Source organism: Synechococcus sp. R65.1 (assembly GCF_047461755.1).
Classification (GTDB): Bacteria; Cyanobacteriota; Cyanobacteriia; order Thermostichales; family Thermostichaceae; genus Thermostichus.
The window spans coordinates 1-56,003 of record NZ_JANSHU010000016.1; the positions used below are offsets into that span (position 1 = coordinate 1).

Annotated in this window: 54 protein-coding genes, 1 tRNA gene and 1 other annotated feature; of the genes, 25 read left to right on the forward strand and 30 right to left on the reverse strand. The window is 60.1% G+C overall.

Annotated features, from left to right (window positions below):
• Positions 1-1,787: M61 family metallopeptidase (locus NW814_RS07855; RefSeq protein ID WP_414405857.1), on the reverse strand; the 1,787-nt coding region annotated here is incomplete at its 3' end.
• Between the two features lie 174 nt (positions 1,788-1,961).
• Here NW814_RS07855 and ntcA point away from each other — a divergent pair.
• Positions 1,962-2,633, forward strand: coding sequence for a global nitrogen regulator NtcA (ntcA, locus tag NW814_RS07860; protein WP_414405858.1), 672 nt, complete (start codon positions 1,962-1,964; stop codon positions 2,631-2,633).
• 32 nt (positions 2,634-2,665) lie between these two features.
• On the opposite strand, the gene leuB is transcribed toward ntcA, so the two are convergent.
• The 3 genes from leuB to petB all read right to left on the reverse strand — a co-directional run bounded on the left by leuB (position 2,666) and on the right by petB (position 5,155).
• Complete coding sequence (gene leuB, locus NW814_RS07865) at positions 2,666-3,781, reverse strand: 3-isopropylmalate dehydrogenase (protein ID WP_414405859.1); 1,116 nt, start codon at positions 3,779-3,781, stop codon at positions 2,666-2,668.
• Positions 3,782-3,927: 146 nt separating this feature from the next.
• On the reverse strand, positions 3,928-4,440 hold the full coding sequence (gene petD, locus NW814_RS07870; RefSeq protein ID WP_414405860.1) for a cytochrome b6-f complex subunit IV: 513 nt from the start codon (positions 4,438-4,440) through the stop codon (positions 3,928-3,930).
• Positions 4,441-4,507: 67 nt separating this feature from the next.
• Positions 4,508-5,155: a cytochrome b6 gene (gene petB, locus NW814_RS07875; RefSeq protein WP_414396519.1), complete on the reverse strand. Its 648-nt coding sequence runs from the start codon at positions 5,153-5,155 to the stop codon at positions 4,508-4,510.
• 220 nt (positions 5,156-5,375) lie between these two features.
• Here petB and NW814_RS07880 point away from each other — a divergent pair, with 220 nt between their 5' ends.
• From NW814_RS07880 to NW814_RS07900, 5 genes are all read left to right on the forward strand, one after another.
• A complete protein-coding gene (locus tag NW814_RS07880; protein WP_414405861.1) occupies positions 5,376-6,635 on the forward strand; it encodes a S41 family peptidase in 1,260 nt (419 codons plus the stop codon).
• 95 nt (positions 6,636-6,730) lie between these two features.
• The gene (locus NW814_RS07885) at positions 6,731-7,285 is read left to right on the forward strand and encodes a phycobiliprotein lyase (RefSeq protein ID WP_414405862.1); all 555 of its coding nucleotides are present in this window, start codon (positions 6,731-6,733) and stop codon (positions 7,283-7,285) included.
• Between the two features lie 9 nt (positions 7,286-7,294).
• Positions 7,295-7,816, forward strand: a complete 522-nt coding sequence (locus NW814_RS07890) for a hypothetical protein (RefSeq protein WP_414405863.1) — start codon at positions 7,295-7,297, stop codon at positions 7,814-7,816.
• A gap of 105 nt (positions 7,817-7,921) precedes the next feature.
• Positions 7,922-9,229: a hypothetical protein gene (locus NW814_RS07895; RefSeq protein WP_414405864.1), complete on the forward strand. Its 1,308-nt coding sequence runs from the start codon at positions 7,922-7,924 to the stop codon at positions 9,227-9,229.
• A gap of 27 nt (positions 9,230-9,256) precedes the next feature.
• The gene (locus tag NW814_RS07900; protein ID WP_414405865.1) at positions 9,257-11,278 is read left to right on the forward strand and encodes a hydantoinase/oxoprolinase family protein; all 2,022 of its coding nucleotides are present in this window, start codon (positions 9,257-9,259) and stop codon (positions 11,276-11,278) included.
• Positions 11,279-11,282: 4 nt separating this feature from the next.
• Here NW814_RS07900 and NW814_RS07905 read toward each other — a convergent pair.
• A tRNA-His gene (locus tag NW814_RS07905) sits at positions 11,283-11,355 on the reverse strand.
• 66 nt (positions 11,356-11,421) lie between these two features.
• On the opposite strand from NW814_RS07905, the gene NW814_RS07910 reads away from it, so the two are divergent.
• Positions 11,422-12,201, forward strand: coding sequence for a photosystem II S4 domain protein (locus NW814_RS07910; protein WP_414405866.1), 780 nt, complete (start codon positions 11,422-11,424; stop codon positions 12,199-12,201).
• Here the strand turns inward: NW814_RS07910 and NW814_RS07915 are convergent.
• The 13 genes from NW814_RS07915 to NW814_RS07975 all read right to left on the reverse strand — a co-directional run bounded on the left by NW814_RS07915 (position 12,198) and on the right by NW814_RS07975 (position 20,238).
• The gene (locus NW814_RS07915) at positions 12,198-12,692 is read right to left on the reverse strand and encodes a YceD family protein (RefSeq protein WP_414405867.1); all 495 of its coding nucleotides are present in this window, start codon (positions 12,690-12,692) and stop codon (positions 12,198-12,200) included. The genes NW814_RS07910 and NW814_RS07915 overlap by 4 nt on opposite strands.
• A 44-nt stretch (positions 12,693-12,736) precedes the next feature.
• Positions 12,737-13,372 (reverse strand): protein jag, encoded by a 636-nt coding sequence (locus tag NW814_RS07920; protein WP_414405868.1) that lies wholly within the window; start codon positions 13,370-13,372, stop codon positions 12,737-12,739.
• 76 nt (positions 13,373-13,448) lie between these two features.
• Positions 13,449-14,615: a membrane protein insertase YidC gene (gene yidC, locus NW814_RS07925; RefSeq protein WP_414405869.1), complete on the reverse strand. Its 1,167-nt coding sequence runs from the start codon at positions 14,613-14,615 to the stop codon at positions 13,449-13,451.
• A gap of 224 nt (positions 14,616-14,839) precedes the next feature.
• Positions 14,840-15,253: a 50S ribosomal protein L7/L12 gene (rplL, locus tag NW814_RS07930; RefSeq protein ID WP_414396495.1), complete on the reverse strand. Its 414-nt coding sequence runs from the start codon at positions 15,251-15,253 to the stop codon at positions 14,840-14,842.
• 71 nt (positions 15,254-15,324) lie between these two features.
• Complete coding sequence (gene rplJ / locus NW814_RS07935) at positions 15,325-15,888, reverse strand: 50S ribosomal protein L10 (RefSeq protein WP_414396493.1); 564 nt, start codon at positions 15,886-15,888, stop codon at positions 15,325-15,327.
• Between the two features lie 35 nt (positions 15,889-15,923).
• Positions 15,924-16,068: a sequence feature (ribosomal protein L10 leader region), on the reverse strand.
• 52 nt (positions 16,069-16,120) lie between these two features.
• On the reverse strand, positions 16,121-16,831 hold the full coding sequence (gene rplA / locus NW814_RS07940; RefSeq protein WP_414396491.1) for a 50S ribosomal protein L1: 711 nt from the start codon (positions 16,829-16,831) through the stop codon (positions 16,121-16,123).
• Positions 16,832-16,901: 70 nt separating this feature from the next.
• Positions 16,902-17,327, reverse strand: a complete 426-nt coding sequence (gene rplK, locus NW814_RS07945) for a 50S ribosomal protein L11 (protein ID WP_414396490.1) — start codon at positions 17,325-17,327, stop codon at positions 16,902-16,904.
• Between the two features lie 9 nt (positions 17,328-17,336).
• Entirely contained in the window at positions 17,337-18,008 is a 672-nt protein-coding gene (gene nusG, locus NW814_RS07950) for a transcription termination/antitermination protein NusG (RefSeq protein ID WP_414405870.1), read from the reverse strand.
• Between the two features lie 32 nt (positions 18,009-18,040).
• Positions 18,041-18,313 carry a preprotein translocase subunit SecE gene (gene secE / locus NW814_RS07955; RefSeq protein ID WP_414396486.1) on the reverse strand — a complete coding sequence of 91 codons (273 nt, stop codon included), beginning with the start codon at positions 18,311-18,313 and terminating at the stop codon, positions 18,041-18,043.
• Between the two features lie 105 nt (positions 18,314-18,418).
• Positions 18,419-18,763 carry a hypothetical protein gene (locus NW814_RS07960; protein ID WP_414405871.1) on the reverse strand — a complete coding sequence of 115 codons (345 nt, stop codon included), beginning with the start codon at positions 18,761-18,763 and terminating at the stop codon, positions 18,419-18,421.
• A complete protein-coding gene (trmD, locus tag NW814_RS07965; protein WP_414405872.1) occupies positions 18,729-19,517 on the reverse strand; it encodes a tRNA (guanosine(37)-N1)-methyltransferase TrmD in 789 nt (262 codons plus the stop codon). Before trmD ends, NW814_RS07960 begins: the two co-directional genes overlap by 35 nt.
• Before the next feature lie 11 nt (positions 19,518-19,528).
• Entirely contained in the window at positions 19,529-19,933 is a 405-nt protein-coding gene (locus NW814_RS07970; RefSeq protein ID WP_414405873.1) for a hypothetical protein, read from the reverse strand.
• A gap of 119 nt (positions 19,934-20,052) precedes the next feature.
• Positions 20,053-20,238 carry a hypothetical protein gene (locus tag NW814_RS07975; RefSeq protein WP_414396475.1) on the reverse strand — a complete coding sequence of 62 codons (186 nt, stop codon included), beginning with the start codon at positions 20,236-20,238 and terminating at the stop codon, positions 20,053-20,055.
• A gap of 91 nt (positions 20,239-20,329) precedes the next feature.
• On the opposite strand from NW814_RS07975, the gene NW814_RS07980 reads away from it, so the two are divergent.
• From NW814_RS07980 to NW814_RS07990, 3 genes are all read left to right on the forward strand, one after another.
• Positions 20,330-21,469 carry a 5-(carboxyamino)imidazole ribonucleotide synthase gene (locus NW814_RS07980; protein ID WP_414405899.1) on the forward strand — a complete coding sequence of 380 codons (1,140 nt, stop codon included), beginning with the start codon at positions 20,330-20,332 and terminating at the stop codon, positions 21,467-21,469.
• 149 nt (positions 21,470-21,618) lie between these two features.
• Positions 21,619-22,116 (forward strand): ribosomal protein S18-alanine N-acetyltransferase, encoded by a 498-nt coding sequence (gene rimI, locus NW814_RS07985; protein ID WP_414396614.1) that lies wholly within the window; start codon positions 21,619-21,621, stop codon positions 22,114-22,116.
• A 232-nt stretch (positions 22,117-22,348) separates the two neighbouring features.
• Complete coding sequence (locus NW814_RS07990; protein ID WP_414405874.1) at positions 22,349-23,935, forward strand: mechanosensitive ion channel; 1,587 nt, start codon at positions 22,349-22,351, stop codon at positions 23,933-23,935.
• An 84-nt stretch (positions 23,936-24,019) separates the two neighbouring features.
• Here NW814_RS07990 and cydB read toward each other — a convergent pair whose 3' ends face one another.
• Positions 24,020-25,069 carry a cytochrome d ubiquinol oxidase subunit II gene (gene cydB / locus NW814_RS07995; protein WP_414405875.1) on the reverse strand — a complete coding sequence of 350 codons (1,050 nt, stop codon included), beginning with the start codon at positions 25,067-25,069 and terminating at the stop codon, positions 24,020-24,022.
• Between the two features lie 80 nt (positions 25,070-25,149).
• Positions 25,150-26,583 (reverse strand): cytochrome ubiquinol oxidase subunit I, encoded by a 1,434-nt coding sequence (locus NW814_RS08000; RefSeq protein WP_414405876.1) that lies wholly within the window; start codon positions 26,581-26,583, stop codon positions 25,150-25,152.
• Between the two features lie 325 nt (positions 26,584-26,908).
• Here NW814_RS08000 and mfd point away from each other — a divergent pair, with 325 nt between their 5' ends.
• Genes mfd through NW814_RS08015 form a run of 3 tightly spaced genes read left to right on the forward strand, consistent with a single transcriptional unit; the run spans position 26,909 to position 32,110 of the window.
• The gene (gene mfd, locus NW814_RS08005; RefSeq protein ID WP_414405877.1) at positions 26,909-30,385 is read left to right on the forward strand and encodes a transcription-repair coupling factor; all 3,477 of its coding nucleotides are present in this window, start codon (positions 26,909-26,911) and stop codon (positions 30,383-30,385) included.
• 10 nt (positions 30,386-30,395) lie between these two features.
• The gene (locus NW814_RS08010) at positions 30,396-31,331 is read left to right on the forward strand and encodes an ABC transporter ATP-binding protein (protein ID WP_414405878.1); all 936 of its coding nucleotides are present in this window, start codon (positions 30,396-30,398) and stop codon (positions 31,329-31,331) included.
• Positions 31,328-32,110 (forward strand): ABC transporter permease, encoded by a 783-nt coding sequence (locus NW814_RS08015; protein WP_414405879.1) that lies wholly within the window; start codon positions 31,328-31,330, stop codon positions 32,108-32,110. Before NW814_RS08010 ends, NW814_RS08015 begins: the two co-directional genes overlap by 4 nt.
• Positions 32,111-32,117: 7 nt before the next feature.
• Here NW814_RS08015 and NW814_RS08020 read toward each other — a convergent pair whose 3' ends face one another.
• Positions 32,118-32,645: a TM2 domain-containing protein gene (locus tag NW814_RS08020; protein WP_414405880.1), complete on the reverse strand. Its 528-nt coding sequence runs from the start codon at positions 32,643-32,645 to the stop codon at positions 32,118-32,120.
• 213 nt (positions 32,646-32,858) lie between these two features.
• On the opposite strand from NW814_RS08020, the gene NW814_RS08025 reads away from it, so the two are divergent.
• Positions 32,859-33,143 (forward strand): hypothetical protein, encoded by a 285-nt coding sequence (locus tag NW814_RS08025; protein WP_414405881.1) that lies wholly within the window; start codon positions 32,859-32,861, stop codon positions 33,141-33,143.
• 13 nt (positions 33,144-33,156) lie between these two features.
• Here NW814_RS08025 and NW814_RS08030 read toward each other — a convergent pair whose 3' ends face one another.
• Positions 33,157-33,657 carry a MarR family winged helix-turn-helix transcriptional regulator gene (locus tag NW814_RS08030; RefSeq protein WP_414396453.1) on the reverse strand — a complete coding sequence of 167 codons (501 nt, stop codon included), beginning with the start codon at positions 33,655-33,657 and terminating at the stop codon, positions 33,157-33,159.
• Positions 33,658-34,004: 347 nt separating this feature from the next.
• Between NW814_RS08030 and hisD the strand changes: the two genes are divergently transcribed.
• The 5 genes from hisD to NW814_RS08055 all read left to right on the forward strand — a co-directional run bounded on the left by hisD (position 34,005) and on the right by NW814_RS08055 (position 38,878).
• Positions 34,005-35,318: a histidinol dehydrogenase gene (gene hisD, locus NW814_RS08035; RefSeq protein WP_414405882.1), complete on the forward strand. Its 1,314-nt coding sequence runs from the start codon at positions 34,005-34,007 to the stop codon at positions 35,316-35,318.
• Positions 35,319-35,346: 28 nt separating this feature from the next.
• Positions 35,347-36,132: a hypothetical protein gene (locus NW814_RS08040; RefSeq protein ID WP_414405883.1), complete on the forward strand. Its 786-nt coding sequence runs from the start codon at positions 35,347-35,349 to the stop codon at positions 36,130-36,132.
• 17 nt (positions 36,133-36,149) lie between these two features.
• Positions 36,150-36,455, forward strand: coding sequence for a hypothetical protein (locus NW814_RS08045; RefSeq protein WP_414396446.1), 306 nt, complete (start codon positions 36,150-36,152; stop codon positions 36,453-36,455).
• A gap of 4 nt (positions 36,456-36,459) precedes the next feature.
• Positions 36,460-37,593, forward strand: a complete 1,134-nt coding sequence (locus NW814_RS08050; RefSeq protein ID WP_414405884.1) for a tetratricopeptide repeat protein — start codon at positions 36,460-36,462, stop codon at positions 37,591-37,593.
• Between the two features lie 478 nt (positions 37,594-38,071).
• A complete protein-coding gene (locus NW814_RS08055; RefSeq protein ID WP_414405885.1) occupies positions 38,072-38,878 on the forward strand; it encodes an RNA polymerase sigma factor SigF in 807 nt (268 codons plus the stop codon).
• A 194-nt stretch (positions 38,879-39,072) separates the two neighbouring features.
• On the opposite strand, the gene NW814_RS08060 is transcribed toward NW814_RS08055, so the two are convergent.
• Positions 39,073-39,855: a hypothetical protein gene (locus NW814_RS08060; protein WP_414405886.1), complete on the reverse strand. Its 783-nt coding sequence runs from the start codon at positions 39,853-39,855 to the stop codon at positions 39,073-39,075.
• 217 nt (positions 39,856-40,072) lie between these two features.
• Here NW814_RS08060 and NW814_RS08065 point away from each other — a divergent pair, with 217 nt between their 5' ends.
• The 3 genes from NW814_RS08065 to NW814_RS08075 all read left to right on the forward strand — a co-directional run bounded on the left by NW814_RS08065 (position 40,073) and on the right by NW814_RS08075 (position 41,873).
• On the forward strand, positions 40,073-40,438 hold the full coding sequence (locus tag NW814_RS08065) for an ureidoglycolate lyase (RefSeq protein WP_414405887.1): 366 nt from the start codon (positions 40,073-40,075) through the stop codon (positions 40,436-40,438).
• 127 nt (positions 40,439-40,565) lie between these two features.
• A complete protein-coding gene (locus NW814_RS08070) occupies positions 40,566-40,721 on the forward strand; it encodes a hypothetical protein (RefSeq protein WP_414405888.1) in 156 nt (51 codons plus the stop codon).
• A 6-nt stretch (positions 40,722-40,727) separates the two neighbouring features.
• A complete protein-coding gene (locus tag NW814_RS08075; protein WP_414405889.1) occupies positions 40,728-41,873 on the forward strand; it encodes a CAP domain-containing protein in 1,146 nt (381 codons plus the stop codon).
• A 232-nt stretch (positions 41,874-42,105) separates the two neighbouring features.
• On the opposite strand, the gene purD is transcribed toward NW814_RS08075, so the two are convergent.
• Complete coding sequence (purD, locus tag NW814_RS08080) at positions 42,106-43,419, reverse strand: phosphoribosylamine--glycine ligase (protein ID WP_414405890.1); 1,314 nt, start codon at positions 43,417-43,419, stop codon at positions 42,106-42,108.
• A gap of 218 nt (positions 43,420-43,637) precedes the next feature.
• Positions 43,638-44,927, reverse strand: a complete 1,290-nt coding sequence (locus NW814_RS08085) for an HD domain-containing protein (protein WP_414405891.1) — start codon at positions 44,925-44,927, stop codon at positions 43,638-43,640.
• Positions 44,928-45,008: 81 nt separating this feature from the next.
• On the opposite strand from NW814_RS08085, the gene NW814_RS08090 reads away from it, so the two are divergent.
• On the forward strand, positions 45,009-46,022 hold the full coding sequence (locus NW814_RS08090) for an SGNH/GDSL hydrolase family protein (RefSeq protein WP_414405892.1): 1,014 nt from the start codon (positions 45,009-45,011) through the stop codon (positions 46,020-46,022).
• A gap of 18 nt (positions 46,023-46,040) precedes the next feature.
• On the opposite strand, the gene NW814_RS08095 is transcribed toward NW814_RS08090, so the two are convergent.
• Positions 46,041-47,936: a ribonuclease J gene (locus NW814_RS08095; protein ID WP_414394832.1), complete on the reverse strand. Its 1,896-nt coding sequence runs from the start codon at positions 47,934-47,936 to the stop codon at positions 46,041-46,043.
• A 169-nt stretch (positions 47,937-48,105) separates the two neighbouring features.
• A complete protein-coding gene (dapA, locus tag NW814_RS08100; protein ID WP_414405893.1) occupies positions 48,106-49,062 on the reverse strand; it encodes a 4-hydroxy-tetrahydrodipicolinate synthase in 957 nt (318 codons plus the stop codon).
• A gap of 280 nt (positions 49,063-49,342) precedes the next feature.
• Between dapA and NW814_RS08105 the strand changes: the two genes are divergently transcribed.
• A complete protein-coding gene (locus tag NW814_RS08105; RefSeq protein ID WP_414405894.1) occupies positions 49,343-49,969 on the forward strand; it encodes a nitroreductase family protein in 627 nt (208 codons plus the stop codon).
• Here NW814_RS08105 and trpD read toward each other — a convergent pair.
• The 3 genes from trpD to purN form a co-directional block, all read right to left on the reverse strand.
• Positions 49,966-50,997, reverse strand: coding sequence for an anthranilate phosphoribosyltransferase (gene trpD / locus NW814_RS08110; protein WP_414405900.1), 1,032 nt, complete (start codon positions 50,995-50,997; stop codon positions 49,966-49,968). The two genes, NW814_RS08105 and trpD, sit on opposite strands and share 4 nt — an antisense overlap.
• A 32-nt stretch (positions 50,998-51,029) precedes the next feature.
• The gene (locus NW814_RS08115) at positions 51,030-51,722 is read right to left on the reverse strand and encodes a hypothetical protein (protein ID WP_414405895.1); all 693 of its coding nucleotides are present in this window, start codon (positions 51,720-51,722) and stop codon (positions 51,030-51,032) included.
• A gap of 86 nt (positions 51,723-51,808) precedes the next feature.
• Complete coding sequence (gene purN, locus NW814_RS08120; protein ID WP_414405896.1) at positions 51,809-52,459, reverse strand: phosphoribosylglycinamide formyltransferase; 651 nt, start codon at positions 52,457-52,459, stop codon at positions 51,809-51,811.
• A 119-nt stretch (positions 52,460-52,578) separates the two neighbouring features.
• On the opposite strand from purN, the gene carB reads away from it, so the two are divergent.
• Positions 52,579-55,803, forward strand: a complete 3,225-nt coding sequence (gene carB, locus NW814_RS08125; RefSeq protein ID WP_414405897.1) for a carbamoyl-phosphate synthase large subunit — start codon at positions 52,579-52,581, stop codon at positions 55,801-55,803.
• The last annotated feature ends 200 nt before the right edge of the window (positions 55,804-56,003 follow it).

Genomic DNA, 56,003 nt, shown 5'->3' on the forward strand with positions numbered 1-56,003 from the left:
AGGGATCCCAACCAGCTTTGTTGGAGCGCTTTCTGGGCGGGAGTGAGCTCAGGCAAGGCCTCCAGGGTGTACACATCCGGGCGGGGCGGATCCAAGGGGATCCAGAAGTGCTTTAACTGATTGCCTTGGAAGACGCTAAGACAAATGGTTTGGTGGGGCTGATAGGCTGCCAGGCGCTCCGGCAAGGTGGCGGCGCTTACCCGGAGGCCATCCAAAGCCACCAGCTCGTCGCCAGCCCAGATGCCTGCTTTTTGAGCCGGGGAGCCCATCTCGACGGCGCTGATGCGGTTGCCCTCGCCGTTGAAGTTCAAGCCCAGGTAGGGAGGAGGGTTGGGGCGGCTAAAGTGGGCCTTGAGGGTGAGGCCAAACGGATGGAGGTAGGTGTCGTAGTCCAGTTCTTCCGTGCCTTCCACGTAGGCGGCAAAAAAGCGCCCAAGGTCGACACCGGCTGCTCGCTCAAAGGCCTCCCGCAAGTCCTGGTAAGTATAGCCTTTCTCAAACCGGCCAAAGCGCTGCCACAGATCCCGCAGGGCCGTGTCCAGGGATCCCCGTCCCCCTGAAAGGTGGCGAATGTGCAGATCTAGCAGCCAGCAGACTAAAGCGCCCTTGAGGTAATAGGAAACCTGGCTGTTGAGGCTATTTTCGTGGGGGCGGTAGAGCTTGATCCAAGCATCGAAACTGGCCTCCTGCAGCGATTGTACGACTCGACCTGGCGTGCGCTGTAGCCGGCTAATTTGCTCAGATAGGATCTGCAAAAACTCTTTGGCACTGAGGATCCCTGCTCGCAGCAAGATAACATTTTCGTAGTAGCTGGTTGCCCCCTCGCAAAACCACAGACAGTCCACGTAGTTTTCTTGGTTGTAGTTAATTTTCTCCAAAGCCAGAGGGCGCAGCCGCTTGACGTTCCAAGCATGGAAAAGCTCATGGGCCAGCAGCGCCAAAAAGCGGCGGTAGGACTGAGGCTGATGCAGCTCTAGTCCAGAATAGTTGAGGGTGGCACTGTACTTGTGTTCTAGGCCACCAAATCCCCCGGCCGACAAATGCACAATAAACCAGTAGCGGTCGTAGGGCAGCCCGCCAAAAAACGCTGCCGTGGTTCGGACAATTTTCTCGGCATCGGCCACTGCTTGATCCAAATTCAGGGTGCCCGCTCCCCAGACCACGAAGTAGTGCGGGATCCCTTCCACTGCAAACGAGCGCAACTGGTGCAAGCCCACTTCCACTGGGCTGTCTGCCAGCTCGTCGTAGTCTTCAGCAAAGAAAGACTGGCCAGCGCTAGGATCCCCTGGGGAAGGAGAGGCCAGGGGCCGCAGGCTGGTGGCAATGCGCCAGTCGGGGTGGGGAGGGATCACGGTCAGCGTATAGGGCTCCCGCTCGCGGCCAGGCACGTAGAGAAAGAGCGCCGCCCCATTGAAATAGGCGTGGGTGAGATCCAGATGGTTGGTGCGCACCGTCAGCTCATAGGCATAGACCCGATAGCGGACTGTAACCGCCGAACACCCAGGTGGATCGACCTCCCAGGTGTTTTTATCAACCTTTCGCCAGGCCAAAGGGCTCCCCTGCTCGCTCAGGGCCTGAAACTCCTGTACATGGCGGGCATGCTCCCGCACTAGGTAGGATCCCGGCGTCCACACTGGCAGCCGCAGCCGCAGGGGCACCTCTGGTTCCACTTCGCGAATCTGCAGCTCCACCTCCAAGAGGTGACTGGCTGGCTCTGGCATCCGCACCGTAAAGTGCTGGCGGCTAGGGCGAGAAGGGGTGGCAACCTCAGCCGGCGGGATCCCCATACAACCTTCCCTTGTCGCAACAAAGGAACGTAGCTCTGGCTACAAAGATATCCAGGCAGAGTCTCTTAAGTTTAGGGTAGTCTCTGAGTCGTGGGCAGCTCGATCCAGGTGCCCCAAGCTAACCTCTGGGGTTGATCCTAGAGATAAACTGACCTTGAAAGGTTGACAAATCTCGTGGTGGCCGTCGCAGAAAAATCTCTCATTGCAGCTTTTAAGCAGCTAGGAGGATCTCGCCATCCTCCGGTTATCGAGACTTATGAACGCGGCAAGACCATTTTTCTCCCCGGCGATCCGGCGGAGCGGGTTTACTTTTTGGTCAAAGGGGCGGTTAAGCTCTCGCGGGTGTACGAAAGGGGGGAAGAAATTACCGTTGCCCTCCTGCGGGAGAACAGTATTTTTGGTGTGCTCTCCTTCATTACCGGGCAGCGCTCCGACCGCTTCTATCACGCCGTAGCTTTTACTCGCGTCGAGCTGCTTTCTCTGCCCATCGAACAGGTGGAAAAGTCTGTACGGGAGAACGCTGAGCTGGCCATGTTGCTGCTCAAGAGCTTGGCTTCCCGTATCCTGCAGACAGAGATGATGATTGAAACCCTGGCCCACCGCGACATGGCCTCCCGCCTAGTTAGCTTTTTGTTGATCCTCTGCCGCGACTTCGGGGTGCCTGGCCCCAATGGCGTAACCATCGACCTCAAGCTATCTCACCAGGCCATTGCCGAAGCCATCGGATCAACCCGCGTCACCATTACCCGTCTCTTGGGAGAGTTGCGCAAGAAAAACTACATTTCTATCCACAAGAAGAAGATCACTGTCCACGACCCCATCCAGCTTGGCCATCGCTTTGCCTAGGGGGCCAGCCCTCAACGGCTGAGAGACCCCTGCTAGGAGGCGGGCAGCTGAGCCAGGGCAGCCAGGATCTTTTCCCCCATTTCCCGGCAGCCGACCAGGGTCATCCCCTCCGAGTAGATGTCGGCGGTGCGGTAGCCCTGGGCCAAAACCGCCTCGACGGCCTGTTCGATGCGGTCAGCAGCTTGGGGCTGATCCAAGGAGTAGCGCAGTAGCATTGCCCCAGAAAGCACCTGGGCAATGGGGTTGGCCTTGTCTTGGCCGGCAATATCCGGAGCTGAGCCATGGACTGGCTCATAGAGGCCTGGGCCGGTAGCTCCCAGAGAGGCAGAAGGCAACATGCCAATGGAGCCAGTTAGCATGGCCGCCTCGTCGGAGAGGATATCCCCAAAGAGGTTTTCTGTCAGGATGACGTCAAACTGCTTTGGCCAGCGCACCAACTGCATGGCCGCGTTGTCGACATAGAGGTGGGAAAGCTCTACGTCAGGGTATTCGGCGGCAATGGCGGTAACCCGCTCCCGCCACAGTTGCGACACCTCCAGCACATTGGCCTTATCCACCGAGCAAAGCTTGCGCCGTCGCTTGCGGGCCAGTTCAAAAGCTACGCGGGCAATGCGATCCACCTCGGCCTCGCTGTAGGCCATAGTGTTGACGCCGCGGCGGGATCCCTGGGCATCGACGAAGATCCCGCGGGGCTGACCAAAGTAGATGCCGCCGGTGAGCTCGCGTACCACCACCAGGTCGATCCCAGCAACCACCTCCGGCTTTAGGGAGGAGGCCTGCACCAGTTGGGGGAAGATCTTCACGGGGCGCAAGTTGGCAAATAGCCCCAAGCCGGCCCGCAAGCCCAGCAAAGCCTGCTCCGGTCGCTTCTGGCGCGGCAGGGTATCGTACTTAAAGTCGCCAACCGCTGCCAAGTAAACGGCATCGCTTTCCTGGGCCATTTTCAAGGTCTCCGGGGGCAAGGGATCCCCCGTGGCCTCGTAGGCTGCTCCGCCAATTAGGCCCTCCTGCCACTGGAGGGAAAACCCCATCTGAGCGGCAACGGCGTCCAAAACTGCCCGACCCACCTGCATAATCTCAGGGCCGATCCCATCGCCGGCTAGGGCAGTAATCCGATAGGTTTGAGCAGCAGAAGAAGAAACGCTCATGGGCGATCCCCGCAAGAGGAGTGCGTAGCGATATTACCATCCCCTTGCCCACAGGTTTGCCGAAAAGTCCCCTGGGAAAGTTCCCCTAAAAAAAGTGCAGCTTGGCCATCGGCCTGCTGCACCTAGAGTTATCAATATTCGGCTCTCTAGAACAGGCCCAGGGTAACCCACTTGTCCAGCGGCAGAGTGGCGCCAATGCCTAGATACAGGGTTACCAAAGTGCCAATCAAAAACACCGTCGTCGCCACTGGACGGCGCAGCGGGTTCTGGAACTTGTTGACGTTTTCAATGAAAGGCACAAACAAAAGGCCCACGGGAATAGCCAACATCAGGGCAATGCCCAGCAGCTTACTGGGAACAACGCGCAAAATGTGGAACACAGGGTAGAGGTACCACTCGGGAAGAATTTCCAGGGGCGTGGCAAAGGGGTCTGCCGGCTCGCCTACACCCGCGGGATCCATGACCGCCAGACCGACAATCACCCCAATAGTGCCCAGGATAACCACCGGGAACATAAAGAGCAAGTCGTTAGGCCAAGCGGGCTCCCCGTAGGTCATGTGGCCCATGTTCTTCTTCAGCTTGGCCAAAACTTTGGGGTTGTCCAGGTCAACTTTGCGTGTAATAACCTCAGTCGCCAGCGCTTGCTTCGAGACAGGCATAGCAGTTCTCCTTGTCTGGGGCAAAAGGGTTGAGCAAGGGAAAGTAGGGGATCCGACCAGCCCTGGATCACAGGGGTCCAGAAATGCCCTGGCGGCGGATCATCAAAAAGTGCATGGTCATGAAGACCGCCGTCAGCCAAGGCAGGACAAAGGTGTGCAAGCTGTAGAAACGAGTGAGGGTAGCTTGGCCAACAGCCTCGCCACCGCGGATAAGCTGAACCAGGGCATCACCCACCACCGGGATAGCGCTGGGCACTCCCGAGACGATCTTGACTGCCCAGTAGCCCACCTGATCCCAGGGCAGAGAGTAGCCCGTAACCCCGAAAGAAACCGTCAGCACCGCCAAGATCACGCCGGTGACCCAGGTCAGTTCGCGGGGCTTTTTAAACCCACCGGTCAGGTAAACCCGGAAGGTGTGCAGAATCATCATCAACACCATCATGGAGGCGCTCCAGCGGTGGATGGAGCGCAGCAGCCAGCCGAAGTTGACCTGGGTCATGATGTAGTTGACCGACTCAAAGGCCTCGGCCACCGTCGGACGGTAGTAAAACGTCATGGCAAAGCCGGTGGCAAACTGAATGAGAAAGCACACCAGCGTGATGCCGCCAAGGCAATAGAAGATGTTAACGTGCGGCGGGATGAATTTTCCGGTTGCGTCGTCGACGAAGGGCGTAATCTCTAGCCGCTCGTCTAGCCAGTCGTAAACTTTGCCCATGGTACCTTTCTTTCCAATTTCTCGGTATCTCCCCGGCGGGAGAAAGTCACTCCACCGTGGAGGACAGCCCCACCTCAACCAGCACTGTAACACAATTTGTTAACGACTTCCTTAAGTTAGGCTCAGCTCGGGGGCAGGAATCCGCATTCTCGCTGGCAAAACAGGTTTCGATATTGCGTCTTGTTCATATTCCTTAACTTTTCTTAGCGTCTTGCCGTCTATGGTTGCGCCAAAGCCAAGGAAGAGAGAGTGGGGGATCCGCTGGGTTCTCCGCATTCTGCTGCTGGGGTGCCTGCTCTGGGCAAGTTTAGGCACTGATGCCTACCAAGCTCAGGCCAGCCGCTGGGGAGAAGAGCAGCAACTGCTGGCCCAGGCTTGGGCCTATGTGGATCGGGCCTACGTGGATCCGGGGTTTAACGGACAAAACTGGTGGCAGGTGCGGCAGCGTTTTCTGGCGCGGCCCTTGAAGAATCGTCAGGAAACCTATCGGGCCATTGAGGAGATGTTGGCCACCTTGGGGGATCCCTACACCCGCTTTTTGGATCGGGAGCACTACCTCAGTCTGCAGACCTCTACTGCCGGCGAGCTGAGCGGTGTTGGCCTGCAGATTGCCATCGACGAGCAGGGGGCGGTGCGGGTTATTGCTCCCATGGAGGGCACCCCTGCCGAGCGGGCCGGGATCCAGCCCCAGGATGAGATCTTGGCAGTGGATCAGGTGCCAGTGGCGGGGCTGAGCTTGGACGAGGTGGCAGAGCGCATGCGCGGCCCTAGCGGTACAACCGTTAGCCTGCGGCTAAGGCGGCAGGGGCGCATCTGGGAGGTGGAGCTGGTGCGGCAGTCAATCCTCATTAACCCGGTGCGCACAGCTTTCTTTGAGCTGCCCCAGGGATTGGTGGCCTACATCCGCCTCAGCCAGTTCAACGGCAATGCAGCCACCCAAGTGCGCCAGGCTATCCAGGCGGCAGAAGCCCGAGGGGTGCGGGGCTACCTCCTGGATCTGCGCAACAACCCCGGAGGACTGCTGCAGGCGGCCATTGAGATTGCCCGCTTTTGGATCCCCAAGGGCAACATCGTGCTGGTGAAGGATCGCCACGGCATTCTAGAAGGCATTCCTGCCACCGGCGAAATTCTCACCCAGGCGCCGCTAGTGGTTTTGGTCAATCAAGGCAGTGCCAGCGCTAGCGAAGTCTTGGCGGGGGCATTGCAGGACAGCGGGCGGGCGCAACTGGTGGGAACGCGCACCTTCGGCAAGGGGCTGATCCAATCCCTGCTGGAGCTGGCAGATGGCTCAGGGCTGGCCGTGACGACTGCCAAATACCTCACCCCCAACGGCCGCGACATTCACCGCCAAGGGATCCAGCCCGATGTGGTGGTGGGCGAGGGCCCCGTTCCGCTAACGGCAGAAACCCTGGGCGGCCCTGAGGATCGCCAGTTGCAGCGGGCTCTGGAACTGCTGGGGGCAACGGGGATCCCCACCTGAGGCATCTGCTGCAGGGATTGGGGTGCCTGTTTGTCTTCGATTCGGTTTAGGATCGGGCTTGGTGTCAACTCAGCCCTGCTCTCGAGCCCTTTGGCATGAACGCCCTCCACCAGTTTCACCACTTCTTTAACTGCTGTATTGGCGCCTGGCACACCGAGCGCACCTATCACTACCTGGATCGAGGGGAGGTGGAGCGCTCGCGCACCGAGTTCACCATTCGCACCCTCACCCCTGAGCTCAAGGAGAAGGTCCTGGCCGACAACAACTACCCCAACCACGGCGTCGACAGCTTCCTGGGCTTTCACCTTGCCTTTGAGACTGTCTCCGAAAAGGGGGAGGAGGTCGGGCAAGAGCTAAACATGTTGTTTGTGCCCCGGCGAGAGGGCCCCCGCGGGCTGGAAGGCGACTACCTGCGCGATCGCGCCTATGAGGAAGAGCGGCCCATGGTGGCCGACTTCCGCTTTGATCCGGGATCCCTGCAACTGGTGATGACCACCACCTACACCCACGTTGTTTCCGTAGATACCATCACCCTGCTCAACCCCCGCCTGCGCCTGCGGCAGATCCTCAACTACCGGCGCCCACCTCAAGGCCAGCCGCTGCAGGAGGTACTCCTGGTGGGGTTTGGGGTGGAACAAAAGCTGACCTAGGGAGGCTGCGTGGACTCCGAGTCGATCCCGGCCCCAGACTTGCCCTTGCCCCAATACCTGGCCCGAATTCAAGCCAGCTTTGAGCGGGGACAATACCGACAGGCCTTGGAGGAGGCCAAACAGGCCCAAGGCCGCTATCCCCAGGCAGGCCAGCTGCGGCTCTGGCAGGCCTTGGCGCAGGAGGCGCTTGGAGAAACCGAGGAGGCCGTCCGCCTGGTGCAGAGCTTGCTATATAGTCCAGATCCCGAGCTTGCCCAACAGGCGCGCTATGTGTTGAGCATCTGGCAGGCTCCCCGTCTACGCCGCCCAGCGGAGTGGTTGATCCAAATCCCCGATCTCAGCCACCTGGAAGAGGCCAAGCCCGAAAGCCGACTTCTAGTCTATGAACGCCCTCGCCCGCGGGGATCTCGGCCCACGTCCCCCGCTCCCCTCCCTTCCCAGGCCGCTCCCTTGGTGAATACCCAACGGCTGAATTGGGTGTTGATTGGAATCCTCTCGGCCTTGCTGGCAACCCTGGCCTGGCTGCCCTAGCTTAGCGGCTGCCAAGAGGGAATCCTCTCGCCGATGCCCAGCACAGGAGAGATACTGGAAACAGGGAGCTGGCGGGTTAACAGCAGGCAGAAGCGGAGGTTGACGGTGGCGGCACAGACTTTGGTTATGGAGGCAGTAGAGCGGCTGGGCCTGCGGGTTACGTTGGGAGACATCGCCTCCACCACAGGCCTGGCCTTAGAGGAGGCCAAGCAAGAGCTGCTGCAGTTGGCCCAAAAGGCAGGGGGGCATCTTCAGGTTTCGCGGCAGGGAGAGATCGCCTACGTTTTCCCGCCAGACTTTCGCAGCATTCTCCAGCGCAAGGAGCAACAGGACCGGCTGGCAGCCCTGCGGCGCCGGCTTTGGGGAGGGTTTCTCTACGGCCTGCGCATTTCCTTTGGCATCCTGCTGGTAGTGTCAATTGTCCTCATTACTCTGGCCCTGATGGCTCTGCAGAGCAGTAGGAGTAGCCGTGAGGAGGATAGCCGCAGCCGCTCGGGAGGGGTGGGGCTCTTCTACGTTCCCGACCTGTGGGTAGGCAACCCCTTCTGGGGTCCCTACGAGAGCTATTCCGGTCAGGCGCAACCCCGACAGGAAAAGTCGGAGATGAACTTTCTCGAGGCGGTCTACAGCTTCCTGTTTGGCGACGGGGATCCCAATGCCAACCTGGAAGAAGAACGCTATGCCCTCATTGGCCAGCTCATCCGTGCCAATGGGGGAGTCATTGCCGCCGAGCAGGTGTTGCCCTACCTGGATGTGGAGCCGGGATCCCCCGCCCTGGAGTACGAAGACTACATGCTGCCCATTTTGCTCAAGTTTGACGGCCAGCCGGAGGTAAGCGAGGAGGGGGATATCGTCTATCGCTTTCCAGAGCTGCAGGTAACGGCCGCCGAAGGCCCACGGCAGCGGTTTCCCGAGGTGTTGCAAGAAAAACCTTGGGTGTTTAGCCGCGCCACCCCTGGGCAGCTGGCCCTAGCCGCCGGCTTGGGTGTGCTCAATTTCTTCTTGGCGGCCATTCTCTATGGGGCGCGGGAGGAGGTGGCCGCTGCCGCTGGGAGCAATGCCTTTTTGGCGGCTATCTACCCACTGATTGGATTCCTCTTCCTCTACGGCACGCTGTTTTTGGCCGTGCCCACGGTGCGTTGGTTGACCTTGCAATTCCGCAACCAGGGAGTGGAGCGCCGCAATCGCATTCGGCGGTTTTGGCAAGAGCAACTGCAGCGTCCCTCGGAGGTGCTGCGGCGCAAGCTCGACTTTGCCCGCCACTTCCGCCGCCAGGAGGTGGTGCAGGAAGCGGACACCATCTACTCTACTGACCGGGATCTCCTTGAGCAGCGGGACTACCGCTTGGACGAGCCGGCTTTCCGTCAGCTTGTGCAGCAAGAACAGGCCCTGGAAGCCGAGTCAAAGAGCTAGGGAGGGGTTAGCCTGCGCCCACGAGTCATGTCCACTGTCGGCAGCCAACGAGGGATCCCGACCCGCCTGGGGATCGATGTGGGAGGCACTTTTACCGATCTGGTGCTGCTGCAGGAGGGCCAGATCCGGACAGCCAAGGTCCTCTCCACCCCTAGCCCGGAAGAGGGGGTCTTCGCTGCCCTGGACAAGCTGGGCCCAGTTGAGGTGGACGTGTTCTGCCATGGCATGACCGTGGCCACCAACGCCCTCCTGGAGCGCAAGGGATCCCCCACTCTCTTTTTGACCACGGCGGGCTTTCGGGATGTGCTGGCCATTGGCCGCCAAAACCGTCCTTCCCTTTACGACCTCACTCAGCCCAAGCCGGAGCCGGTGGTGCCCCGCCACCACTGCCTGGAGGTGAAGGAGCGCTGCAGCGCCAGTGGCGTGGTCGAGCCGCTAACTGAGGAGGAGATCCAGCGTGTAGTCCGGGAAGTGGGGGAGCGGGTACAGCGGGATGGAATCCGCGCCGTGGGGGTGGGGTTTCTGTTTTCTTTCCTCTATCCAGAACACGAGCAGCGCTTGGGGGCGGCTTTGCGACAGGCCTTTCCCAGCTTGCATGTTTCCCTCTCCTGCGAGGTGGCGCCAGAGTTTCGGGAATACGAGCGCTTCAGCACCACGGCCATTGATGCCTACCTCAGCCCAGCGCTGGCGGGCTACCTCCACCGCTTGGCCCAGGGCTGCCGGCAGCGAGGGATCCCCGAACCCCTGATCATGCAATCCTCCGGCGGCGTCACCTCCATTGCTCAGGCAGCAGCCCACGCCTCGGTGGCGCTGCTTTCGGGGCCGGCGGGCGGCGTTTACGGAGCGGCCTACCTGGGCCGGCTGAGTGGCTACTCCCATCTGCTTAGCCTGGACATGGGAGGGACCAGCACCGATGTGGCCCTCATTCAAGACGGCATCCCCCAGGTTACCCCGTCAGCGGTAGTGTGCGGCCTGCCGGTGCAGCAGCCCCAGATCGACATCCACACGGTCAGTGCCGGCGGCGGATCCCTGGCCTCCCTGCTACCCGGGGGCGGGCTGCAGGTGGGGCCGGAAAGTGCCGGCTCCAACCCTGGGCCGGCCTGCTACGGTCGGGGGGGAACGGCTCCCACGGTAACCGATGCCAACCTCTGGCTGGGCTACCTGCCGGATGGGGGCTGGCTGGGGGATGCCGTTTGCCTACGGCGAGACTTGGCTGGCCAGGCCCTCAGAACGCTCGCGGAGCCCTTGGGCTTGAGTTTGGAGGAGACGGCCGTTGGCATTCGCACCCTAGCCAATGTGGCCATGGCACGGGCTTTGCGGGTCATCAGCGTGGAGCGAGGCTTGGATCCCGCCCATTTTGCCCTGCTGGCCTTTGGCGGAGCTGGGCCCATGCATGCCTGTGCTTTAGCAGAAGAGCTGGGGATCCGCCGCATCTTGATCCCGGCCTTTGCCGGTGTCCTCTCGGCGCTGGGCATGGCTTTGGCCGATCTGCGGCGGGACTACCGGCGGGCCGTCCTGCAGCCGCTGCGGCAGCTAGAGGGGGAGGGGGGAGGATCCCTTCTGGCTCAGTGGGCTGAGCCCCTCATCCGCCAGGCACAAGCCGACCTGCAAGAGCCGGAGCTCTCCTTGAGTCTGGATCTGCGCTACCGCGGCCAGTCCTTTGAGCTGGAGATCCCAGCCCAGTTGTCGGATCCGGTTTCCCGCCTCGAGCAGCGGTTTCACCAAGCCCACCGCCAGCGCTACGGCTGGCAGGATCCTGACCAAGAGGTGGAGGTGATCCAGTTGCGCCTACGGGCGGTGCAGGCCTTGCCTCGTGTCCCTCTGCAGGCCCCCCCACCCTTGCCGGGGGATCCCCTCCAGGGGAAACGAGAGGCCTGGTTCGGCGGCCGGATGCGGCCGGTACCCGTCTACAATCGGCGGCACATGGGGGTGGGGTTTCAACTGTGCGGGCCGGCGATTGTGGAGATGCCGGAGGCTACCGTGGTGATTGAAGCCGGTTGGACCGGCAGCATCGACGCCGTAGGCACGCTGGTCTTAAGCTGCGAGTAGAGAGGGCGGACGATGGGATTCGAACCCACGAGTGGAGGAACCACAATCCTCTGCCTTAACCACTTGGCTACGCCCGCCAGGACCCTAATCCAGCTTAGCATGTAGCAAGTGGAACAGAACCGCAAGGGTTGAAGCGCCCCACCATGTTGCCCAGAGCCGAACTACTGAAAGGAGCGGAGTATCGAGAAACCTTGGCGCGCATCCTAGACCTAGGAGAGCAGGCCCTGAAAACTTGGCAGGTGGTCTACAGCGATTTTCTCTCGCCGCCGGAGATTGCCGCCGTCCAAAGCCGATTGAACAAGCTAGCCGAACTGCAGGTGGTGGCCTGGGGAGGCTATGCCCAGGCAGAGCGCCAGCGCCTGGCCCTGGCTCGCCCCGAGCTTGGTGTGGAGGCAGCAGGGATCCCGCTAGCGGCTATTGAAATTCAGGGGAACTTTCTCTTCGACCCAGCTACTCACGGCGACTTTTTAGAAGCCCTTCTGGCAACAGGAATTGCCGGCGAAAAGGTAGGAGACATTCTCGCGGTTGGAGAAGCAGGTGCGCAGGCTATCGTGGTACCTGAACTGGTGGACTATCTCAGCCTCAACCTGAAGCAAGTGCGCAGTGTGCCGGTCAAGGTTAGCTCCATCCCTCTCAACCAATTAAAGGTGCAGCCGCCGCGGGTAAAGTCCATTACCAGTGTGGAAGCCTCTTTGCGCTTGGACGCAGTGGCTTCAGCCGGATTCGGCATCTCCCGCAGCAAAATGGTGGAAGAGATCCAGCGGGGAGACGTACGAGTCAACTGGAAGCCAGTTACCCAAGCCAGCTACCTCCTTAGCCCTCAGGATTGGATTGCCATCCGCGGTCGGGGTCGGCTGCAAATTGAAGAGGTGGTTGAGACGAAAAAAGGCCGCTTTCGGATCCAAATGAAGCGGTATTTCTAGGAGATCTCTTTGAGAAGAGCTGCCAGGGGCGCCCAGCGGGGATCCCCTGCCGGCGCAGCCGACTCCACCACAATACCTGGGCAATCGGGGCGACAGGGCAACTGGGTGGGCATCTCCAAATGCAGGTACTGGCGCATCAAGTCCTCCACATCCAGCTCACCGTTGGGGGGCAAGCTTTCCAGCAGATCCTCTTCCTCCTTCAGTTCCAGCTCCAGGGGTGGAGGGCCAGAGTTGGGCTCGCGAATGAGAATGATCTCCTCAACATCTAGCTCCAGCCGGTGGTTAAACTGCTGCAAGCAGCGGTGGCAAGTGAGAGTCACGATGGTGCGGGCCTGGGCCCTTACCTCAACAAAGTGTCTTCGGTGGCTGACCCGCAGGAATCCCTCCACCGGTGTCAGGCTCTCAAAGCCAGCGAAAAACTGCCGAAACCGTACCTCCTGGGTTTGGCCAGGCAGCTGCCGCAGCTCGGATAGACGAATTGGCTTCAGCATAGCCCCATTTCCCTCCAGACAGTTGGGGTCCCTTAGCTGCGCCCTCACTTACCCCGGCGCGGAGCCCGGCGGATGACCAAGCGGCGATCCGGCTCTTTACCTCGGCTAAAGGTTTCTAGGTCAGCATAGGCAGGGTCTTTGAGGAGCGTGTGGATTTGCCGCCGGTCGGCAGCCGAAAGGTGCTCGGGAAACTCGTACTCCCGACCACTTGCTCTTACTTTCTCCACCGCCGTAGCCACCAAAGCCTTCAACTCCTGCAAGCGGCGCTCTCGATAGCCGTCTAAGTCCAAGATATAGGGTTGTTGCTGGTCTTCTGGCTGGTTGAGGTTGAGAAGGGTGTTGGCCAGATATTGCAAAGCATCCAGCACTACTGGGGTACGCTCTTCGTCAACTTTAGTCTCCTTGGGGACGGGCCCTGGGGGCACTTTGGAAAGCAGGACTTGCTTTTGCACAGGCGTGAGAGAACTGGCCTCAATTTCAATCACCTCGCCCGCTACCCGCACTGCTGCCGGTATCCCCATGGCCGATAGCACCTGCTGCAACCACTCTCTAGCCCGTTCTCGCTGCTCGGCGGGAGAAAGCTTAGCTTGGAAAGGAGCAGCGGTCTCTTCAAACTGCGGGTGGGATTTCTTAGCGGCGGCTCCCCTTGGGGAACCTGTAGAAGACTCAGGGTGGCTCATCCCAACAGCTTCCAACTGCTGAAAGACTATCAACCAGTTAACTGCAAGCCCAGCCACCCAGCGGCCAGAGAACTGCTTAGGGCTCAAAGGGCAAAGATTCCCGAGATCCCCCAGCGGCTTTGGGTTTTACTGCTCGGTCTACCTCCTTACTGACCTGGGCAGCACGGCGCCGTTCCTCTTCCACCAACTGCTGCAGGCTCTCTGGCAAAGGCTCTCGCGAGAGCAAGAAGGTCTGCAGCGTCTGGAAAATGCTGGAGACGAGGATATAGAGCAAAACCCCAGCCGGCAAGGGGAAAAATAGAAACATCGCCGAGAACAGCACCGGGGTAATGCGGGCCATCGAGCTCTGGCTGGGATCCTCCTGGCCGGTATTGGTCAGGGCCTGGTTGAGGTAGATGGAAAGGCCAAAGAGGGCGACCATGGCGATGATATCCCAGTGGATGGTTCCATCGGGGTCAAAAGCGCCAACGCGGCCCAGCTTATCAATAAACAGAAAGCCAGTATCTGAGGCCAAGCCTGGAATCGAGACCTGCAGCGCTACCTCCCCCGGCTGCAGGGCCAGCAAGGTGCCATCGGGCTGGAGCTGGACCCGCTCCTCTCCCTTGACGATCTTCCAAGTTGGCTGCAACAGCTTGGGGTCTCCCCCCGCTTCGGTTACCAGTTGCTCGAAGGGTTTGCCCCCTGGCCCTTGCAGCATCCACTGCACCTGCTCCCCTACGGCAACCTTGGTACCCTTAGGCACCACCAGCACCACCGGCTTGTGGACTGAGTCGGCGACGAAGATGTTCTTGCTGGAGCTGACGTAGGGGGTGGGTACCACCTCAGCCGCCACCTCTGCTGGCAAGATCTGCAGGTTGACGTCGTAGGTTACCGCCGCAAACGGGGATCCCCGCAGCGTGGCAAAGAGCGCAAACAGCACTGGCATTTGAATAAGCAGCGGCAGGCACCCCCCAAGCGGGTTAACCCCTAGTTCGCTGTAGAGTTTGGCCTGGGCCTCGCGCAGCTTTTGCGGGTCGTCGCGGTACCTCTCCTGGATCTCTCGCATCCGCCGCTGCATCACCGGGCTAATGACTTTCATGCGCCGCATGTTGCGGATGGACCCGGCATTGAGGGGGTAGAGGGCAAAGCGGATCACCAATGTCAGAAAGATGATGGCCAGACCATAGCTGGGCACGATCCCGTAGAAAAAATCCAGGATCGGCAGCATGACATTGTTGGAGAGAAATCCGACTCCGAAGTCCATGGGGGGTGGTGGCAAACGTCCGTAACCCATTGTAATGGTTTCCGACCTCCTGACGAGGGCTCTTTCCCCATCCGGCGATGAGCGCTGGTCGAAGTTGCATCCCCCGCGAGCCCCCCGGCAACCCGTTTTGAGGGGTAGAAACCAGCAAAAAAGAGGGGCAAACCGCCCCTCCCCTCTTTTGCAGCTTCGGCAGAGAGCAGGGAAAAAACGCCTCTTCCCCACCTCTACTTGATCTTGACCGTGGCGCCGGCTTCTTCCAGCTTTTTCTTGATCTCGCTGGCCTCCTCCTTGGAGACTCCCTCCTTAACTGCTTTGGGAGCAGCTTCCACGAGATCCTTGGCATCCTTTAGGCCTAAGCCGGTTAGCTCGCGCACCACCTTAAGAACGGCAATCTTCTTGTCGGCAGGAACAGCCTCGAGAATGACATCAAAAGCCGTTTGCTCCTCTACCGGCTCAGCCGGCGCTGCTGGTGCCGGTGCCGCTGCTGCCGCCACGGGAGCAGCCATGACCATGCCGCCTACCGGTGCAGCTGCACTGACGCCAAAGGTCTCTTCAATGGCTTTCACCAGCTCGGCAGCTTCCAACAAAGTCAAGGTCTTCAGCTCTTCCAGGATGCTTTGAACACGCTCTGAAGCCATGGTTGTGTCTCCTTAGGTAACAAGAAGTAGCAGGGTGCAATTGAGCCGTTGGCCCATCGAAGCAGCTGCCTTCAGGCCGCCTCCTTGTCGGCAATGGCTCGCACAGCCCGCGCCAGCGAGGCCGGGATCTCGTGGATACCGCGGGCCACCTGGCTAGGCACAGCATTGAGCCCAACCGCCAGTCGGGTGGCTACTAGCTTAAGGCTGCCTGCCACTTGGGCCAGGAGCACCTCCTTAGGCGGCAGGTCAGCAATGGCCTTGGCCTGATCCAAGGTCAGAGACAGCCCCTCAGCGGCAGCACCGCGAAACTCAGTCTTCTTGGTTTGCCGGGCAAAGTCTTGATACGCCTTCAGGGCCGCCGCGATATTGCCCCGGATCAGGATAAAAGCCGTTGGCCCGGACAAGAAAGGCAGGATCCCTGCCCAAGCCTTAAGGTCAGCAACGGCCCGCCGCATCAGGGTATTTTTAACCACCATACAGACGGCGTCTGCTTTGCGCAGCTCCGCCCGCAGCTGGTTCATCTCAGCAACGGTTAGACCTTTGTAGTCGATGACCAGCACCATTTGGCTAGCTTGCAACAGGGATCGAACCTCATCGACTACCTCTGCTTTCTTTGCTAAGGATTGCTTGCCCACGCGCTCACCTCCTCGATTGTCTGTAATGTGGTTGCCACTGCAAAAGGAATGCGCCCCAGCCTCCGCCGAGACGCATTTGGGCAAGCATAAGCTTCGGGAATTTTTCCCACTCTACCCAAGCCTCGGCAGGAGATTAAGCCACTTGGCGCCTGCTGTCTTCGGCTCCCTATTCAGCTGTGGAAAGGTTTTCTATTTGATCCCTCCTTGGCCAAAATTTGTCCTAACGCCAGACCTAGGCAACTAACTTTAACTCCCGCAGGGCATTGACATCAACCTCGATGGAGGGACCCATCGTAGCACAAATATGCATAGTTCGCCAGTACTTGCCCTTTGCCCCAGGGGGACGGTTGCGGTCAATCGACTCCTGCACTGCCTTTAGGTTTTCTAGCAGCGCCTCAACCGGAAACTGACACTTGCCGAAGATTAAATGGACAATGCCAGTTTTGTCCGCCCGGTACTCCAGCTTGCCAGCCTTGAACTCCTTAATGGCCTGGGCCAGATCCATGGTAACTGTTCCCCCCTTAGGAGAAGGCATCAGGCCGCGCGGCCCCAACAGGCGCCCCAGCTTGGCCACCTGGGGCATCACATCGGGAGTGGCAATCAGCAGGTCGAAATCGATCACGCCCTTGCTGATTTCCTCGATGAGATCCTCAAACCCCACTCGGTCAGCCCCAGCATTCTGGGCTTCCACCACCTTTTCGCCGCGGGCAATTACCGCTACTCGAATTTCTTGCCCAGTGCCGCGTGGCAAAACCACCGTAGAGCGCAGCTGCTGGTCAGCATATTTGGGATCGATCCCCAGGCGAATGTGAACCTCAGCCGCCTCGTCAAATTTGGCAGTGGCTGTCTCCTTCATGAGGGCAATGGCTTCAGCGGGGGGATAGGGGATGGGCTTGATCTTCTCCCGCAAAGCCTGCATGCGTTTGGACAGTTTTCGAGCCATAACTTCTCCTCGGGGTTCTGGCGAGAACTTCTCTCCCCCAAAACGACAAACAAGCTGGGCTAGCGGAGCCCTAGTCAACTATCGTTACTCCCATGCTCCGGGCAGTGCCGGCAATGATTCTCATCGCTGCCTCCACATCGTTGGTATTCAAATCTGGCAGCTTCTGCTCGGCAATCTGGCGCAGCTGTGCGCGGGTCAGGGATCCCACCTTGACTTTGTGGGGCTCGCTGGAGCCTGACTCAATGCCAAGGGCTTTCTTGATCAGCACCGAGGCTGGCGGCGTCTTAAGGACAAAGGTGAAGCTGCGATCGTCGTAGATGGAGATCTCGACCGGCACCACCATGCCCGCCTGATCCGCCGTTCTGGCATTGTACTCCTTGCAAAAGGCCATGATGTTGACCCCGTGCTGACCCAAGGCGGGGCCAATGGGGGGGGCGGGGGTGGCTTTGCCCGCCTGGATGGCCAGCTTGACTACTGCCACCAGTTTCTTAGCCATGCGACGCAGTTACACCTCTTTTCGCACTTGACCAAGCTCTAATTCTACTGGAGTATCCCGCCCAAAAATTGAGATCAAAGCCTTGAGCTTGCCCCGTTCTGGGCTGACATCCACCACCTCGCCGTAGAACCCCTGGAAGGGGCCAGACAGCACCTCAATGCGATCCCCAGGGGCCAGGTTAATCTTGAGGGGCACCGCCTCCACCTCAGCGGTGCTGAAGATGCGCTGAACTTCGCTGGGACTGAGGGGCCGCGGTGTCACATGCCCCCGACCGCGACCATAGGGCCGTCTCTGTTCCGTGCCAACGAAGTTGATGACATTGGGAGTGGTTTTCACCACCCGCCAGGTGTCGTCGTTGAGATCCATGCGCACGAGCACATAGCCGGGGAAAATCTTTTCCTCTTGCTCCTGGCGCTTGCCGGATCGATCCAGCTTGAAGCCCACCCGCTTTGGGATCACCACTTCGACGATTTGATCGGCCACATCCAGGGCTGCTGCCCGCTGCAGGAGAGTGCTTTTAACTTTGTTTTCGCAGCCAGCAGCCACCTGGACAGCGTACCAGCGCAAGTTGCGCTGGCTTTGACCTTCCCCTTCTTCCGCAGTCGTTTCTGTTTCCGCAGCTTCTAGGGGCTCAACGTAGTCTCTGCGGCGTCTCCGCCGCTGCTCTAACCCTGGGCTCATACTTCACCTCCTCTCCCCTCCCCTGCCTAAAGCTACGAGAACAGTTGAGTGGCTACCCAGCCAAACAGCTGGTCAACCAGGTAAATAAATGAGGCGAAGGCCAGCACTATTAGCAAAACGCCAATGGATTCGCTAACCAATTGTCGACGGCTTGGCCAGGCAATTTTGGCCAGTTCGGCCCGCGTCTCTTGGAGGAAGCCTGAGATCCCTTTGGACTCGGTGGAACTGTCCTTGGAGTGACCCCGCCTAGCGGGATCCAGGTGCTGCTCCCTATCGGTTTTGCTGGAGGGGGTACTCTTAACCACGGCAGTATCTCCTGGGGGATCCCGAAAACCTGGCGCTATTGCTTAGCGCCCACAAGAATAGCCTTGCGATCCTAACACAGGTTAGGTTGAGGAGGGGAGCTAAGCTTAGCGAGTAAGAGGGGTTTTGGATCTCCCTGCTCCCGGCGAAAACAGCAAGGGGCGACGGCGGGATTGGTTAAACTGCTCCACTGCGGCATCGATGGCCGCCCGGCTGTCCCAGCGGGAGGTGGCCCTCTGGCGGGAGAGGAGTTCAGCAGCCCGGAAGAGATCACTCACATCAAGGCTGGAGCCGTTGAACAGCGGGGTTCTGCCGTCGCGATAAATGGCCTCGTTGCCACTTCCACTTTGGGCTAGAGCAAGCCCAGAACTGGTCAGGATCCCCACCAGCAGCAGCCCCAGAATCCTAGCCCCATGGTCAGCAAGGCTGAGAAGGGAGTTGAGACAGTTCACTCGCATCTTGTTTCTCCACCTCAGTGCGCTGCTCGGCCAGGCCTTCAGCCAACAACTGTTGTTCTTCGGGGGTGAGGGGACGTTTGGCCAGCAGATCCGGCCGTCGTTGCCAGGTGCGTACTAACTGCTGCTGCAGACGCCATCGGGCAATGGCCTCGTGGTTACCTGAAAGGAGCACCTGGGGCACCTTGTACCCCAGAAACTCGGCTGGGCGGGTGTACTGAGGATAGTCGAGCAGACCCTCCTCAAAGCTCTCCTTCTTCAAAGAGTCTACCTTACCAACCGTGCCAGGCAAGAGACGGATCACGCCGTAGATCAAGGCCAGTGCCGGGATCTCCCCCCCTGTTAACACAAAATCCCCCAGCGACACCTCGCGAGTGGCTAGATACTGGCAGATCCGCTCGTCAAAACCTTCGTACTGGCCGCAGAGCAGGATGAGCTGGGCCTTTTGGGCCAGCTCCCGCAGCAGGGCTTGGTTTAGGGGCTGTCCCTGGGGCGTGAGCAAGATGATCTCGCGGGGATCCAGGCAAGGCAGGGAGGCGACAGCAGCAAAAAAGGGCTCTGGCTTGAGCACCATGCCTACCCCGCCCCCATAGGGCTCATCGTCGACCCGGCGGTGCTTATCGGCGGCAAAGTCGCGCGGGTTGGTGAGATGAACCTCGGCAATCCCTTGCCGTAGGGCTTTGCCCACTAAGCCAATGCGCAAGGGCGATTCAAAAAACTCTGGGAAAAGGGTAACAACGTCAAACCGCACGGGCGTTGGGATCAAGCAGAAAGGCCAGCATCCGAGCAGGGTTCCGTGCGCAACCGCTCTAGCTCCAGGCGCAAGGACTCAATCTGGTGGATCAGCTCCATCAGTTCGCCCATTTCTTCTTTGGAGATGGTGGCGGTTGGGGAGCCGCTCTGGGGGGCCGGTGTTTGGCTCTCCACGGCTGGGCCAGGAGCCTTGGTGGCTTCATGGCGGAGGCTTTTAAGGTAGCGAACAGCCTCTTGCTCAATCTGCTCTCCTTTTTGCTCCAGCTCTGCAGCCAGCGCCGCCCAGTCGCCAGAAAGACGGCCGAAACTTTCGGCGCGCTTCTGGGGATCCTCCAGGAGCTCCACCAGGGCAGTGGCTGTGCCGTAAAAGAAGTGACGTGCCCGCGTAAACCAGTCTGAGGAGCGAGAACTCATGGCGGCAGCATGCTAGATAGAGCCAGGGGATCTCCAGTCTATCCCAGCCCTTTGGAGCTGCGCTGACAACTGCTTGCTTCCAAGCTGCCACTTACTTTTGGGCAAGACTAGAAAAGGAATCAATCGACGGCGCGAATCTCGCCGCTGTTGAGGCGCTCCACAATCATGTCCAGCAGTTCGTGTTCTTCCGGTGAGACCTGGGAATCGGCGGTAACTGCCTGGAGGATTTCTTGTTGCTCGGCGCGGGTGAGGATTTTGTCCTGCAAAGCCCGGTCGATGAGTTCTTTTAGCTTGGATGACTCCACAGTGCTTCTCCTTGCCCTAGAGGTAGGGGCCAAGGGCGGTAGACTAGACGGTGCTTCTCCTCTCAGTATAGAAGTGAAGTCCCAAACCCAGATGCGGCCCGTAGGGGTAATCGGCGGGGGGCAGTTGGCGCAGATGTTGGCTTTGGCGGCCCGCTCCCTGGGGATTCCGCTGATGGTGCAGGCGGCTGCCCCCACCGATCCGGCAGTGGCGGTGGCCGATGGGGTAGTTTGGGGCGCTGTAACCGACACCCAGGCTACAGCCCAGCTATTGCAGCGCTGCCCAGTGGTAACTTTTGAAAACGAGTTCATCCTGCTGCCGGAGCTAAAAAGGCTGGATCCGGAAGAATCCCGCTTTTGCCCTCGCCTTAGCACCCTGGAGCCGTTGCTAGACAAGTTGCGCCAGCGGCAGTTTCTGGCAGAGCTGGGGTTGCCGGTGCCGGCTTTTTGGCCGGCAGAGACGGCAGATCTATCTAGCCTGAGCTTTCCCTTGGTGCTCAAGCGGCGGCGGCAGGGCTACGACGGAAAGGGCACCCGCATCTTGCCCGATCGCGCGGCTTGGCAACAGACCCTTGCCGACTACAGCGGGATCCCGCTGCTTGTGGAAGAGTGGATCCCCTTTGAGCGGGAGCTGGCAGTGATGGTGGCGCGGGGGCTGACGGGGGAGATCCGGGTCTACCCCGTAGTGGAGACTGTTCAGGTTAACCAAATCTGTCGCCACGTCCTCGTGCCCGCCCGCATCCCCCCAACGGTCGAGGCCGAGATCCGGGACTTGGCAGTTAAGGTGATGGAAAAGCTAGAAGCGGTCGGGGTGTTCGGCATCGAGTTGTTCTGGGTGCCGCCGCCTCATCCCAAGGCTGGGATCTGGATCAACGAGATCTCGCCGCGGGTTCACAACTCCGGCCACTACACCCTGGAAGCCTGCTACACCTCGCAGTTTGAGCAACATCTGCGGGCCATCCTTGGCCTTCCCTTGGGGGATCCCTCCCTCAAGTGTGGGGGGGCGGTGATGGTCAACCTCTTGGGCTACGAGCACTCCACCAGCGACTATGCCGAGAAGCGGCAGCGCCTGGCGGAGATCCCCAATGCCACCGTGCATTGGTACCACAAGACCCCCGCCCGCCCGGGGCGCAAGCTGGGCCATGTTACCGTCTGTCTGCCCACTGCCCCTTCGCCGCAGCAGGCAGCGGCCCTTGTCCACACCCTCGAATCCCTCTGGTATCCGCAGTCATGAGCCAAGCGCCCACCCTTTCTCCAGCCCTCCAAGCCCTGAGGCGGCCATGCAGCGGTAGCCCAGTATCTTGACCCCCAGGAGCGCTCCGCGGTGTTGAGAGGGATCGACTGCAAGCTCCAGCTCTTTGGGCAGTTGTGGCTGGCTGAGTTCTGCAAAGGGCGAGACTAAGCTCCATGGGCTACCGGCTGCAGGTGCTTGACATTGCCGCCCTGCCCCAGTTGCTAGAGCTGGATCGCCGCTGTTATGGCGGGCACTGGGGAGAACAGGGCTACCGGGCCGAGCTGGAACGACCCACCAGCCTGGTGATTGGGGCTGTGGCAGAACCTGCAGGCGCTTGCGGATCCCTGCTTTCCTCGCCAGGAACGCTGGTGGGCTTTGGCATCCTCTGGCGCATCGAAGAAGAAGCCCACATCATCTCGTTGGCGGTGGATCCTGCCCATCGGCGGCGTGGTTTGGGTCGAAGGATCCTGGAGGAGCTGTTGAGCCAAGCCAGGGCAGCAGGCTGTCGCTGGGCCACGTTGGAGGTGAGGGCTTCTAACCAGGCCGCCATCCGCCTCTATGAATCGGCAGGGTTTCAATTGCTGGGACGCCGCAAGGGCTATTACAACGGAGAGGATGGGCTGGTGTATTGGAAAAAACCAATTTAAGTGAGGAGAAGCAAAGGGTTCTAAAGCAAAAGTTTTCCTCTATACACCTGAACCTTGAACTTTTGCCCTGGAGCTTTGGTTAACCATCGGCATCCTGGGAATGGATGTAAAGCTTTGTTGCAAGACTCAGCGTTTCTGCTTGACGCTTGAGGCTTTCTCCCAGGCCAGCTTGCCCAAAGAAGGGCTTCAGGCTAACCTACTCTTTTGAACATCTCAGGCTGTGAGGGTAATCATGGAAACCCCTGCCAACGACCTTCGCAATGAAGCCGTCTCTTTTGTTGTCAATCTTCGGGCTAGAGTCATTGACTTTATGCCCAACCTACTGGCGGCGATTGTCATTCTAGTTCTGGGTTGGATCGTGGCCAGGGTGGTGGCTTTCGGCGTTCGGGGGCTGCTCAAACGGAGGCAGCTTGATAACCGCTTGGCCACCTGGATTATGGGCCAGAGGCCCGGCGAGAGGCCGCCGCAAACTGAGCGCTGGGTGGCTGCTGCTGTTTACTGGATTATCCTGGCTTTTGTGGTGGTAGCGGTGCTGAATGCTCTCCAGCTTCAGGCTGTCTCCGACCCGCTCAACAAGTTTTTGGGAGAGATTTTCGCCTATCTGCCGCGGCTAGGCGGAGCGCTGGTGCTGCTAGGGGTGGGCTGGGCGGTGGCCACCGTTGCCCGGCTGGCAGTTATCCAAGGGCTGCGGCGCTTTAACTTGGATGAGCGGCTGGCTCAACCCCTCCAACCGGAGGCGGCTGCGGAAGGAACTGCTGCCAAGCCGGAGGGAGGCGCTGAGGTCGCTCCCTTTCTCTTGAATGAAGCTCTAGGCGACGCCCTCTACTGGCTGATCTTCTTGTTCTTCTTACCGCTCATCCTGGACACGCTGAACCTGCGGGGGCCGCTGCAGCCAGTGCAAAACCTGCTGGATCAAATCCTGTCGATGGTACCCCGCATTTTGGGAGCGCTCATCATCGGTGTGGTGGGCTGGTTTCTAGCTCGCATCGTGCGTGGGATCGTTTCCAATTTGTTGGTGACAGCGGGAGCTAACCGCTTGGGGGCACGCTTTGGCATTCCCCAGCTGGCCCAAACGGTGGGCACAGTGGCCTACGTCTTGGTGTTGATCCCGGCAGTGATTGCCGCCCTCAAGGCCCTGGAAATCCGGGCCATCTCCGATCCAGCGGTGGCGATGCTGGAGCAGGTGTTGCGGGCCATTCCCCGAATTGCAGGATCTGCTCTCATCCTGGCCGTGTTCTACTGGCTGGGGCAGTTTTTGGCTGGCTTGGCGACCCAGTTGCTGCAGGCAATCGGTTTCGACCGCTTGGCTGCCGGCCTTGGTTTGCCCTCGGCCCCTGCTCCTGAAGCTCCCGCCGCCGAAGGGGATCCCTCAACCTTGGTGAAGCGGCGCACTCCCTCTGAGATTGCTGGCTTGGTGGTCTGGGTGGGCGTGGTCTTGCTCGGGGCAGTGCCGGCGGTGGAGCTGCTGCAGTTTGCTGCTTTGACCGACATCGTGGAGGGGCTGTTGGTCATTTCCGGGCGGGTGCTCATCGGCGCTTTGGTGTTTGGGATCGGTCTTTACCTGGCGAATTTGGCCCATTCCATGGTTAAGAGTCTCGGCAACCCCTCCTCAGGAGTGCTGGCCCAGGCGGCGCGGGTAGCCATTTTGGTTCTGGTTGGCGCCATGGCCTTGCAGCAGATGGGCGTAGCCACCGATATTGTGGTGCTGGCCTTTGGCCTGGTGCTGGGCGCCATTGCTGTGGCTGTGGCTTTGGCTTTTGGCTTGGGAGGTCGCGACGTGGCTGCCGAGCAGATCCGGCAGTGGCTCAAGCGGGAGTGAGAGCCTCGCTGGGTGAGCCCTTAACTAGTAGAAATTGCCCCGCCTGGCATATGGGCGGGGTTATTCCTTCGACTCTGGGCCAACCTAAACTGGCTCTGGAACTTTGGCCTCTTCTGCTGCTGTTTCTTGCACTACAATCTTGCCCCGGAACACAACATAGTTGTAGATGTTGTAGGACAAGATCACCGGAATCAAAAAGCCAATAAAGGTGAGCATAAACACCAGCGAACTGGGAGAAGCTGCCGCCTCGTAGATGGTAACGCTGGGAGGAATGATGTTGGGGAAAATCATGAACCCCAAGCCGATAAAAGAAAGGGCAAAAATGAGGAAGGTGTAAACCAAAGGGCTATTTTCCTCTCGGCGGCGCAAGCTGCGCAGCAACAGAGCCACCAGCAAAAGCCCCAAAAGGGGGATTGCAGCAAAGACATAGAAAAGAGGCGGCGAGAAAAGCTGGGAGCGCGCCTGCTCCGACATAATGGGGGTGCTGATGGTAATAAACACTGCCCCCAGCAAAGTTGTCCACGTGGCGATGGTGGCCGTCCTGTAATAGGTTTTCTGGATTTCCCCCGTGGTTTTCACAATCAAGTAAGCAGAGCCGATCAAAACATACCCCTGGATCAGGGTAAGAGCCACCAACACCGTGCGCCAGGTCAGCCAGTCCCAGGGGCTGCCGGCAAAGTGGCCGGCTTCGTCCACCCGGATCCCTTCGAAGACGCTGCCCAAGGCAAACCCCTGGCCCAAGGCTGCCAAAAAGCTGCCCACCCCGAAGGCGAGGTTCCAGACCAGCTTGTTGTTGGCGTTCTCCCGAAACTCGAAAGAGACAGCCCGCAAGATCAGGCCCACCACCATGATCACCAGCGGAATGTAGAGGGCATTGAGGATGGTGGCGTAGGCGAGGGGAAAGGCTCCAAATAGGGATCCCCCCATGAGTACCAGCCACGTCTCGTTGGCATCCCAAACATTGCCCAAGCTGGTCATGAGAATGCTGCGGCGCGTCTCGCTGGAAGCCGTCAGGGAAAGGATGCCAACCCCCAAGTCAAATCCATCGAGCAGAACATAGAGAAAGAGGAATAGACCGAGGATAAAAAACCAGACTTGAGGCAGAAACTGCTGCAAAGGCTCGAAAGATTCCATGGTCCTTCCCTCCGCTTTAGGTATTCCTAGCCAGGCCAGTTCGAGACAGTTCCAACTGCGATGTCGCCTGAGCACTGGCACTACCGAGCTTCTGCCGGACGGCGATCCGGCTCGTGGCGGGCAGGCTCGATCACGATCACCGGCTGGGTTGCTGGAACGGGGGCAGCCAGCTCCAGGTTAGGCCCTTTGCGGATGATGCGGCTGCCGAAGTAAAGAGCGGCCACGAAAAACACGGTGTACAAAGCAGTTAGGCCGACCAAGGAAAACAGCACCTCTCCGGGGGGCAGCGGTGAAGCCGCTTCTACGGTGCGCAGTTGCCCGTACACAATCCAGGGCTGCCGGCCGACACAGCGGACAATCCAGCCAGCCTCGACGGCAATGTAGCCCAAGGGGCCGGCAAAGACCCAAGCCCACATCAGCCACTTCTGCTGGGAAAGGGCCTCCGCCGACAGTTTGCCCCTCAACCACTGGATCACGGTAGCCCCCACGAGCCCGGCCATAAAGAAGCCAATGGCCACCATCGTCCTAAAGGAGTAGTAGATGAGGCCAATCATGTGAGGACGATTTTGGGGATCCCAAGCTTTCAGGCCCTGCACCGGTCGATCCAGCCTGGGCTTAAACTCGAGCAGATAGCCCAGCGCGCCGGGGATCTTCACCTCCCAGTCGTTGCGCTCCTCACGCTCATTGGGCAAGGCAAACAGGCTCCAGTCCGCCCTCTCGCCGGCGGGGAGCGTCTCCCACTGGGCCTCCATAGCCGCCAGCTTGGCCGGTTGATAGCGATACACTTGCTCCGCGCTCAAGTGGCCAATAAACACCTGCAGAGGGGCCACCACCAGCGCCATCACCAGGACCACTTTGAGGGAGCGGGAAAAAAACTCGCTGTGCCGCCGCTTGAGAATGTACCAGGCGCTGATGCCACCGATGACAAACAAAGAGGTTTCCAAAGTGGCAAAAAACATGTGCAGAAAGCTATTGACCATGAAGGGATTGAAAATGGCCTGCAGGTAGTCACGTACCACGAACTTCCCATCGACAAATACCCCCCCTGCCGGCGTCTGTAGCCAGGAGTTGGCCGTCAGGATCCAAAAGGTAGAGAGGTTGGAGCCGAAGGCCACTAAGATTGTCGAGATCCAGTGAATTACTGGCGGCACCCGCTCCCAGCCAAACAGCATGATCCCCAGGAAGCTGGCCTCCAGCATAAAGGCCATCGTGCCCTCAAATCCTAGGATGGTTCCAAAGAAGTCGCCCACCGCCTCAGAAAAAGGGGCCCAGTTCATGCCAAACTGAAAGGCCATCGGCAACCCCGAGGCCACGCCAAGGCCAAAGTTTAACACATAGATCTTTGACCAGAAGCGAGCGTGGCGATAGTAATCTAGATTGCGAGTTTTCAGCCAAAGTCCCTCAATTACAACAAGATAGATGGACATTCCTGTTGTTAAAACCGGCCATAGCATATGAAACATGGCCGTGAGGGCAAACTGTAGCCGGGAAAGGGTGACGGTGTCTAGAAACATAATTTTCCCTAAGCTTGGAGGGTTGTAATGAGTACAGCTTTACAACTTTAGGAGATCTATTTTCCGCTGCTCCTAGGGTTACATCTTGGGCAAGACAACGCGCAGGCTGTTCAAGTCTAAAGGTTAACTTTAGAATCCTGGGAGTGCCAGCTTTTTTCCTGTAACATGGGATACAAAAACTCTCAGCCCTGGAGCATCGGCCTGGCAGCCTCAAGGCTGGTAGCCAACTAACTTTCCCACTCCGGAAAGGGCTTGTTGAGGTTTCCAGCGGCTACAAATGCCAGAATTGGGATCCCGGCTTGAGTTTGCAGTCTGGGGTGGAAAGATGTCGTTTATCCCACTGGTGCACTTTCTTGCCCAATCGGGCTTGGTGCAAGAGTTGGCCGTCCGGCTGAGATCCCAGCGACGAGCTGCTCTGCAGGGAGGGGGGCGGATTGCCAAGGGGTTGATCGCCTCGGCTTTGGCCCAGCAGGAAGGAAGATCCCTATTGGTGGTTACCGCCACGCTGGAAGAGGCGGGCCGCTGGACAGCCCAACTGGAGGGCATGGGCTGGGAGAGCGTGCAGCTTTATCCCACCTCCGAGGCTTCCCCCTATGAGCCGTTTGACCTGGAGCCAGAGTTGGTGTGGGGACAATTCCAGGTGCTGGCCGACTGTCTCCAGGGCAGAAAGGGCATGGCCATTGTGGCCACGGAGCGGGCCATACAACCCCACCTTCCCCCACCAGAGGTGTTTCAGTCTTTCTGCCTCAAGCTGGAGCCCGGCGCGGAGCTGTCGCCGCAGCAGTTGGGGCAGCAGTTGAGTCGTCTGGGCTATCAGCGGGTAAGCCTGGTGGAAAGCGAGGGGCAGTGGAGCCAGAGGGGCGATATTCTCGACGTTTTTCCGGTGGCCTGCGAATGGCCGGTGCGCCTGGAGTGGTTTGGCAATGAACTGGAGCGGCTGCGGGAGTTTGACCCGGTGAGCCAGCGCTCTCAAGACGGGATCCCCCATGTCTGGCTAACTCCCACCGGCTACGGGCCCATCCTCTGGCCGGCTCTGCAGGAAAAAGCCGATCAGCTTTCCCAGGGTCTGCGGCAGCAGTTGGAGCAGTCGTCCCCTCCCCCAGAGGGCTTGCGCCGCTTTCTGGGCCTACTTTACGATCCGCCGGCCAGCCTGCTGAGCTATTTGGATCCCAATACCTTGATCCTGATCGACGAGCCAGAGCAGTGCCAGGCCCACAGCCGGCAGTGGCTAGACCACGCCCAGGAGCAGTGGCAGTTGGCCCAAGCTGCTGAGCCGGCTCTAGTGCCCTTCCACCGTCCCTTTGATCTTGCGGCTCCCGACTGGGATCCCTTCCCCCGCCTGTTGGCCCGGGCTTTTGCCCCTGCCGGCGAGGTTGAAGCGGCCCTTGACCTCAAAAGCCGGCCTGTCCCTGCCGCTCCCCACCAGTTTGGATCCCTGGCCAAAACCCTGCGCGAGTACCGCAAGCAGCAGTTGCGGGTGTGGATCCTCTCCGCCCAGCCCTCCCGCACGGTGGCCTTGCTGCAAGAACACGACTGCCCGGCCCAGTACGTGCCCAACCCCAAAGATTTTCCAGCCATTGAACGCCAGCTTCAGTCCTACACGCCGGTGGCCCTGAAGTACTCCGGCTTGGCTGAGCTGGAGGGGTTCCTGCTGCCCACGCTGGGGTGGGTAGTGCTCACCGACCGGGAGTTTTTCGGCCAGCACAGCCTCGCCACTCCCACCTATGTGCGCAAGCGCCGCCAGGCCAGCTCTCGCCAGGTGGATCCCAACCTGCTCAAGCCGGGGGATTTTGTCGTTCACAGGGCCCATGGCATTGGCCAGTTCCTGCGCTTGGAAAGCCTCACCATCGGCGGCGAAACCCGGGAGTACCTCGTTATTCAATACAGCGACGGCCTGCTGCGGGTGGCTGCCGACCAAGTCAACTCCCTCTCGCGCTACCGGGCTAGCAGCGATGGGCCACCTGCCCTGCACAAAATGTCCGGCAGCACCTGGGAAAAGACCAAACAAAAAGTCAAAAAGAGTCTGAAAAAAGTGGCCTTTGATCTCCTGCAGCTCTACGCCAAACGGGCTGAACAGGAGGGCTACGCCTTTCCCCCGGATTCCCCTTGGCAGCAGGAGTTTGAGGAGTCTTTTCCCTACCCCCTGACGCCGGACCAAATTCGCGCTGTCCAGGAGATCAAGCGGGATATGGAGTCCCCTCGCCCCATGGATAGACTGCTGTGTGGCGATGTGGGCTTTGGCAAAACGGAGGTGGCCATCCGCGCCATCTTTAAGGCCGTAACCGCCGGCAAGCAGGTAGCTCTTCTAGCGCCAACCACTATTCTCACCCAGCAGCACTACCACACTCTCAAAGAGCGCTTTGCCCCCTACCCCATTCAAGTGGGGTTGCTCAACCGCTTCCGCACTCCCGAGGAGAAAAAAGAGATCCTGGCCCGGCTTAAAAGCGGCGAGCTGGACGTAATTGTAGGCACCCACCAACTTTTGGGCAAAGACGTGCAATTTCGCGATTTGGGCCTCTTGGTGATTGACGAGGAGCAGCGCTTTGGCGTCAACCAAAAAGAGAAGATTAAGCTCCTCAAAACCCAGGTGGATGTGCTCACCCTTACGGCTACCCCTATTCCCCGCACGCTGTATATGGCCTTGTCAGGGTTGAGGGAAATGAGCTTGATCCAAACTCCGCCTCCGTCGCGGCGCCCGATTAAAACTCACCTTTCTCCCTACAACCCTGAGGTCATTCGCACAGCCATCCGCCAGGAGTTAGATCGCGGCGGGCAAGTCTTTTACGTCGTCAACCGCATTGAAAGGATCGAAGAAACCACTGCCAAATTGCGGGAATGGGTGCCCGGCGCTCGCATTGCCATTGCTCATGGGCAGATGCCGGAAGGGGAGCTGGAAGCGACCATGCTGGCTTTTAACAATGGCGAAATCGATATCCTGGTCTGCACCACCATTATTGAATCCGGCTTGGACATTCCTCGTGTCAACACCATTTTGATCGAAAATGCCCAGGAGTTTGGGTTGGCCCAGCTCTACCAATTGCGAGGGCGGGTGGGCCGGGCTGGGATCCAAGCCCATGCTTGGCTGTTCTACCGAGAGGATGGGATCCTCACCGAGGAGGCCCGCAAACGCCTACAGGCCATTCAAGAATTTACCCAACTGGGCTCTGGCTACCAGTTGGCCCTGCGGGATATGGAAATTCGCGGCATTGGCAACTTGCTGGGAACGGAGCAATCGGGACAAGTCAATGCGGTGGGCCTTGATCTCTATCTAGAAATGCTGCAGGAGGTCATCCAAGAAATTCGCGGCCAGAAGATCCCGCAGGTGGAGGACACCCAGATCGACCTCAACGTTACGGCTATGATTCCCCAGAGCTATATCCCTGACGAGGAGCAAAAAATGCAGGCTTATCGCCAAGTGGCGGCTGCCGGATCGCGCCTGGAGCTTTCTCAAATAGTCCAGGAATGGCAAGACCGCTTTGGCCCCCTGCCCAAGCCTGCCCAGGAACTGCTGCGGGTGATGGAGCTGAAGATTTTGGCCCGCGCCCTGGGCTTTTCCCGCATCAGGCCCGCCAAAGAGCATGTTATTTTGGAAACCTCCATGGAGGAGCCGGCCTGGAACCGTCTCAAGGAAGCCCTGCCAGCTCATGTGCAGTCTCGCTTGGTTTACCAGCCGGGCAAGGTTACGGTGCGGGGGCTGGGAATGCTGGCGCCGGCACAGCAACTGGAAAACCTTTTGCAGTGGCTAGACAAGATGAGCCTGGCCTTGACCCAGACGGAAGCCGGGCTCCCAACGCCTCCCTAGAGCCTGTCTCATGAAGGTTCTCGAAGTGTATCACCTCCAGAAGACCTACCGGCAGGGAGGCAAGCAGGTGCAGGCGGTGGTGGATGTCTCCCTAACGCTAGCAGCAGGGGAGATCCTGGCTTTTCTGGGGCCCAACGGGGCAGGCAAGACCACCACCATCAAGATCATCGCCGGTCTGATCCGGCCTGATGCCGGCAGCGTGCGCATCCTAGGGCGGGATCCCCACACTGAGCCTGGAGCGCTGGCCCAGGTGGGGGCGGTGCTGGAAGGCAACCGCAACCTCTACTGGCGGCTGACCCCCTTGCAGAACTTGGAGTACTTTGGCGTGCTGCGGGGGCTGTCTCCTAAAGCTGCTCGGCAACGGGGGCTAGAGTTGTTGGAGACCTTGGGCCTGGGGGAGAAAGGGGAGGTTGCTGTGCAAACCCTTTCCCGCGGCATGCAGCAGAAGGTGGCCATTGCCGTTGCCCTCCTGCACCAGCCGGCTCTGCTGTTGTTGGATGAGCCCACCTTGGGGTTGGACGTGGAGGCAGCGCAAGCGGTGAAATCCCTCATCCGCCAAATTGCTGCTTCGGGTCGGGCCATTCTCCTCACCACCCACCAACTGGACGTAGCTGAGGCGCTCTCGGATCAAGTGGCTGTAATCGAGCGAGGAACGATTCTCGTCCAGGCCCCCATGCAGGAGTTGATCCGGCAGTTTGCTGGCGCAGCCGGTACTTATCGGATTGAGTTGGAACAGGAGCTGGATCCCAGCCGGGCGGAACGCCTAGCCCAGCAAGGGGTGGAGATTCTCAGCTCTCATCAGTTGCGGTTTAGGGGCTTCTCGGAGGCTTTGTATCAAGTGCTAGAGATCCTCAAGCCCTTGCCCCTGCTCAGCGTCAAGCGAGAGGAAGCCGATCTCACCGACATTTTTCTCAAGCTGCTGAAAAGGGAAAAGAAGCAGGGATGAGGCCACTGCTGTACCTGTTTTGGGCGGAGCTAAAGCGCACCTGGACCCAGTACATCCGCTATCCGACAGAAGCCCTGGGCGGGATCCTCATCACCACCTTTTTCTTCTATGCCCTTTTTGCCGGCGCTCAGTATGTGGCAGGGCCAGCCTCCCAGTTTGGCGAACGGCTGGATGCGGTGGTGATTGGCTATGTGCTCTGGACGCTGGTCATTTTTGTGGTGAACGACATGGCTCTCAACCTGCAGGTGGAAGCCCAAACGGGGACGCTAGAGCAGGTGTTGCTCTCGCCGTTTTCCGCAGCCACGCTTTTTTTGGCCCGGGCTTGTGCCAGCTTGGTGTTGCGCCTTGCCATCGTCGTCGTCATTTTGGGGATCATTTTGTTGCTCACGGGCAGCCGGCTGCGCTTTCCCCCCAGCTTGGTGCTGCCGCTTTTGAGCGTGGTGCTGGGGGCCTATGGCTTCTCGTTTTTACTGGGATCCGCCGCCTTAATCTGGAAGCGCATTCAACAACTGCTGATCCTGAGCCAGTTTGGCCTCCTCTTTCTCCTGGCTACCCCCACGGAGGAGTGGTCGGGATCCCTGAAGTGGCTGGGACAGATGCTGCCCATGACGGCAGGGGCCGGCCTGCTGCGAGACGTGATGGTGCGGGATGCAGGTCTGGATCCCCTGCGGCTGCTTGTAGCTCTGGCCAGCGGCATTTTCTACTTTGGCCTGGGGTTGCTAGCCTTTCGCCGGGCGATGCGGCTGGCCAAACAGCGCGGCCTCCTGGGATCCCAGTAGGGCGTGGTCAAAGGGAGCGGGGTTCGCCAGGGGAGCGCAACAGGTGAGGGAAGTGATATTCCACTGCGCCGGTGGCTAGGTTGTTCTCGGGGGAGGCGATGCCCCGTCGGCTCAGCTCTCGCAGCGCCTTTTCAATCTCGTCAAAGTCGGCAGGCAGTTCGATGGCAATCTCCGAGAGGGTGAGGATCCCCTGGCGACGCTGGGCTAGCCGTAGGATTTCCCGCATCAAAGCCTGACCTTTGAGGGGCTGCGGGGGTGCTGAGACAGTTTTTGCCGGAGGCGAGGAAGGCCGGGATCCCTGCAGGACGGCTAGCTTAAGGTTGTAGTTGTCCACCATGCCCGGGATCAAAAACAGGTCAATCAACTGGCCAATTCCCAACAGGCCAAAGGTGAAAAGCCAGAGAATGCCTGTGCCCATCTTGCCCAGGTAAAGGCGATGGACACCACAGATGCCGAAGATGCCCAATGCCCAGAGAAGATAGGCGGTGCCGACAGATTTGGACTCAGCGGGGGGCAGCAGGTAGCGAGAACTCATGAGGATTGACACAGGGTAGCTTTGAGCAGGTACTCCCAGTTTAAAGGGGCAGAAGAGAGCTAGCAAAGCCGACCCTTAGGAGCCGTCGGGAGCTCCTCTCTAGGCTGCTGCCTGAGGAAGGTAGCCTCAAGGGGGATCAATTCCCTCACTCCAAAAAACTCCGTCCCCTTAACACAAGCAGCAGGTACACCCACACAAAGATAAAGAAGTGTAATGCTTGCAATGCTTGAGCCCATCTTGATTGGGTTGAGTGCTGCGCTCTGGGGTCTCCTCTGGGGCTACGCCACGCTGCTAGTTGTGCTGGTGAACTTCAAAGAGCAGGGATCCGTTTACGCCTACCCCATGCAGGCGGTGCTGGATCGCTTCGTGGAGTCCCTGGGGTTGAGTTGGCTCAAGGAGCTGCATGCTATGCAACTGCAGCCGCTGCGCCGGATTAGCTACACCCTCTTTGCCGCCGTTACTCTAGGTATCGTCTTTGTGCTCTGGGTTTTAGGGTAGGCAGAAGGCCTTCTCAACAACTCTCGGTCTGCCCCTGAGGGAGATTGAAAATAGACTGCAGCTTTTTTAGGCAGGCCTGGATCTGGGCTATCTCTTCCGGATCCAACTTCTGAAAGCGCTCCCTTAGGTAAGCCACGTGGGCTGGGAAGACTTGCGCAAACAGTTTTTCCCCCGCTTCGGTGAGCACAATCCTGAAGCAGCGGCGGTTTTCCGGCGGCACCTCGCGGCGCACCAGCCCCTTTTGTTCCAGGCGATCCACGATCCCGGTCAGCGTCCCTTTGGTAACTAGCGTTTTCTCAGCCAGGACGTTCATCGTCAGGCCAGGGGTGTTGCCGAGGGTTACCAAGACCTCAAATTGGGGAGGAGTTAGCCCCGTCTGGCGGATGTGAGCAGCGGCGTAGTTCTCAAAAGCTTGGTAGGCCCGCGCCAGATCCCACAGCAGCCCCAAGAAGGGCTCCTGGGCCACCGAAGGCTGGAGGGCTTGCTCTTCGGGAAGCTGAGTAGATGTGGGCATGGTTAGCAATCGCTGCAGGCGACTGACTTGTCCACAACTGTTTTAGCTTTGCCATAGCTCACTGTGATATAGTCCTAACACAAATTAATACTCCCTGGAACAGTTCCCAGCTTTGGAGGTTCTGGCTGCTAATGGGAGATGCCTCATTTCTCTGAATAGGGCTGGAGCAGGAGCAGGGTTCTTTGGAGCGGAAGATCCAGGCTAAGCTATGACCATAGCCCCTGTGGAGCGCCCTAGGCGCAGACGGGATCCCTCTCTGGGAGCCCAGGAGGCCAGGGCAGGAAAAGCCCCCTCTGCCGCCGGCTCTCTCGCTCTCTGCCTACGGTACGCCAGGCAAAGGAGTTGCCATGCTGAGAATTGTTACCCAGCTAGCCGAGGCCGAAGCCGAGCTCAGACGGATCTCGGAGCGCACCCAGGCAGACCAAAACCTGCATCGCGAGGCAACTGTGCGGGAGATCCTGCAGACAGTACGCCGCCAAGGGGATCGGGCCCTGCTGGCCTACACGGCAGAGTTTGACCAGGTGGAGCTGAGCGTTGCCGACCTAAGGGTCTCGGGGGCGGAGCTGGAGGCGGCCTACCAGGCGGTATCGCCGCAACTGCTCTCGGCCCTGCGCCTAGCCAAACAGCGCATCGAAGCCTTCCACCGGCAGCGGGTGCCCAGCAGTTGGGTAAGCTTTCCTGGCCCCGAGATTGTTTTGGGCAAGCAGTACCGCCCGGTGGATCGCGCTGGCCTCTACATTCCGGGGGGTCGCGCCGCCTATCCCAGTACGGTGTTGATGAACGCCATTCCTGCCAAGGTGGCAGGGGTGCCGGAAATTGTCATGGTGACCCCGCCGGGATCGGACGGCCTAGGGGGCAAGGGAATTAACCCAGCCATTCTGGTCGCTGCCCAAGAAGTGGGCATCCACACCATCTATCGCGTCGGCGGGGCCCAGGCTATCGCAGCGCTGGCCTACGGAACCGAGACCATCCCCAAGGTGGACGTGATCGCCGGCCCCGGCAACATCTACGTAACCCTGGCCAAAAAGCTGGTGTATGGCACGGTAGGCATCGACTCCCTGGCCGGGCCCTCGGAGGTGTTGATCATTGCCGATGAGAGCGCCAACCCCCTCTACGTTGCCGCCGATCTCCTGGCCCAGGCCGAGCATGATCCCCTAGCGGCGGCTATCCTGCTCACTCCCGACCTCCGGCTGGCCCAACAGGTGCAGCAGGCGGTGGTCAGGCAGCTCGAGGAGCATCCCCATCGCCTCCTGGTGGAAAAGGCAGTGGCCAACTACGGGCTGATTGGGGTGGTGCCCGATCTGGCCACGGCGGTCAACTTGTCCAACCAGTTTGCGCCGGAGCACCTGGAGCTTCAGGTGGCGGATCCCTGGGCCCTGTTGGACGCAATTCGCCATGCGGGGGCCATCTTCTTGGGACACTTCACCCCAGAGGCGGTGGGGGATTACCTAGCTGGGCCCAGCCACACCTTGCCCACGGCAGGGGCAGCCCGCTACGCCTCGGCGCTGGGGGTAGAAACCTTCCTGAAACACTCCAGCCTAATCCAGTACGGCTCAGCAGCCCTGCAAGAGGTGGCCGGCGCCATTCAAGCCCTGGCGCAAGCTGAGGGGTTACCCGCCCACAGCCGGTCGATCCAGGTGCGGCTGTCAGCGAAGTCCTAGCCAGCAGCTAAGGCGGAGGGTTGGGCAAATGGGGGGCCGGCTCAGGGGAAACTGGCTGGGGCAACTGGGGAGGGCCCTGGCGGCGGTTTGGATCGGCTGGGCAGGGGGGAGCGCTGTCATAGCGACGGCTGCCCCAGAGAGCTCCTCCCCTTCGCCTTTACCCATTCCCTGGGAGTGGGTGTACGACTTGCAGGAAAAGGCACAGGAGCGGCAGTGTACGCTGGTGGGCCTGTTGCGCAGCCAGCCTCTCGTGGCTCCGGATTCCCACTGGCAGGCGTACACGCGGCTAAATTGGGTTGTCACCCCCTCCGGAGGCCAGTTGACCAGCCTGTTGTTTGCCGAAAACACCCGTAGCCGCTCTCTGCAGGTTCTCTACCAAACCTCGGTAGCTGGGGGTACTCCTGAGGATCCGCTGGATTTTGCTGTGCTCCTGCCCATGGCTTGGCAGGAGAAGACTTTGCTAGTGAAGGAGTCCTCGGGCTGGCTCCAGACAGACTTAAGCTGGGATCGGGCGGTGATCTGGCCTTTGCCGGCAGACTCAACCGAGATCCCGCCAGTGCAAATCTGGGATCCGCCACCGGCCTTGGCCTATGCGGAGCTGCTAGGCTGGGATCCCGAGGCAAGAGGGCGGGTGCTGTTTGCCGTCGCTGACAGCCTTGGAGAAATGCCCCGCTTGGTTAGTGTAGGTTCAGACAGCCAGGTGTTGCTGCGAGCACCTGCTGTTCCTCTTCCCCAAACCGCCTCTTCTCTGGAGGGGTGGCAGCCGGTGATGGCGGAACCCCTGTGTCATCAAAGCCGTTTTGGGGTGAAGTAGACCGTGGGAGCAACACTATGCCTAGACCCATCGTGCGGCGTGGTTGGCCGCGGGAGGCCTTTGTGGGAGATATCATCGTCTGTACCCTGGAGGGATCTCATCTGGATCAGGTAACCGAGATCCGGGTCAGCCCGGCAGGCAAGGGGATCCGGGTTAGCTTTGGGGATCCCTTGGGGCGCTCCCAAGAGCCGGTGCAAGCTAGTGCCGAGGCGCTGACGGTTACCTTTGAGATCGATCCCAGCACCTACCCCGGCGAAAAGCGCATTGAGCTGATCTCGCCAGCAGGACCTAGCGATCCCCTGCCCTTTCTGGTGATGATGTAGGGTCATGCCGCTTGCAACCGCCTCAACTGACCTGGGCGCGCTGGTACTAGGGGTGGGTCTGCTGCTCCTAGTGGGAGGCTGGGCCTGGGGGCTGCGGCGGCAGCGGCGGGCTGCTCCTCCAGAAGCTGTTTTGCCGGCAACGGCGGTTGACCTCTCTGCCCTTACGGCGGAGCAGGCAGCCCAACTGCAGCCCTTCGAGCAGGCAGTGGCAGACCGGCCACGGGATCCCATTGCCTGGTACAACCGCGCCACCGCCCTCGACCAACTGGGGCAGGCGCAAGCCGCCCTGGCCAGCTACGACCGCGCCCTAGAGCTGAAGCCGGACTTTCCCGAAGCTTGGAACAACCGAGGTTCTCTTCTGGACGATCTTGGCCGTCATCAGGAAGCGCTGGCCAGCTACGAGCGGGCTTTGCACCTAAAGCCGGATTTTTTTGAGGCCCGCTTTAACCAGGCCAACACGCTGCGGCAACTGGGCCGTTACCAAGAGGCGCTGCGCGCCTACGAGCAGGCTCTCACCCTCCGCCCCGACAGCGCGGAAGCGTGGCATCTGCGCGGGCTGACCTTGGCCTCTCTAGAGCGATGGCAGGAAGCAGTGAACAGCTACGACAAGGCCCTGGACCTCAACCCCAAGGATCCCCGGGTTTGGCAAAGTCGCGGGCTGGCTCTGGTGCATCTGGAGCGCTACGCCGAGGCTCTGGCCAGCTACGAGCAAGCCCTGCAACTGGGATTGGAGTCGGCCTCTCTCTGGGCCGGCCACGCCTTTGCCCATCACCGCCTGGGCAACTGCATGGAAGCTCTCAACAGCTACGACCGCGCTCTAGCCCAGGATCCCCAGCGCTCCCAGCTCTGGCTGCAGCGCGGCTTGGTGCTGATGGACTTGAACCTCTACAGGCTCGCCCTCCAGAGCTTTGACCGGGCCGTGGAGCTGGATCCTGACAATGCAGAGGCCCACTATGCTAAAGCCTGCTGCTGCGCCTGGGAAGGCCAAGTGCCCCAGGCCCTCCAAGCCCTAGAGCAAGCTCTGCGGCTGCAGCCGGAACGCTACCACCCGCTGCTTGTCTCTGAACCCTATTTCGATCCCATTCGCGGTGAACCGAGTTTTGCAGCCTTCCTGAGAGCGCACCCCTGTCGCGAATGAGGACTAGAGGAAAGCCCAACGCCCCTGACGCGAACAGCTCCACCGTCTGCTTCCTGAGTTCCAGAGTACCCCAGAGGACACACCGGCAATAGCAATCCGACCTTCCACCGAAGACGGAGGGTTTCCGGGAGAGGGGTGTTGACTGCCGCGGAAAAGCTGGTCAAACTGAGGGCACTTCAGTATCCTAGCAAATCTCAAAATTGTGTTCCTGCTAACACCTGGTAGCATTCTTATGGCTACAACTTAACTCGACCTGCTTGTAGATCGCAGTTGAGCCCAACGGCAGAAAATCGGTATCGCTTTGCACCCCCTGCTTTTGAGCTGCTTGGCCGCCGATCCAGCCTTGAGGGGCTCTAGCTCAATTGGTCAAAGAAAAGCAGCTTCTATGGTAATGGCTCCGCAGCAGACTCCTCTCGAGGATCCTGACTTCCCAAGACCACCGACGAGCCCAGCCTCTCCCTCTTCGGCCAAATCCAGCATGGGCAGTTCTGGATCCCCGACTGGACGCGCGCCTAGGGCATCTAGACCTGGAGATGTTAAAACCCAAACCTTCGAGCTGTTGCGGCTGTACCAGCAAACTCGGGATCCGGCCCTGCGCAATCGACTGGTGGAGCTAAACCTAGGATTGGTGCGCAAAGAGGCCCACTACTGGCGGAACCAATGCAATGAGGGATACGACGACCTAGTACAAGTCGGCTGCCTAGGCCTAATTCAGGCCATCGAGCGCTTCGACGTCAGCCGCGGCCTGGCCTTCAGCTCCTTTGCCATGCCCTACATTCGCGGAGAAATTCAGCACTACCTGCGAGACAAAAGCCCGGCAGTGCGGCTCCCTCGCCGCTGGACCACCCTGCAGCGACAGGCCAAGAAGGTAATTGCGCGCCTGAGACAAGAGTTGGGCCGTCCTCCCTCTGAGGCGGAGGTGAGGGAAGCCCTCAACCTAACAGAGCAGGAATGGCGAGAGCTGCAGCTGGCCCAACAAAACAGCCTTTTGCTCAGCCTAGATGCTCCCGTACAGGTTGAAGAAGACAGCGTTGCTCTAGGGGATACCATTCCCGATCAGCGCTACCGCAGTTTTCAACTGGCCGAAGAAGATCGCATCCGCCTGCAAAATGCCTTGGCCAAGCTGGAGGAGCGCACCCGACAGATTTTGGAATTTGTTTTCTTCTACGACCTCACCCAAAAAGAAACAGCAGAGCGGCTGGGGATCAGTGCCGTTACCGTTTCCCGACAGGTCAAAAAGGGCCTGGAGCGCTTGGCTAAGCTGCTGAGTCAGGACATTTTTTAGGGCGTTGCCGAGAAGAAGATCCCTGGGCTTCGCGACAGTCTCCAGCGCTTTTCCAGGCAGATCTGAACCCTCTCCCAAAGTGGAGATCAAGGCGACAAAGAGCCTCACAACGACTTTCCCGTAGTCCAAGGCTTTGGTTACTTCAATATCAGTGCAGTATCCTGGTCGAAATAGCTGTAACTTGTGTCTTCGCTTTAATCTTTTTTGTCTCGAGCTTTGTCTGAAGCTTGATCTTTGTCTTGGGAACAACTTGCTCCCCGGTTCTGCAGTTGGCTTAGTTGGGAGCGCACCTGCAAGGCAATTTGCAAAGCAGCATCCAAAAGCTGCGACTGTTCGCTGGCCTGTTCTCTTAGCTGGAGCGCAGTCAGAGCTGCCAGCTCGTCGCCGAAGAACTCCCTTTGCTGCTCAATAAAGTCTTTGTTCTGCCGCAAGATCCGTTCAGTTTTCAAGGCGCGGATTAGGTCGCTGCGAGTCAGCTTCAGAGCCCCGATGATCTGATCCCGCTGGGGCAGCTTGGCCTCAGGATTGCCCGCCTCTACCAATTCATCGTTGATGTGAATGGCTTGAATGAGCCGATTGTAGCGATCTACTTCTTCTAGCAAGTTCAGCAAGAGCGGCATGCGGCGGCTGCGGAAAATCCAATAGGCTTGGCCCAAAGCGGCAATGGCTGCCAGGATTCCCCATTCCACCAGCCAACTTTCCCAACTGCTGCGCAGGCCAGGGATCAAAATTCGCCCCACCAAGGTCAGCAGGGATCCCCCTGACCAAAAGGTCAAGAAACGGCAGAACAAATCCAGCACCAACAGCAGGCCCAGCAGATCCCAAAAGGCGGAGAACTGGCGCAGCCAGTCTTTCCAGCGACGGATAGGCCGAGGTCGGTACAGCCAGGCTATGGGTACCCCAGAAAGGTTTTCCACCAGAAAAGGGGAAATGACCAGCTCTTGTAAATCCCGCCGCATGGCCATGGACTCTGCCAAGGGCTAAGTTTTCCACCCAATTCTACTGCCGGCATCTTAAGATCCTGCTGAGATCCCTTCTCAGGGGTAAAAGCTGGCCAAAGAGGAGACAAGCAGGGTGAGTAGCCAACTACGCCAACTGAAGGCACCTCTGGTTGAAGCGGAAAACTTTGCCCCTTACGGGCAGGCGATCTACCCTGCTCCCGACGACAAGCCTTTCGACAGCTAAGATGCCCAGTTGGTTTTGAATCAGGGCCAGCCCCGCTTTTACCTCATGCGCTTGCTCCGTCCTGGCCTCAAGTTCAGCCAAATAACCCGCCACACCCGTTGCACCCAGTGCCTGGGATCCCTGCACGGCAAGGAGTGGTTCATCGCCGTCGCGCCGCCTGCCGACGAGCTGCAGGTGGACGGGATTCAAGCTTTTCGAGTGGCTGGCGACTGCTTCATCAAACTGGAGCTGGGCACCTGGCACGCTGGCCCCTACTTCGACGGCGAGGAGTTTATCGACTGCTACAACCTGGAGCTGGCTGACACCAACATCACCAACCACGAGACAATCGACCTGCTCCAGACCCACAACCTGGAGTTTCAGATCATCCCTTGAGCAGCCAGATTCGGCAGCCAAGACAAATAGGTGCGGGGATCCGTGGCAGCACTACGACAGGAGCCTTGGCACTCCCCCCTATGATAAAACGGGGTCAAACCCAGCGGCGTCTTGGAGATTTGTTACTATGGCTACACTCCAACCTACCCCAGAAACCGGCAAGCTCTTGAGCACCCTGGCTCTGTTCCTGTGCCTAGGGCTGTTGTCTGCCTGCGACGGGAGCAGCGGCAGCACGGTTAGCCCCCCTAGCCTCACTCCCACCCCCACTCCCGCTGGCCGATAGTTTTGCATGCGCTGGCAGCGGCTGCTTGGCTTAAAGCAGCGGTGGGGGGTAGGGCTGGTCATTCTGCTCTGCCTTGGTCTCTTGACGGCCTGCAATGGGGAGGGATCCCCCACGGCTCCAGAGCCTCCCCGGGCAGGGGAGCTGCCAATTGCTAGCTTTCTTTGCCAGTTGGATCGCCAAACCCGCACCTTTGCTGGTCCCATCTACGCCGAGCAGCCTCAGGCTGCCATCTGCAATCCCGGTCGCCTCACCCCAGCAGCAGCCCAGAAGATGATGGATCGGTTGAACTTTCTGCGGCTGTTGCACAAGTTGCCGCCGGTGAAGCTCAATCCCGAATTCTTGGAGGCCGCTCAGCAGGCGGCCCTGCTGCAGGTGGCCAATGGCGCCCTCAGCCACCAGCCACCTCCCTCTTGGCGCTGCTTGACTCCCGCCGGAGAGGCAGGAGCCCGCTTCAGCAACCTGGCCATTGGCCCAATTCTGGAGCTGAACGGCCCTGACCCAGGGCAGGTGCTGGCCCGCCAGGTAGATATCTACTTTGCAGAGCCGGGCCGAGAGAACTTTGTAGATGTGGGTCACCGCCGCTGGAACCTCTATCCCCAGTATGCCCAAGGAGCCTACGGCATCGTCTTCGACCCGCGGGCCGGACGGGTAACTCAGGCCAATGCCAATTGGATCTTCGGCTTTGACGAGTCGGTACCGGATCCTGAGTTTATTGCTTTCCCAGAAAGAGACGGCTACCTGTACCGCCTTGAGGGGTTTTCCGGCCAGCCTTTGTCCGCCTACCGCTGGTCTTTCTCAGTGTCCAGCCGCGGCGGCTTGTCTGACCTCAGCCAGGCCCAGATCCGCATCACCGATACCCTTACCGGCGAGGCGGTGCCGGTTTGGGATATCCGGGTTGGGGATCCCGCCTTTGGCCTAGAAACCCTCACCTACTCGGTGGGATCCATTCAGCCCAATCGACCCTACTTCTTTGAGATCAGCGGCATCCGGCTCAAGGGTGGGCCGCCGCGCACCTATCGCTACACCACCACCCTCTACGACTGCGACCCTCAAGCCGGGCCAAGGCCCGCTGCCTTGACGGAAGGGCTAGGGATCCCACCTCGCTGGCTTTGGCGGGAGGATCCCTTGAACTTCCGCCGGTTCTCCCCGTAGCTGAGCCTTAACTTGTGGCCCTGGGTTGGGGTCTCAGGAATCTCGCCTTCGCTGGGAGAAACTCCGGCAAGCCCCTTTCTTGTCTACTGTTGAGAAAATCAACGGAAAGTTGAGATTTCGATACTATCGTTGCTGCCTCGTCATCAGAGAAGCTAAGGTTTAGGTATCAAAGCTTTTTTAAAAACTGCTTTAGGGGCCCTGGAGAAGCGACCTCTCTGGGGCCATGATCTGCCTACGGATCGGGCACCACACCTAGGCGGACCTTCGGCCCGAGGGCGCGGCTGCCAATGTCGGAGCGGTAGTGGGCTTTGGGGAACTGCACCTGCTCCACAGCGGCATAGGCTTGGCGCAGCGCTTCTGCCAGCGTTGCCCCTTGGCCGGTAAGACAGAGGACACGCCCACCCTCGCTGAGAAGCTGCTTGCCCACCTGGCGAGTGCCGGCATGGAACACCAGGGCCCCGGTGGCGGCGGCAGCCTCTAGGCCGGCAAGGGGGATCCCTCGCTCGTAGCTGGCGGGGTAACCGGGGGCGGCCATGACCACACAGGCGGCATAGCCGGGCTTCCACTGCAGCTGAAGATTGGCCAGTCGTCCCTCGATGCAGGCCAGCAGCACCTCGTCCAGAGGGTTTTCCAAGAGGGGCAGGATAACCTGGGCTTCGGGATCCCCAAAGCGGCAGTTGTACTCCAAGACGTAGGGATCCCCATTGGGCGTGATCATCAGGCCAGCGTAGATCACCCCTTGGTAGCGAATGCCCCGCTGTTGCAGCGCCTGCAGGGTAGGATCCAGCACTTGCGCCTGGATGCGGGCCAGCAGCTTGGGGGTGACCAGGTGAGCTGCCGGGGCGTGGGCCCCCATGCCGCCGGTGTTGGGTCCAGTATCGCCATCGCCAAGGCGCTTGTAGTCTTGTGCAGGCAGCAGCGGCAGGCAGATCTGGCCATCCGTCAGGGCCAGCACCGACACCTCTTGGCCGACGAGGAACTCCTCGATGAGCACCCGCTCGCCGGGCTTGGCCAGGGCCGCCTCTAGGGCCTGCACGGCTTCTTCTCGACTGTGGGCAACGGTCACTCCCTTGCCGGCGGCCAGCCCATCTTTTTTGATCACGACAGGATAGCTATGTTCGCCTGCCGGAGTCCTGGAATCCAGGTAGGCCAGCGCCTCGGACAAGTCGGCAAAGCCCACAGCCGGAGCCGTAGGGATCCCTGCTTCCTGCATCAGTTGCTTAGCCCAGAGCTTGCTTCCCTCCAGTTGGGCGGCGGCGCGACTGGGGCCAAAAATGGGGAGCCCCGCTGCCTGAAAGGCGTCCACAATTCCCTCCACCAAGGGCAGCTCCGGCCCCACCACCGTCAGGCGGATCCCTTGCACGGTAGCAAACCGCACCAGTCCCTCGATGTCTGTGGCGGCCAAAGCCACCGGTTGACAGCGATCCATCTGCTGGGCGCCGCCGTTGCCAGGAGCCCAGTAGACTCGAGTCACCTGAGGGGACTGCAATAGCTTCCAGACCAAAGCGTGCTCCCGTCCCCCGGAGCCAATGACCAAGGCTTGCATGGCGCTAGGGTTTCCCCGATCGCGTCAGCGGGACGTAGTCCTTACATTCTCCATTAGACCATGTTCCCGTAGCTCTTCCGTTCGCGTAAGCGGGACGTAGTCCTTATTCAACGGCAGCGGATCCCAGGTGCCTGCCCTTTCGCGTCAGCGGGACGTAGTCCTTACAGCCGCAGCGCCAGCAGGACAATGGCCAGGGCCCTCAGGGCTAACATAACCCTTTAAGCAGACAGCGCCCCTTCTACAAGATCGCTGTAGGGGCGAGGGAAGATGAGCCAAACCTGGCCTTGGGTTTCCACTAAGGCGCGCACCAGCGGCGAGAGCTGGGCAATTTCTACGTAGCCGTCCTCGGTTTTGAGTTGGATCCCTTGGTCGTAGAAGCTGTAGCCCTGGACGTGGGCGGAGCGAATTCCCAAGTAGCTTTCTGGATCCAAGCCATCTCGCTGCATCTTCTGGCTCAGAGTTGCCACCAGCTCTTGGCGTCGCTCTTCTGGCAAGCGGGTGATGTTGCGGGCTTTGAACAGATCCCGCTCCAGGTAGCGCCGCGCCAAATCGGCCAAGATGGGATCCCTCCCCGACATGGCCCAAAAGCGAAAAGGGTAGCTGAACATCACATCGTCAGCGGCCAAATAGAGGGGCAGAGGCAACTCGAAGGGATCTCCCTTTTGCGTCGCCAGCGCGGCCCAGCACCAGGCGCTCAAGATGGGATCCAACTCGATCTCCCCCTTTTGCAAGAGCACCTGCGCCCGCTTGAAGAGGCGATCCAAAATAAAGCGGGCACACAGGCTCTTGGGGTGCTGGTACACTTGGGTGTACATGAAATAGCGCACCACCAGATAGTGCTCGATGGCTCCTAGGCCTTTGCGAGCAGGAATGCAAAGGGATCCCGTCTCCGGGTCGTAGTCCAACACGGTGAGGATGCGATCCAGATCCAGGTGGCCGTATTGGGCGCCCGTAAGCAGGCTGTCCCGCATCAAGTAGTCGAAGCGATCGCAGTCCAGTTGGCTGGCAATAAGCTGCCCCACCAGCGGCAGGGGGAATTGTTTCTGCCACACCTGCTCCAGTTGGGCCGGCAGCTGCGGGTCGAACTCCGCCACCAGGGTGGCTATCTGGGGATCCTCCCGCACGATGCGCGCCGTCCAGATCTCGTGGCGGCAGCCGAAGATCTCCTCGCCTGCATGGCTAAAGGGGGCATGGCCAATGTCGTGCAGCAGAGCGGCAACCAGGGTGACGGCGCGGTAGGGGCGCAGCTCTGGGTGGCGGCGGGCCAACCTGTCAAACAGCCGCCGCGTAACCTGCAGCACTCCCACCGAGTGGGTAAAGCGAGATCCCTCGGCGCCGTGGAAGGTAAAAAAAGCCGTGTCCAACTGGCGGATGCGACGTAGGCGCTGGAAGGCCGGCGTGTCGATAAGACGAATCAGCAAGGCCTCGACCGGATCCCCGCCATCTAGGCTAATGGCGCCGTGCAGGGGATCGTGGTAGGTGCGGGACTTGCAAAAACGCAGCGCCATACTCCCACCATACTCGCTGGCTGGCGGATCTTTGGTTAGCTTGGCTGGGGGGCTTCCCCACCTCTGCAGCAAAGCTACCCTATGGGCTCCTCTTTGCAACTGGCTACGCAAGCGCCCTCGCCCCCAGACCCCAGAACCGGTGGGTTGCTGCTTTCTATGGCCATCTGGACGCTGGGTTGGGGGCTGACCGCTTGTTCTCCCCCTGCTGTTGTCGTGCCCAGCTCGACCCCCCTCACCCGCTATGTGGCTTTGGGAGCCAGCGATGCCGTTGGCTTTAACGCCTCCATCTCCTGCGATGGCCCGGCCAACGCCGCCGGCACCCGCCCGCAGCGCTCGGAGCCCCTGGATTGTCCCAACGGGACGGGGTATGTCCCGCGCCTAGCCCGCCTCCTGCCGGGGCAGGTGGAGCTCATCAACTTGGGCCGCTCGGGAGCGGTGCTCAGCCCGGCCATGCAAGCTCTAAGGGCGGGGATCCCCGCCAACGTGCTCCAGGATCAAGTGCCGCGCATCCCCCCCGACGCCACTTTGATTACTATCTGGGTAGGCGGCAACGACACCAACGCTATTGTCTTGGCAGCAGCCCAACGCGCCCTGCAGGGCGAGGATCCCTTAGCCTTTATTGAACGCCAGATCCAACAGTTTGCTGCCGACTACCAAACTCTGCTCCAGGCGGTGCGGGCTCGCGCCCCCCAAGCTCGCCTGGCAGTGGCCAACCTGCCCAACTTTGCCCTGATTCCCCTAGGCCAGCAGCAGCCCAGCGGCCTGCGGCAACTTTTGGCTCTAGTCTCCGTCAGCCTTAGCCAACGGGCCATCAACCCCCTGAGCCAACAGGGGATCCCCGTAGTGGACTTGCTCTGCGATCCCCGCTCCTACCGCCGCGAGTCTTTCTTCCCCGGCCCGCTGGCGGATGGCTTTCACCCCAACGACCGGGGATATGCCGATCTGGCGGAGGCCTTCTTGAGGATCCTAAAGCAGCCCGTCCCGCCCCAAAACCGCTGCCCGCCCTTTAGCGAGGTGGGATCCCTTTCTCCAGAGGCAAAGGCAGAGCTCTCCCCTAGAGGCTTGCTGGGGCCCGGCCTAGGGAAGAAGCCCTGAAGAGCCAGCCACCCAGTCTTACGATCGCGTAAGCGGGACGGAGTCCATAGCCGCCACCGCCGCTGTTCGCGTAAGCGGGACGGAGTCCATGGAGCGCCGCCGCCGTCCTAGGGCCAGCCGTTCCTGGTCGAGCTGGGCTTCCCCAACCGGCAGGGAAGCTACTGGCACAGACTCCTCTTCGGGCGACTGCACAAAGACCAACACTGTCGGCTTGCCGGGCAGTTGTTCCCGCACAAAGCGGCGCACCACTTGCTCCACCTCCGCCTTAAGGCCGGCCCAGTCAACCTCAAGGCTCCCCCGCTCCAGCGATCGGGCAAAGCGCGGCCAAGCTTGCTGGAGGGTGTCCTCTACCAGGGGTTTTAGGTCGGATCCCTTAAAGTTGCCCTCTCCCGCCAAGCCCAAGTGCTGCACCTGAGGCGTACAGAGCAGCCTGCCCCTGCCATCTAGGCTGATGACCACCGTCACTACCCCATCTCTGGCCATTTGCTGCCGTTCTTGCAGGATCTCGTCCATCAGCACCCCATCGTGGGAAGCGGTGATCATCTGCACCCCCGCCGGCACCCTGCCGACAACAGCGATGCGCTCCTGGTTAACCTCCACCACATCGCCGTTGTTGATGATCACGATGTTTTCCCGCGGGATCCCCATGCTCATTGCTGTTTCGGCGTGCTTGACCAGCATGCGGTATTCCCCGTGGGTAGGGACGAAGAACTTGGGGCGTGTGAGGGCAATCATCAGTTTCTGGTCTTCCTGGCAGCCGTGGCCGGAGACATGCAGCCCCTTGTCTTTGCCGTAGATAACATTGGCCCCCAGCTCCATCAGCTTGTCGATGACTCGCGTGACCGCCAGCGTGTTGCCGGGAATGGGGTTGGCCGACCAAATCACGGTATCTCCTGGCTTGATCTGCAACTGCGGGTGCTCGCCATTGGCAATGCGGGTCAGCGCGGCTAGAGGCTCGCCTTGGGAGCCAGTGGTGAGGATGATGACCTTGTCGTCCGGCAGGCTGTTGATGACATGCATGGGCTGCAGCGTCTCGTCTTTGCAGCGGATGTAACCTAGACGCCGCGCATGGGCCACTACGTTTAACATCGAGCGACCCAGCAGAGACACCACCCGGCCTTGCTGCTCGGCAATCTGCAACACCAAATTGAGGCGATGCACCGAAGAAGCAAAGGTGGTGATAATCACCCGTCCTTTGGCTTCCGCAATGGCTTTGGTAAGGCCCGGCACTACTGCGGCTTCAGAGGGAGTAAAGCCGGGTACCTCAGCGTTGGTGGAGTCGCTAATTAGACAAAGCACGCCCTTTTCCCCATGCTCGGCCAGCCGATGGAGGTCAAAGCGTTCGCCATCCACCGGCGTGTGGTCGATCTTGAAGTCGCCCGTCTGGATGACAACGCCCACCGGCGTGTGCAAGGCTATCGTAAAGCTGTCGGCGGAAGAGTGGGTATTGCGAATGAATTCGGCAAAGAAGTTCTTGCACAGGGGCACAATATCCCGCGGCCCAACTGGGCGCAATTCCGTCCGATTCAAAAGGCCAACATCGCGCAGTTTTTCCTCCAGCAGGGCCAGTGCTAAGCGCGGGCCATAGATGACCGGGATGTCAAATTCCCGTAGGTGGTAAGGGATCCCGCCGATGTGATCTTCGTGGCCATGGGTAACCACCAGTGCCCGCAGCTTGTCCCGGTTTTGCTTGATATAGGTCATGTCTGGCAGCACGATGTTGACCCCGTGCATCGTCTCATCGGGGAAAGCCAGGCCAGCATCCACCAGGATGATGTCGTCTTCGTAGCGGAAGACCCAAGTGTTTTTGCCGATCTCCCGCTCCCCGCCTAGCGGGATCATCTGCAAAGAGGAAGTGGGCCGGGCTGGAGCAGCTGCTGACCGAGAGGCAACTGAAGTCCGTGGTGTTCGCATAGACGCTGTGGATCCTCCAGATGTAACGGTTTGTAACAATTCAGCCAACCAAAAACCCCTCCAGACAAACCCCGCCAGCCAAGTCAGCGGTGCTAGCTGAATTTGGCTACTAGGACCTGTCCATTTTCCAGTCGGGAAAATGCCACGAAAGCCCCCTAGTTAGACAGAGTCATGAAGCTTTTGCTGCTTTTTGTTCAGATCCCTGGGCCCCATCCAGTAGTCCCATCCCTTGCAGCACTTGTCGCAAAACCTGTAGAGAGCTGGCCTGCAGAGGCGCTAGCGGAGGGCGCACCCGACCTACTTGCCAACCCTGCATCTCTAGCGCCGCCTTGATGGGAACGGGGTTGGTCTCGATGAACAAAACCTTAAACAGCGGAAGCAGGCGGAGATGGTGAGCCAGGGCTTGTTCGGGCTGTCCTCTGTGGTAGCTCTGGATCAACTCCTGAAGCTGTAGCCCAACCAAATGGCTAGCTACGCTGACTACCCCTCTTCCCCCCAAAGACAAAATCGGCAAGGTCAGCGAGTCATCTCCTGAGTAGATGCTAAAGCGGGAGGGGGTAAGCCGCCGAATTTCAGAAACTACGTCCATGATACCACTAGCTTCCTTGATGGCGACAATCGTCTCCATCTCCGCCAATTGCGCCACCGTTTCCGGCTGTAGGCTTACCCCCGTGCGTCCAGGGATGTTGTAGAGCATGATGGGCAAGTCGCTGGCTTGGGCAATGGCCTTGAAGTGCTCGTAGAGCCCCGCCTGGGTGGGCTTGTTGTAGTAGGGCACCACTTGGAGAGAGCCATCCAGGCCCAACTGAGCCGCTTTTTTGGTGGCTTCGATGGCCTCGCGGGTGGAGTTGGAGCCCGTGCCGGCGATAACCTTGGCTCGGCCAGCCACGGCATCTCGCACCACCCGAAACAGCTCGTACTCTTCTTGCCAGCTCAGGGTGGGAGACTCGCCAGTGGTGCCACAGACCACCAAGCCATCGCTGCCGTGGGTTACCAAGTAATCAGCCAAGCGAGCGGCTTCTTCGTAGTTGATCTCCCCCTCAGGCGTAAAGGGGGTCACCATTGCCGTCAGCACGCGACCGAAATTCACAGGTTGCCTCTCCCCATCAACCACACCGCTCGCCATCGCCGGTCTGTGACCCCGCAAAATCCAATGCTGCGGGCTAGAGCCTTGATTATCCCCTTATCATAGCTGCCTTTGGGCCAGGGATCCCGTTTGGCCGAGGGGGCTGCTTGCCAAGGCCCGGCTCACCGGTTGCTTCAGACCGGCTAAAAAGGCTAAAAAGGAGATAACCTAGAGAGGGCAGACCGTTTGAACCCAGAATGTACGGCTGCTCACCAACTCTGCCTCCAGTCGTGGGGTCAGCAGCCTTCTTGCTTTCGACCTTTGAGCTTCGAGGATTGCGATGGACGCCCTAGCCGCCCTAAAAGCGCGCATCTCCGCCGACAAGTTCGATCCCAGCCGCTCTTTATCGGAGATGGAGATCCAAGAGCTGGTTGCCTATGCTACGGAAGCTCCATCCTCCTTTAACATCCAGCACTGGCGGTTCGTAGCCGTCACCGATCCTGCAGACAAAGAGCGCCTCAAAGCCCTGGCCTACAACCAACAGAAGGTGGCGGACGCGGCAGTGGTGTTCATCGTCCTGGGGGATCTGCGGGGGTATGAGAAGCTGCCTGAAATTGTCCAAAGAGCCGTCGCTGCGGGCCTCCTCTCCCCGGAAGGGGCGGAAAGCTGGGTGAACATGGCCCAAGCCACCTACGCCAACAACCCCACTTTGGCGCGGGATGAGGCGATTCGCTCCGGGGCCCTGGCAGCCATGGCTTTGATGCTGGCGGCGCAGGCAAAGGGCTTGGCAAGCGGGCCGATGATTGGCTTTGACCCAGAAGGGGTAAAGCGGGAGTTCGGCATTGCCGACCGCTACGTGCCGGTGATGCTGCTGGCGGTGGGCTACCCTGCACCGGGCAACCTGCCGCGCAAGCCCCGCCTAGGAGTGGACGAGGTGCTGGCTTTTGGGCGAGGGCGGGAGTTTTAGGAAGCCAGAAAGTTGACCAACTTTTGCAGGCGATCCCAGGCGGCGCCGCTGGCAAGGATCTCCCGCGCTCGGTCAATTCCAGCTCTCAAGTCAGCCACAGCTCCCGCCACCTGAAGCGCCAGCGCTGCATTGAGGGCCACCACATCCCGCTGGGCAAGATCGCCGCCTCCCTGGAGGACACGGGTGAGGATGGCAGCATTTTCTGTCAAGTCCCCTCCCTGGAGAGCCTGGACGGGTGCGGCCGTGAGATCGTAATCCTGCGGGTTCAAGACCTCTAGGTGTAGGGATCCCTGGGAGAGAACGCCCAGGTCCGTGGGCTGAGCGAGGCCAGCTTCGTCAAGGCCTTCCCGGCTGTGGAGTACGATGGCTTCTTCCCGCCCCAGCAGGCGCAGGGCCTCGGCCACCACCGGCACCAGCTCCGGCGCGTAAACCCCGATAACCTGCCGGTTGGGGTAGAAAGGATTGACCAGGGGCCCCAGCAGGTTGAAAACGGTGCGCACCCTGAGAGCCCGTCGGTAGGGAGCTACCGCCCGCATAGCTGGATGCCAGTGGGGGGCAAAGAGAAAGGTGATGCCCACTTCGGTAACCGCGGCTCGTACCTGCTCTGGCTTGGCGTTGAGGTTCACCCCCAGGGCCTCCAGCACGTCTGCCGAGCCCACCTTGCCAGAGGCCGAACGGTTGCCGTGTTTTGCCACCGGGATCCCGGCAGCGCTGACCACAAAGGCCACGGCGGTGGAAATGTTGAAAGTGCCAGCCCCGTCCCCGCCGGTGCCGCAGGTATCCACCAAGAGGGGCAGGTCCAGCGGCGATCCCAGAGAAGCCCGTTGCAGCACCCGCGCCATGCCGGCCAGCTCGCTGGCGCTCACTCCCTTGGCTTGGAGAGCTGCCAGGATTGCCCCCGACACCACCTCCGGCACTTGGTTGGTGAGCCAGCCGTTCATTAACTCTTCTGCCTGGGCCTCACTAAGGGATTGCCGCTCCAGCAGTTGGCCTAGAAGCTGGGGCCAAAGGTCAGCCGTTGCCGTCATGGCTAGGGACAAGTCTTGAGAAAGCCTTCACCCTAGTATGCCCTGTTTGGGCTGCTGCGATCCCGCAGCCAAGGGATCCGGGACAGGGGCAACTGCCGCCAGAGCCCTTCGCTCCCCTTGGGATCTAACCAGCGCCAGGCCAACAAGCCCGCCGCCGAGAAAAAGGCCAAGGCCCACACCAGCGCCAGGGCCTTTTGTACCCCTGCTGGGGTCAAGCCCAGCGGAGATCCCCGGGATCCCTGGCTGACTGGAGAAGGCGGTCGGGCCGAAGGACGAGAAGAGAGCGGCGTGGCGGGAAGGGGAGGCCGCGGCAGCCGTCCCAAAGCCCTGGCCACCGCCTGAGGTCGCTGCTGCTGGCGTACCCAGCGGTTGAGCTCGGCTAGAGAGATGGCGCAGAGGTTGGAGACCCCCAGTTCCTGGATCCGCCCTACCAAGGGCCGATCGTTGCTCACCACCACCACTAGGGATCCTGGCTGCTGCTGGGCCAGGGCGTAGGCGCACTCGGCAATGGCCTGCTCCAGGCGAGCTTTTAGGGAGTGGCCGCTGGCGTTGACCTCCTCGACCCAGGCGCGGGCTGCTGAGACGGCAAACCCCAAGCTGGGCTGGTGGCGCAAAAAGGCACGCGCCGTCGACTCTTCCTGAGGCTCAATGGCTTCTCGGGCCAGGCGCTCCAGCTCAGCGCCAGCACCGCCTGAGGCAGCACACACACCCCGAAGCGGGCCCATTCCTGCCACCGAGCCAGTCGCCCAGCCAGAATTGCGGAGCTATCGAAAACAAGAAGGGGTGAGATCTCGGCCATGGGGTGCGCCTTCTAGGAGGGAGGCTTCGGGGAGAGGGATCCCTCGGCCAAGCAGAGGCGGATAGCCAGAGGATAGAGGCGATGTTCCTGGGCCTGGATGCGCCGGTAGAGCGACTCCACGGTATCTTCCGGCAGGACCGGCACCGCCGCCTGGGCCACGATGGGGCCGCTGTCCATTTCCAACGTAACCCGGTGGACGGTGCAGCCGGCGATTTTTACGCCGCACGCCAGCGCCTGCTCCACAGCCCGTAGGCCCTTGAAGCTGGGCAAGAGACTGGGGTGAAGGTTTAAAACCCGCTCCGGATAGGCAGACAGCAACACCTGAGTCACCAAGCGCATCCAGCCGGCCATGATCACCCACTCCACCTGATACTGCTGCAGCACCTCCACAATGGCGGCATCTAGCGCCTCCCGGCTGGGATAGTCGCGGTGGTTAAGGAGGACACTGGGGATCCCTCGGCGCTCGGCCCGCTGCCGCACATAGGCCTCAGGATTGTTGGTGATCACAACAGCGATGTGGGCTGGCAGCTCGCCGGCCTCGATGGCCTGGGCAATGGCCTCAAAATTGCTGCCGTTGCCGGAAGCCAAAACACCCAGGATCCCGGGCCGAGGAGGAGCTGGGATCTCGCCAGGATCGGGCCAGAGGAGGCTGGGCAAGTTCATCTCAAGGCTTTCCCACAGCAACCCTTTCTGAGGCCCCTTGCCCAAGGTACACCATCTTACCGCCCAAGCTGGGCCCGCCTCTTAAAATAGAAGGCTGACCTTGCCACCCTAGGGATCCCATGCCGCGTCGTACCGACATTCACAAGATCTTGCTCATCGGAGCGGGGCCTATTGTTATTGGCCAAGCCTGCGAGTTCGACTACTCGGGCACCCAAGCCTGCAAAGCCCTGCGAGAGGAGGGCTACGAGGTCATCCTGGTCAACTCCAACCCGGCCACCATCATGACGGATCCCAGTATGGCGGATCGCGTCTACATCGAGCCGGTGACGGCAGACTTTGTGGCCCAGATCATCGAGCGGGAGCGCCCTGATGCCCTCCTTCCCACCATGGGGGGACAGACAGCTCTCAATGTAGCGATGGAGCTAGCCCGGCGCGGGATCCTGGACCAGTACGGGGTGGAGCTAATTGGGGCCAAGCGCGAGGCCATTGAAAAAGCCGAAGACCGGGAGCTGTTTAAGCAGGCGATGCAGCGAATTGGCCTGGCCGTCCCCCGCTCAGGGTTGGCCCGCAGCCTAGAAGAAGCCAAACAGATTGCTCAAGAAATTGGCTACCCCCTCATCATCCGTCCCGCCTACACCTTGGGAGGTACAGGTGGCGGCGTGGCCTACAACCAAGAGGAGTTGGAGGAAATCTGCACCGCCGGCCTAGAGGCCAGCCCAATCTCCCAGATCCTGGTGGAGGAGTCGATCATCGGCTGGAAGGAGTTCGAGCTGGAGGTGATGCGGGATCTGGCGGACAACGTGGTCATCATCTGCTCGATTGAAAACATCGACCCCATGGGGGTCCACACCGGCGACTCCATCACCGTGGCCCCGGCGCAGACCCTCACCGACAAGGAGTACCAGCGGCTGCGCGACTACGCCATCGCCATCATGCGCGAGATTGGGGTGGAAACGGGGGGATCCAACGTGCAGTTTGCCGTCAACCCCGCCAATGGCGAAGTGCGGGTTATCGAGATGAACCCGCGGGTCTCTCGCTCTTCTGCTTTGGCCAGCAAGGCCACTGGCTTCCCCATTGCCAAGATTGCCGCCAAGCTGGCTGTGGGCTACACGCTGCCGGAGCTTCCCAATGACATTACCCGCAAAACCCCTGCCAGCTTTGAGCCCACCATTGACTATGTCGTCACCAAAATCCCCCGCTTTGCCTTTGAAAAGTTTCCTGGGGCGGAGCCCGTTTTGACAACCCAGATGAAGTCGGTGGGGGAGGTGATGGCCATTGGCCGCACCTTCCAGGAGTCCATCCAGAAGGCATTGCGGTCTTTGGAGATCGACCGCCCTGGCTTTGGCAGCGACAGGCCGGAAGTCTTCCCAACCCCAGAGGAAGTGCGGGCCAACCTGCGCACCCCCAACCCCTTCCGCCTGTTGACCATTCGCACGGCCCTGCTCATGGGTTTCTCGGTCCAGGAAATTGCCCAGCTTACCCACATCGATCCCTGGTTTATCGACAAGCTGAAGGAGTTGGTGGAGGTGGAGCAAGCCCTTAAAGGGCGGGAGTTGGGATCCCTAACGGCCGAAGACCTGCGCCATCTCAAGCAGATGGGCTTTAGCGACCGACAAATTGCCCACCTGACCGGCTCCGCGGAAGCCCAGGTGCGGGATCGCCGCAAGGCCCTGGGGGTGATCCCCACCTACAAAACCGTGGACACCTGCGCTGCCGAGTTCGAGGCGGCCACCCCTTACCAGTACTCCACCTACGAGAGCGAATCCGAGACCTTCCCCACCGCCAAGCCAAAGGTGATGATCCTGGGGGGCGGTCCCAACCGCATTGGCCAGGGGATTGAGTTCGACTACTGCTGCTGTCATGCCGTCTTTGCCCTCAGACGCCTTGGCTATGAGACCATCATGGTCAACTCCAACCCCGAGACCGTTTCCACCGACTACGACACCGCTGATCGCCTCTACTTTGAGCCCCTGACCTACGAAGAGGTGATGAACCTCGTCGAGGCCGAGCAGCCGCTAGGTCTAATCCTGCAGTTTGGCGGCCAGACCCCCCTGAAGCTGGCCCAGGGGCTAGCCGCAGCCCAAGCGCCTATCTGGGGTACTGCTCCTGACTCCATCGACATAGCCGAAGATCGCGGCCGGTTTGGGCGCCTGCTCGAGGAATTGGGGATCCGCCAGCCAGCCCACGGCCTTGCCCGCAGCGTGGAGGAGAGCCTGGAGATTGCCCGGCGCATTGGCTACCCCGTGGTGGTGCGGCCCAGCTATGTGCTGGGGGGGCGGGCCATGGAGATTGTCTATTCGGATCAAGATCTGCGGCGCTACATGCAGCTAGCGGTGGCGGTGGATCCCAACCGTCCCGTGCTGGTGGATCAGTTCTTGGAGGATGCCGTGGAGGTAGATGTGGACGCCATCGCCGACCACACCGGGGCTGTAACCATCGGCGGCATCCTGGAGCACATTGAGCAGGCCGGGATCCACTCGGGCGACTCCGCCTGTGTCTTGCCCAGCCGCACTCTCAGCCCTGCTGTGCTGCAGGTGATCCGCGACTGGACGGTGAAGTTGGCCCAAGCTCTCAAGGTGGTGGGGCTCATTAACGTCCAATACGCCGTCCAGAAAGAGCAGGTTTACGTTCTGGAAGCCAACCCGCGCGCTTCCCGCACCGTGCCGTTTGTCAGCAAAGCCATTGGCCACCCCCTGGCCGCCTACGCTGCCCAGGTGATGAGCGGCAAAACCCTGGCAGAGCTGGGCTTTACCCAGGAGGTGATCCCGCCCTACGTGGCTGTTAAGGAAGTGGTGCTGCCGTTTCACAAGTTCCCCGGCACCGACACGCTGCTGGGGCCGGAGATGCGCTCTACTGGGGAGGTGATGGGCATTGACACCGACTTTGGCCGCGCCTTTGCCAAAGCGCAACTGGCTGCTGGCCAAAACCTGCCCCTAGGGGGCACCGTGTTCATCAGCGTCAACGACCGCGACAAGCAGGCGGTGATCCCAGTGGCCCAGGAGTTGGTCAGGCTAGGCTTTCGCCTGCTGGCCACTGCCGGAACCCAGAAAGTTTTGGCCGAGCACGGGATCCCCGTCGAGAAGGTGCTCAAGCTGCACGAGGGCCGGCCCCACGTCATCGACGCCATCAAGAACGGCCAGATTCAGCTTATCGTCAACACCCCTTCTGGCGGCGAAGCCCAACAGGATGCGCAGAAGATCCGCCGCACCGCCCTGGCCTACAAGATCCCTTTGGTCACTACTCTGGCTGGAGCCAAGGCTACTGCTGCTGCCATCCGCGCTCTGCAGTCAGGATCCCTGGGGGTGAAGTCCCTGCAGGAGTTTCACGCCGAAATTGGGCGATAGGAGCCTGCCGGGGTTGCTTTTCTGAAGAAATCCTTAAGACTCCACCTTAAGAAATCCTGAAGTTCTCGACTGCAAAAACTGGCTCTTGAGGCCTGGGAAAAGGGGTGGAATATAAACTGCAATACTAATCTGCATGTTTGTATCGATAAATCAATTTATTTCACATTTTGGCTGCAGACGTTAGGTATCCTTGGCAGTTT

Bases quoted from the DNA above. Each gene is read 5' to 3' on its own strand.
- leuB (WP_414405859.1), bottom strand. From the start codon at position 3,781: ATGAGCGTTTCTTCTTCTGCTGCTCAAACCTATCGGATTACTGCCCTA.
- petD (WP_414405860.1), bottom strand. From the start codon at position 4,440: ATGCCTGTCTCGAAGCAAGCGCTGGCGACTGAGGTTATTACACGCAAA.
- petB (WP_414396519.1), bottom strand. From the start codon at position 5,155: ATGGGCAAAGTTTACGACTGGCTAGACGAGCGGCTAGAGATTACGCCC.
- NW814_RS07880 (WP_414405861.1), top strand. From the start codon at position 5,376: ATGGTTGCGCCAAAGCCAAGGAAGAGAGAGTGGGGGATCCGCTGGGTT.
- NW814_RS07885 (WP_414405862.1), top strand. From the start codon at position 6,731: ATGAACGCCCTCCACCAGTTTCACCACTTCTTTAACTGCTGTATTGGC.
- NW814_RS07900 (WP_414405865.1), top strand. From the start codon at position 9,257: ATGTCCACTGTCGGCAGCCAACGAGGGATCCCGACCCGCCTGGGGATC.
- NW814_RS07910 (WP_414405866.1), top strand. From the start codon at position 11,422: ATGTTGCCCAGAGCCGAACTACTGAAAGGAGCGGAGTATCGAGAAACC.
- NW814_RS07915 (WP_414405867.1), bottom strand. From the start codon at position 12,692: ATGCTGAAGCCAATTCGTCTATCCGAGCTGCGGCAGCTGCCTGGCCAA.
- NW814_RS07920 (WP_414405868.1), bottom strand. From the start codon at position 13,372: ATGAGCCACCCTGAGTCTTCTACAGGTTCCCCAAGGGGAGCCGCCGCT.
- yidC (WP_414405869.1), bottom strand. From the start codon at position 14,615: ATGGACTTCGGAGTCGGATTTCTCTCCAACAATGTCATGCTGCCGATC.
- rplL (WP_414396495.1), bottom strand. From the start codon at position 15,253: ATGGCTTCAGAGCGTGTTCAAAGCATCCTGGAAGAGCTGAAGACCTTG.
- rplA (WP_414396491.1), bottom strand. From the start codon at position 16,831: ATGGCTCGAAAACTGTCCAAACGCATGCAGGCTTTGCGGGAGAAGATC.
- rplK (WP_414396490.1), bottom strand. From the start codon at position 17,327: ATGGCTAAGAAACTGGTGGCAGTAGTCAAGCTGGCCATCCAGGCGGGC.
- nusG (WP_414405870.1), bottom strand. From the start codon at position 18,008: ATGAGCCCAGGGTTAGAGCAGCGGCGGAGACGCCGCAGAGACTACGTT.
- NW814_RS07970 (WP_414405873.1), bottom strand. From the start codon at position 19,933: ATGAGTTCTCGCTCCTCAGACTGGTTTACGCGGGCACGTCACTTCTTT.
- NW814_RS07980 (WP_414405899.1), top strand. From the start codon at position 20,330: ATGCGGCCCGTAGGGGTAATCGGCGGGGGGCAGTTGGCGCAGATGTTG.
- NW814_RS07990 (WP_414405874.1), top strand. From the start codon at position 22,349: ATGGAAACCCCTGCCAACGACCTTCGCAATGAAGCCGTCTCTTTTGTT.
- cydB (WP_414405875.1), bottom strand. From the start codon at position 25,069: ATGGAATCTTTCGAGCCTTTGCAGCAGTTTCTGCCTCAAGTCTGGTTT.
- NW814_RS08000 (WP_414405876.1), bottom strand. From the start codon at position 26,583: ATGTTTCTAGACACCGTCACCCTTTCCCGGCTACAGTTTGCCCTCACG.
- mfd (WP_414405877.1), top strand. From the start codon at position 26,909: ATGTCGTTTATCCCACTGGTGCACTTTCTTGCCCAATCGGGCTTGGTG.
- NW814_RS08010 (WP_414405878.1), top strand. From the start codon at position 30,396: ATGAAGGTTCTCGAAGTGTATCACCTCCAGAAGACCTACCGGCAGGGA.
- NW814_RS08015 (WP_414405879.1), top strand. From the start codon at position 31,328: ATGAGGCCACTGCTGTACCTGTTTTGGGCGGAGCTAAAGCGCACCTGG.
- NW814_RS08020 (WP_414405880.1), bottom strand. From the start codon at position 32,645: ATGAGTTCTCGCTACCTGCTGCCCCCCGCTGAGTCCAAATCTGTCGGC.
- NW814_RS08025 (WP_414405881.1), top strand. From the start codon at position 32,859: ATGCTTGCAATGCTTGAGCCCATCTTGATTGGGTTGAGTGCTGCGCTC.
- NW814_RS08030 (WP_414396453.1), bottom strand. From the start codon at position 33,657: ATGCCCACATCTACTCAGCTTCCCGAAGAGCAAGCCCTCCAGCCTTCG.
- hisD (WP_414405882.1), top strand. From the start codon at position 34,005: ATGCTGAGAATTGTTACCCAGCTAGCCGAGGCCGAAGCCGAGCTCAGA.
- NW814_RS08040 (WP_414405883.1), top strand. From the start codon at position 35,347: ATGGGGGGCCGGCTCAGGGGAAACTGGCTGGGGCAACTGGGGAGGGCC.
- NW814_RS08045 (WP_414396446.1), top strand. From the start codon at position 36,150: ATGCCTAGACCCATCGTGCGGCGTGGTTGGCCGCGGGAGGCCTTTGTG.
- NW814_RS08050 (WP_414405884.1), top strand. From the start codon at position 36,460: ATGCCGCTTGCAACCGCCTCAACTGACCTGGGCGCGCTGGTACTAGGG.
- NW814_RS08055 (WP_414405885.1), top strand. From the start codon at position 38,072: ATGGGCAGTTCTGGATCCCCGACTGGACGCGCGCCTAGGGCATCTAGA.
- NW814_RS08070 (WP_414405888.1), top strand. From the start codon at position 40,566: ATGGCTACACTCCAACCTACCCCAGAAACCGGCAAGCTCTTGAGCACC.
- NW814_RS08075 (WP_414405889.1), top strand. From the start codon at position 40,728: ATGCGCTGGCAGCGGCTGCTTGGCTTAAAGCAGCGGTGGGGGGTAGGG.
- purD (WP_414405890.1), bottom strand. From the start codon at position 43,419: ATGCAAGCCTTGGTCATTGGCTCCGGGGGACGGGAGCACGCTTTGGTC.
- NW814_RS08085 (WP_414405891.1), bottom strand. From the start codon at position 44,927: ATGGCGCTGCGTTTTTGCAAGTCCCGCACCTACCACGATCCCCTGCAC.
- NW814_RS08090 (WP_414405892.1), top strand. From the start codon at position 45,009: ATGGGCTCCTCTTTGCAACTGGCTACGCAAGCGCCCTCGCCCCCAGAC.
- NW814_RS08095 (WP_414394832.1), bottom strand. From the start codon at position 47,936: ATGCGAACACCACGGACTTCAGTTGCCTCTCGGTCAGCAGCTGCTCCA.
- dapA (WP_414405893.1), bottom strand. From the start codon at position 49,062: ATGGCGAGCGGTGTGGTTGATGGGGAGAGGCAACCTGTGAATTTCGGT.
- NW814_RS08105 (WP_414405894.1), top strand. From the start codon at position 49,343: ATGGACGCCCTAGCCGCCCTAAAAGCGCGCATCTCCGCCGACAAGTTC.
- trpD (WP_414405900.1), bottom strand. From the start codon at position 50,997: ATGACGGCAACGGCTGACCTTTGGCCCCAGCTTCTAGGCCAACTGCTG.
- NW814_RS08115 (WP_414405895.1), bottom strand. From the start codon at position 51,722: ATGGGCCCGCTTCGGGGTGTGTGTGCTGCCTCAGGCGGTGCTGGCGCT.
- purN (WP_414405896.1), bottom strand. From the start codon at position 52,459: ATGAACTTGCCCAGCCTCCTCTGGCCCGATCCTGGCGAGATCCCAGCT.
- carB (WP_414405897.1), top strand. From the start codon at position 52,579: ATGCCGCGTCGTACCGACATTCACAAGATCTTGCTCATCGGAGCGGGG.